Genomic DNA, 56,343 nt, shown 5'->3' on the forward strand with positions numbered 1-56,343 from the left:
CAGTTGGAGTTCGGCACCGTACGCGGCTGCGCCCGCGAGGCGCTCGGGCGGCTGGGATTCGCGCCGGCCCCGCTGCTGCCGGGTGCCGACCGTGCGCCGCGGTGGCCGGACGGCGTCGTGGGGGCGCTGACCCACTGCGACGGCTACCGCGCCGCCGCGGTCGCCCGCGCCACCGACGTGCTGACGCTCGGCCTGGACGCGGAGCCGCACGCGCCGGTCTCCGACCCGGGCGTGCTGGAGCTGATCGCCCTCCCCGGGGAGCGGGCCGAGGTCGCCCGGCTGACCGCGCTGGTCCCCGAGGTGTGCTGGGACCGGCTGCTGTTCAGCGCGAAGGAGAGCGTCTTCAAGGCCTGGTACCCGCTCGCCCGCCGCTGGCTGGGCTTCGAGGACGCGCGGATCACCCTGGACCCGACGGACGCCACCTTCACCGCCCGGCTCCTCGTCCCGGGGCCGGTGGCCGAAGGCCGGGAGCTCACCGGGTTCACCGGCCGGTGGCTGATCGAGTCGGGGCTGGTGACGACGGCCGTGGTGGTGCCGACGAGCCGTACCTGAGCGTCCGCCGCGCCTGTCGCGCGCGGGGATGCGGGGCCGGAGGCGCGGGCGCAGCCTGGAGGGGAAGGGTGTGCGGGGGAGCATAACGAAACGTTTGCGTTTCGCTCGGGGCCGGGCGTACGCTCGAAGAGGGTAAGAGTACGAAACCGTTTCGATCCGCTCTGCCCCGCCGCTCGTCCCGAAGGCCGCACGCCCGGGAGCAGGCACACACGCCCCGAACGAACAGGTGCTCATGTCCGTCTCCACTCCGCCGTCGGCCACCCCCGCGCCGCGTCACAGCGGCGAAGGGGCGACCCGTCGGACCCGGCTCTCGCCGGAACGCGAGAGCGAGCTGTACGCGGCCGTCCTCGACCTGGTGCGCGAGGTCGGGTACGAGAGCCTCACCCTGGACGCCGTCGCCGCGCGTTCCCGGTGCAGCAAGGCCACGCTGTACCGCCGCTGGCACGGCAAACCCCGGTTGGTGTCCGCCGCGCTGCGGCACATGCGGCCCTTCTCGCTGGAGGACCTGGACACCGGCTCGCTCCGCGGTGACGTGCACGAGCTCGCCCGGCGCATCGGGGAGACCAAGAAGGACATCGAGCTGATGCGCGGCATCACCCATGCCGTGCACAAGGACGCGGAGCTGGCCGAGGCCATGCGCACCGCCCTGATCGAACCCGAACTGGAGGTGATGCAGGCGATGCTCGACCGGGCGGTCGCCCGCGGCGAGGTCGATCCCGGCTGCCCCGCTATCCCCTTCTTCCCGCACGCGTTGTCCGGCGCCGTCTTCGCGCGCCCGATGATCGAACAGCGCCCGGCGGACACCGCGTACCTCACGGGGTACCTGGACGCCGTGGTGCTCCCCGCCCTGCTGCGGACCTGAATCCGGCCCGGGCCCGGATCCGGACCACGAGCCCGTACCGGCAGCACGGACCACAGCGGCCCGGACCGGACGCCGGGCAGTACGCACGAGAACCACCCCCTGGGGACTCCGGAAGAGGAGTACCGGACCCCGGAAGATCCAAAGGACTCCGTATGACATCCACCCCTGTCGATGAACGTGCCGACGCGGGACAGCCGGCGGAAGCGCCGTCCGACGGCCGGGCGACGGGGCACGCACCCCACCGCTGGTGGGTGCTGGCCGTCATCGGCCTCGCCCAGCTGATGGTGGTGCTGGATGCCACCATCGTGAACATCGCCCTCCCGTCCGCCCAGCAGGACCTGGGCTTCAACAACGACGGCCGGCAGTGGGTCGTCACCGCCTACTCCCTTGCCTTCGGCTCCCTGCTGCTGCTCGGCGGCCGGCTCGCCGACCTCTTCGGCCGGAAGACGACGCTGCTGATCGGCCTGATCGGCTTCGCGGGCTCCTCCGCGCTGGCCGGCGCCGCCAACGGCTTCTCGATGCTGGTCGTCGGCCGGGCGCTGCAGGGCCTGTTCGGCGCGCTCCTCGCGCCCTCGGCGCTCTCCCTGCTGACGACGACCTTCACGGACGCCAAGGAACGCGCCAAGGCGTTCGGCATCTTCGGTGCGATCGCCGGTTCCGGCGGCGCGATCGGACTGCTGCTCGGCGGCGTCCTGACCGAGCACCTGGACTGGCGCTGGACGCTGTACGTCAACCTCGTCATCGCCGTCGTCGCGGTCATCGGCGCGCTGGTCTTCATCCGCCGTCCCGCACCCACCACCCGGCCCCGGCTGGACCTGTTCGGCACGCTGCTCGTGGCGGCCGGCCTCTTCGGCATCGTCTTCGGCTTCTCCAACGCCGAGACGCACGCCTGGAGCCACTGGATGTGCTGGGCCTTCCTCGCGGGCGGCGTCGTGCTGGTGCTCGCCTTCGTGCTCTGGGAGACGCGTGCCGGGCACCCGCTGCTGCCGCTGCGCGTCCTGGGTGACCGCAACCGTGCCGCGTCCTTCATATCCGTGTTCATCTCGGGCGCGGGCATGTTCGGGGTCTTCCTCTTCCTGACCTACTACCTCCAGCAGACGCTCGCCTACACCCCGGTCAAGACCGGTCTCGCATTCCTGCCCATGGTCGGCATGCTGATGGTGATGGCGCAGCTGTCCATGAACATCCTGGTGCCCAAGGTCGGGCCCAAGCCGATCGTGCCGCTGGGCATGCTCTTCGCGGGCGCCGGCATGGTCTGGCTCACGCGGCTGGACCTGGACAGCACCTATGCCGCGCACGTGCTGCCGCCGCTGCTGGTGATGGGCCTCGGGCTCGGCATGGTCATGCCGCCCGCCATGAGCCTGGCCACCCTCGGCGTCGCACCCAACGACCAGGGCGTCGCCTCCGCGACGGTCAACACGATGCAGCAGGTCGGCGGCTCGATCGGCACCGCGCTGTTCAACACGATGGCCGCCAGCGCCGTCACGAACTACCTCGCCGACCGCAAGCCCACCAAGCTCAACCAGGCCGAGGCCGCGCTGCACAGCTACGACGTCGCGTACTGGTGGGCCGCCGCGTTCTTCGCCGCCGGCCTGGTCGTCACGCTGCTGCTGTACCGCCGGGGCAAGGCCGTCGCCGACCACGGCCCGGCCGTCCCCGTCGAGGCCGAACACCACGGCCACGGCCGGCACGGCGCGCCGTACGACCCCTCCGAAGGCGCCGACCCCACGGCCACGGCCGAACTCCCGGTGGCCGGCGCCACCGCGGCGCCCGGCGCGGAGACAACACCGACCCCGGTGACCGCGGCCACCGCGACGCCCTCCGGTCCCGCCGTGCACGGCCGGGTCCTGGACGCGGCCGGCGGCCCGGTGCCGCACGCCGCCGTCACCCTGATCGACCCGGGCGGCCGTCAGCTCGGCCGCGCCACGGCCGATGACGACGGCCAGTACGCACTGGCCACCCCGGCCGCCGGCAGCTACGTACTGGTCGGCGCCGCCGCCGGGCACCAGCCGCGGGTCGCCACGCTGGCGGTCGGCGAGGAGCCGGTCGCGTTCGACCTGATGCTGGCCGGCACCGGCGGCCTGGAAGGCACGGTGCGCAGTGGCACAGCGCCGGTGGCGGGAGCCCTGGTCGTGGCCACCGACGAGCGCGGCGACGTCATCGAGTCGGCCGCCTCCGGCGCGGACGGCGGCTACCGGCTGCCCTCGCTCGTACCGGGCGTCTACACCCTGACGGCCAGCGCGGAGGGCTTCCAGCCGTACGCCGGCATGGTCGAGGTCTCCGGCGGCGTACCGACCCGGCAGGACGCCGTGCTCCAGCAGGCGGCCACCCTCCGCGGCACGGTGCACAACCGCACCGGCGCCCCGCTGGGCGACGCACGCGTCTCGCTGCTGGACCCCGCGGGCAACGTGGTGTCGGTCCGCACGACGGGCCCGGACGGCGCGTACGCGTTCACCGACCTGTCCGGCGGTGAATACACGGTCGTGGCCAGCGGCTACCCGCCGGTCGCCACCCCTCTGACCGTCACAGCCGACGGCCACGACGGCTTCGACATCACCCTCACCCACGGGGAGTGACCCAGAGTTGACCCCAGGAGGGCGGCATCCACCCGGATGCCGCCCTCCTCGTCATTCCGGCTGCCCGGCGGGCCAGAACTGCAGCAGATACACCTCGACGTCGTCCACCGCGCCCACCTCCCGGGAGAGCCGCGCCACCGCCTCCCGCCCGGCACAGTAGGCCCGTACCCGCCAGACTCCCGGCGCCAGCAGCTTCGCTCCGGGGCCGCAGCCGTCCGACCAGAAGGCGGCCTCGCCCGACGCCGAGGCGAACGTCACCTCGCTCCGCTCGTCCCAGCGCCGCCGGGCGTCCGGCGGGGGAGCGGCGTCCCACTGTTCGACGGTCACCGCCGCGGTGTGCGTGTGTCCCGCACTCTCCACGTCGAAGCGCCCCGTGTACTCGGTCAGGAAGCCCGCGCCGTACGCGATCTCGCCGGGCCGGCCGTCACCCTGGTCCGGGTAGACGGGCTCCGCGCACTCGTGGCCGTCCTGTACGCACCAGCTGCCGTACGTGACGTACACCTTCCGCGCGTTCACGCGCCGCAGGCGGGCCACGGCGGTTATCGCTCCCCGTCCGTGCCCCCGCGGGCCGGGCGCCACATGGGCCAGAGGGGTGGGCCGTCGGGGTGGGGGTGAATTTCGGTGGTGACGGTGAAGCCGAAGTGGGCGTAGAAGGGGATGTTGTCCGGCTTGGAGGACTCCAGGTGGACGGGCAGGCCCGCGGCGTCGGCGCGGGCGAGGCCCGAGCGGAGCAGGGCGGCGCCGTGGCCCTGTCCGCGGACCAGGGGGTCGGCGCCGATCACCGCGAGGTACCAGTGCGGTTCCGGGGGCGTGTGCGCGGCGACCTGTGCCACGACGTCGCGCAGCAGCGGGGCCCGGTCGCCGAGGATGTCCACCAGTTCCTGCACCGTGTCGGCGTCCGGCACGGCCTTGTCGCGGGATTCCGGCGGGACCCAGAACGCGGCGGCCGATTCAGTGAACTCGCACTGGGCGTACGGCTCGTACTGCCGGCGGAAGAGGGTGGTGAAGTACCGCCCGAGCCGTTCGCCGCGGGTGGCGGCGTCGGGGAGCAGCCAGGACATCAACGGGTCGTCGTCGAAGGCCCGGGCCAGCGACCGGCTGACCGACGGTGCGTCGTCGGCGGTCGCGGCCTTAGGGGTACGCGTGTTCGGCATACCGCACATTCTGCCCGGCCATGATCAGCCGGTGGTGCTCGGTTCCGCCGGTTCCTCCGTGAAGCTCATTTCGGGCGGCGGGACGCGGAACAGGCGGGTGAGGTACGCGAGATAGCAGATGCCGACGGCGAGCCAGACCAGGCCGAGGGTGAGGGCCTTGCCGTCCAGCCGGCTGAGCAGCCAGAGGTCGACCGCGGCGCCCACGGCCGGGAACGCCAGGTAGGTGAGCGGGTTGAGCCGGGTGCCGGCCTGCCGCTCGCGCAGGTACGTCGCGATGACGCTGATGTTGACCAGTGTGAAGGCGGTGAAGGCGCCGAAGTTGATGAAGGAGGTGGAGGTGGTGACGCTCAGCCGGAGGGCGATGAGGCCGATCAGGCCGGTGAGGGCGATGTTGAGGGCCGGGGTGCGGAGCCGGGGGTGGAGGTAGCCGAAGAGGCGGCGCGGGAGGACGCCGTCGCGCCCCATGGCGTACAGCAGGCGGGAGGCGCTGGCCTGGGCGGCGATGCCGGAGGCGAACTGGGCGACGACGAGGCCCGCGAGGAAGACGGAGGCGAAGAGGTCGCCCGCGATGGTCTTCGCGATCTCGAAGGCCGCCGAGTCGGGCTCGTGGAACGTCGCGCCGGGGTGCACGAGCTGGGTGGTGTAGGCGAGGAAGACGAAGATGCCGCCGCCGATGAGGGCGGTGAGGAGGATGGCGCGCGGGATGGTGCGCTTCGGATCGACCGCCTCCTCGGTGAGCGTGGTGACCGCGTCGAAGCCGAGGAAGGAGTACGCGGCGACGGCCGCACCCGCCGAGATGCCGGTCACCGTGGTCGCGTCGTTCACGAATGGGGTCGCGCTGAACATCGCCCCGGTACCGCCCTGATGGAAGACGTGCAGCAGGGAGAGGACCGCGAAGAAGCCGATGACCAGGAGCTGGAAGGCCATGAGGAGGTCATTGGCGCGCTCGGCGGTGCGGATGCCGCAGATGTTCAGCGTGGTGGTGAGGGCGATGAAGGCGAGGATCCACACCCAGGAGGGGATGCCGGGGAACTCGGCCTTGAGGTAGGCGGTGCCGATCAGCCAGATGACCATCGGCAGGAAGAAGTAGTCCAGCAGGGTCGCCCAGCCGACGAGGAAGCCGGCCCTGGAGTCGATGGCACGCCGTACGTAGGTGTAGGCGGAGCCGGCGACGGGGTGGCGCGCGGCCATCTTGCCGTAGCTGTGCGCCGTGAAGATCATCGCGAACATCGCGAGCAGATACGCGGTGGGTACGGCGCCGTCGGTCTCACCGGCGACGACACCGAACGTGCCGAGCACGATCAGCGGGGCCATGTAGGCGAGGCCGAAGGCGACGACGCCCTTGAGGGACAGGGTCCGGCGGAGCGCGGGGGCTTGCTCGGTCACGGTGGTGCTCCAGAGTGGTGGTGACGAGGGTGCGGGGGCCGGGAGGGCCCGGAGTCAGGGACGGGCTCGGTGCGGCCCTGGCCGCCAGGTGCGGGGGTCGATCCGGCCGTCGTACAGGGGCAGTTCGACGGCGGCGTCCCGCTCCCCGAACTGCTCCCACATGCGGCTGAGGCCCGCCGTCCCGTAGGTGCGGACCCGTTCGACGTCGTCGAGGTCGAGCACGTCGGTGAGGACGGTGGACGCGGAGTCCGCCGCTTCCGTACGGACCCGGCCCTCCGGGTCGACGATCAGGCTGCGTCCGGTTCCCTCCGGCCCCGCCGTGTTCACGCTGAGCACGTACACCTGGTTCACGATGGCGTTGGCGCGCGCGAGCACCAGCTCCTGCGCCCGGTCGGCGGTGGTCGTCATGACGGGGTTCACGATGGCCTCGGCGCCCATCCACGCCAGCTGCCGCGCCACCTCGGGGAACCAGGCGTCGTAACAGATCGCGAACCCGATCCGGCCCGCGTCACCCAGGTCCGCGACGACGAAGCGGTCCCCGGACGCGTACGGCTCGTACGGCCGCCAGGGAAAGACCTTGCGGTACGAAGCGGCCAGCCGGCCTTCGGGTGAGAACGCCAGAGCGGTGTTGAACAGCTCGCCGCCGGGGCCCCGTTCGCACACGGTGCCGGGCAGCAGCCAGATGCCGAGATCGCCGGCCAGCTCGGCGAGGGCCTTGGTCCGCGGGCCGTCCAGCGGCTCGGCGGCGTCCTGCAGCCGCGCCTCGCTCTCCGCGCCGGACCCCGCCACCCCGCAGAGGTGCAGCTCGGGATAGGCCGCAAGCCGCGTCTGCGGGAACTTCGCCAGCAGCGCCTGGACATCCTCGGCGAAACCGGACAGTGGGGCTTCTGCCGGGCGGGGCGGTGCCTGGGCGAGTGCGACGGGCAGCGGACGGGACATGACGGTCACCTGCTTCGGTAGCGGAATGCGCTCTTCGGGTCGTCGAGAAAATAGAGCACATTGATCACTTAAACAAGAGTGTTCAAGATGAGCAGTTTTTTGGTTACGGTGCCTCCATGGTCGGCTCCTCCTCGTCCCGCTCCATGCCCGACGCGCCGCCGGCCGGGGCGCGCCCACCGATGCCCCCGGCGCCCGACGCCCTGACCGCGCCACCGCTGGCCGGCATCCGGCGGCTGTCGGCGCTGGACGCCGTACGCGCCCGCATCGCCCTCGCGGTCGACCTGGGGCTCCTCAAGCCCGGCGAGCGGCTGCCGGCCACCGACCGGATCGCCGAGGCGCTGGACACCTCCGAGATCACCGTCCGCCGCGCCCTGGTGGCCCTGTGCCGGGACGGCGTCCTGGAGCGCCGCCGGGGGCGCACCGGCGGCACCCTGGTGGCCGAGCACCCGCCCCGCGGCGCGGTCGCCGCCGTGGAGTCCTACCGGGCCGCCGCGCCGGACGTCCACGCCCTGATCGACCACCGGCTCGTCCTCGAATGCGGCATCGCCCACCTCGCGGCCGTGCGCGCCCCGGACGAGGCGGCGGGGCGCGAGCTGGAGCGGCTGGTGGAGGAGATGGAGCGGGCCGCGAGCTGGGCCGAATTCCACCGCTGGGACGAGCGGTTCCATCTCGCCGTCGCGGCCGCCACGGGCCTGCCCTCGGTGGCCGAGCCGTACGGGCTCGCGCTGAAGGAGCTGTACCGGTACTACCTGCCCTATCCGCTGGTGCACCTGCGTGAGTCCAACGCGGAGCACCGGGCCCTGGTAGAGGCGGTGCGCCGGGCCGACCCGGCCGCCGCGGCGGAGGTCGCCCGGCGCCACGTCCAGACCCTGCACGAGAGCATGTTCATGCACTTGTTGGGGGATTCCTGACCGGGTTACGTTGCCGAAGGCAACTATTGGTCGGTGTGAAGCGAGGGATCGTGACGGCAGTCGTGCAGGGCCACTGCGCCCCGGGGTTCGAGAACGTCCGCGCCGAGTTCGCGCGCAACTTCGCCGAGCGCGGCGAGGTCGGCGCCTCGCTCGCGGTGACGCGCGACGGTGAGTTCGTGGTGGACCTGTGGGGCGGGTACGCCGACGCCGCCCGCAGCCGCTCGTGGGAGCGCGACACCCTGGTCAACGTCTTCTCCACCAGCAAGGGCATGACCGCGCTCTGCGCGCACCTGCTGGCCGACCGCGGCGAACTCGACCTCGACGCACCCGTAGCCCGCTACTGGCCGGAGTTCGCGCAGGCGGGCAAGGCCGAGGTCCCGGTGCGCTGGCTGCTCTCCCACCGTGCGGGTCTGATCGCCCCGCGCGAGCCCCTGGTATCCGACGACGTCTACGACTGGGAGAAGACCTGCGCCGTCCTGGCCGCCACCGAACCGTGGTGGCAGCCGGGCACCGCGCAGGGCTACCACGCCGTCAGCTTCGGCTTCCTGGTCGGCGAGGTCGTCCGCCGGATCACCGGCGCCTCGCTCGGCACGTTCCTGCGTACCGAGATCACCGAACCGCTCGGCGCCGACCTGTACATCGGCACGCCCGAATCCGAGCACGCCCGCTGCGCCGAGCTGATCACGACCGGCGCGGGCGGCAGCCTGCGGCAGGTGTTCCCCGGCATGCCCGAAGGGCCCTTCACCTCGCTGGACGCGCACCCCCTGGCCGGCGTGGCCGCGGCCATGGGGCACCTGCCGATCGGCGACGTGAACAGCGCCCGCTGCCGCAGCGCCGAGATCCCCGCCGCCAACGGCAACGCCACCGCGCACGGCCTGGCCACGGTCTACGGCGCCCTCGCCGCCGGCGACCTGGTCGGCCCCGGCACCCTGGCGGCGATGCGCGCGCAGCAGAGCCGGGACGACGAGCAGGACCTGGTGCTCAGCGCCGCCGCGCCGGAGCGGCTGCCGTTCGCCTGGGCGGCCGGGTACATGCTCAACTCCTACGGCTACTTCGGCCCCAACCGCGACTCCTTCGGCCACGGCGGCGCGGGCGGCTCGCTGGCCTTCGCCGACCCGGAGAACCGGCTCTCCTACGCGTACACGATGAACCGCTTCGGCGGCAGCACGACCGGCGGCGACACCCGCACCCTCCAGCTCGTCGAGGCGGTGTACGCGGCCCCGCCGCTGAGCGGGAAGGCGTAGCGCCCGGCCCGTCGCCCACCGGCCGCCCGGCGGGGTGGGAAGCGGGGCCTCCGGGTTAATCTGCCGGAAAGAGCGGACCAGCACGGGGGAGCGGGGAGGGCGCCCCCATGCCGGTTATGGACCCGGGGGAGCGGCGTGATGCTGCCGGTCCGCGCGACAACGCACTTACTGCGGCGGGCGGTTGTCCCCGGGAGCGGTGTCTTGAGGCGTTGGCGGAGGTCGCCCGGGCCCTGTTGTCGGGAGCACCGGCGGCCGAGGTGCTGCGGCTGATCGCCCGGCGCGGCGGCGAGCTGGTGCACGCGGACTCGGTTGCGGTGCTGCTGCCGGACGACGGTACGGGGGAGCTCGCCGTCGCCGTGGCCCACGGCGACGGGGGCGCGGGGCCCGAGGCCACCGTGGAGCTGCCGTGGGGCGGGCAGGCGCGTGGGGCGCTGCGGCTGGGCCGGGCACGTGGGCGGCAGCCGTTCTCCGCGCGTGAGGTGGAGTTGCTCTCCCGTTTCGTGGCGGAGGTGGCGCTCGCGCGGGAGCTGGATCGGCGGCGCCGGGAGGCCGAGCAGGTCGAGGTGGTGCGCGAGCGCGACCGGATCGCCCGGGACCTGCACGACCTGGCGATCCAGCGGCTGTTCGCGACGGGGATGGCGCTGCAGGGCGTGGAGCCGCTGATCGACCGGCCGGAGGCGGCGCGGCGGATCGGGCGGGCGGTGAACGACCTGGACGAGACCATCAAGATCATCCGGTCGGCCGTGTTCGGGCTGCGGACGGCGGCCGAGCCGCGGGACGGCGCCGGGCTGCGCCGGCGGGTGCTGGACGTGGCGGGCTCGGCGGGGGAGGCGCTGGGCTTCGCGCCGGCGCTGCGGATGGACGGGCCGCTGGACACCGATGTACCGGCGGCCACGGCCGGGCAGGTCGTGGCGGTCCTCGCCGAGGCGCTGAGCAACACCGCCCGCCATGCGCACGCCCGCCGGGTGGACGTCGCCCTGACCGTGGCCGACGACGTGGTGCTGAGCGTCACGGACGACGGGGTGGGCCTGGCCGGGCACGCGGGCGCGTACGGTGACGCACCGTCGGAAGGCGGCCTGGCGAACCTGCGGTGGCGGGCCGGGCTGCTCGGCGGCCGCCTGCTGCTGACGACGCCGCCCGGCGGCGGTACGCGCCTGGTCTGGCGCGTACCGCTGCCGGACGGCAGCCGGTCATGACCGGGGCGGGCCCGCCGCCCCGCGTTCCGTCACATCTCGCGGGCCGGGTTGCCGGCCCAGCGGGCGTGCGGCGGCACTTCCTCGCCCTTCATGAGGAAGGAGTCGGGCCCCAGCACCACGCCGTCGCCCACGGTCACGCCGTAGTGGACGAGGGTGCCGGCCCCCAGGGTGCAGCCGTTCCCGAGCGTGGAGCGGTCGGACTTGAACGTGCCGTCCTCCTGGGAGTGGCACTGGATGACGCTGCTGATGTTGAGCGTGCAGTCGTCGCCGATGGTGACGAGCGTCCGCTCGGGCATCCTGGCGCCGTCGTCGAAGAGCCGCCGCCCGAGCCGGACCCCCAGCAGCCGCCAGAACAGGCCCTTGAACGGCGTGCCGTTCAGCAGCCGCAGCTCCATCGCCTGGTGCTTCCAGAACCGTTCGTGCTGCCAGAAGTGCGGGTGGTAGATGGAGCAGAAACGCGGGCTCTGCGGCCGGAACCTGGTCGAGGCACGCTCGGCGAGCGCGGTGAACCCGAGCGTGAACGCCAGGGTGAGGACGGTGGCCGCGGCGAACGCCAGCGCGCCGACCGACGCGTAGAGACCCGCGGCCGCGCCCGCCAGCAGCAGTACGCCGAAGAGGTGGATCCACCGGGCGAACAGGAACGAGGCCAGCGTGACGGCGTTGTGCCGGTTCTTGCGGGTGAGCTGCCGGCGCAGCTCCGCACCGCTCCGCAGGTGGTCGAAGGTGGCGTCGCGCTCGACGGAGCGCGGGATCTCGAAGCTGGGGGACCCCAGGAGCCCCACACCCTCCCGCACCTCCCCGTCGATCGGGACCATGACCTTGGTCGCGAGCAGGCAGTTGTCGCCCGTCCGGCCCCCGGCGGGGTAGGCCACCTGGTTGCCGAGGAAGTTGTGCGGGCCGATCGCCACCCGCGTGACGCGGAAGGACGTACTGGAGTAGTCCGCGTTGATGACCGACAGGCCGTCGGCGACCATCGTGCCGGTGCCGATGGTGGTCAGGTACGGGTTCTCGTGTTTGACGTCGGTGCCGAAGTTCGAACCGGTCTGCTCCACCTGCGACAGGTCGTACCCGATGCCGCGCAGGTACTGGACGACGAGCGAGCTGTCACCGGCGAGGCGCATGAAGAACTTGTTGTTGGTCAGGCGCGCGATCGCCCGGTGCACCGAGTAGTGGAAGCCGTACAGCGGATAGACCTTGTCCGGCTTCAGGAAGAGGTTCAGCAGCCGGGGAACGGTGGTCACGAAGAGGAGCCCGAAGAGCAGCGAACCGAAGAAGAGCACGAAGGACGCGGCCAGCGCGTCACGGTAGAACACCCAGCTCGTGAAGGTCAGCGGCTCCGTGCTCAGCACCGATTTCAGCTGCGGCACCTGCGAGACCAGCAGGTCGGCGCCGCTCAGCATCAGCGGCACGTAGACGAGCAGCGCGGTCAGCAGCTGGGCCAGGCTGTAGGAGACCCGGCTCATTGTGCTGCACCGGGCGGGGCCGGTCCGCCGGTAGTTCGTGTCCGTCGGCTGCCCGGGAGTGCCGTGCCGGCGTTCCCCCGCGGGCACGGCCTGCCCGGCGTGCAGCGACGAGGCGTGGCCGAGCTGCGCCCCGTCGCCCATCGAGACGTCGATGTCCAGCACCGTGCTCTCGCTGATGTACACGTCCTTGCCGAGGGTCACGGGACCGGTGCGGATCCAGCCCGCTTCGGCCCGGTAGCACGTGAGGAACGCTTCCTTGCGGATGACCGTGTTGTCGCCGACGGTCAGCAGGTCGGTGCAGACGGGCACGTGCTTGGAGAGGATCGCGACCCGGCTCCCGATGTGCGCGCCCAGTGCCTTGAGGTAGAGCACGTACAGCGGCGAACCGGCGAACAACACCAGCGGGTTGAGCTGAATCAACGTCCTGACCAGCCAGAACCGGACGTATGCCAGGCTCCAGATGCGGATCCGCTGTGGCTTCCACCGGCCGATGAGCAGCCACTTGGCCAGGATCGGCAGGACACACATGCCGAGGAAGACCGCCCCGCCGAACAGGACCGTGCGCACGTAACCGCCGAGCAGCCCCGAGCCGGCCGCGATCCAGTCGTAGCCGACGGCGAGGACGAGGGCGGTGACGTAGGCGTAGCCCAGGAACAGCAGCAACTGCAGGGCGCCGCACATGACATAGCGTGCGGTGCTCGGCGTGGCCGGCTCCGGCGGGGCCGGTACGTCGGTCACCACCACGTCCGGGACGGCGGGTGCGGGCGCCGGGGCGTCGAAGGCAGCGGCCAGGCTGCGGATCGTCGGGTACCGGTAGATGTCCTTCATGGACACCGTCGGCAGGTCGTCGCGCTTCCTGAGCCGGGCGCAGAATTGCGCCATCAGCAGCGAATCGGCGCTGAGGTCGTCGAAGAAGTGGCTGTCGAGCGGTACGTGCTCGACGTGGACGACGGCGGCCAGCACGTCGGCGAGGAGACTTTCGGTGCCGGCCGTCGTGGCGACGGACGGCTCGCGTGGGGCGGTTGACGGTTCCGCCAGGTCGGTAGCCGTGACCTGGGCGTTCTTTCCCACCACATGAACTCCTTGAGAGTAACGATCGAGCGGGCGGGCGAGGGCGGAGTGGAGGCGTCCACTCGCCCGCGGGTTGGGGGGCCGGTCCCTCGGGGTCCGGGGGTGCGGTGGGGGAAGCCCCCGGGGCCGGAGGAGAAGTACGGGGCGGCGGGGAGGGCCGCGTACCGGAGCCGCCGTGCGCCGACGGCGGCAGCACGCGTCCGTCAGGACCGCCGCTCCCGAACGATGGCTGTCACCGGGACACCACCGGCCGCGCGGTAGGTCTGGGGACCCGCCCGGCCGGGTACATGCCCGGTGATACCTGCGGCAGTGCGCTGTGCGTCGTCACGGCCCACAGTCTTCAAAACGGACGGGATTCAACCGATCCGCCAAGTTTCCGGAGCCGCCCCGCCGGGCGGCCGGAGCCGTTCCGCCGACCGGCCGGGCCGGCCCCGCCGACCGGCGGGAGCCGCCCCGCCGCATGGCGGGAACCAGCCGCGGGCACCCGGAAGCCGCAGTTCAACGTGGTACACATCGGGCGGTGTCCCGAGGCGAGTGGAGCACGCGTGATCCGGGTACTGGTGGTCGACGACGAGGCCCTGATCCGTACGGGCTTCCAGCACATCCTCGGCGCGGCCGACGACATCGAGGTCGTGGCGGCGGTCCACGGGGGCCAGGCGGTCCGGTCCGTACGGGAGTTACGGCCGGACGTCGTGCTGCTCGACATCCGGATGCCGGACGTGGACGGGCTCACCGTTCTGGCCGACCTCCGCAGCCTGCGGCAGCCGCCGGTGGTCGCGATGCTCACCACCTTCGACACCGACGAGTACGTGGCGGCAGCGCTGCGCTCCGGAGCCGACGGCTTCCTCCTCAAGGACACCGACCCCGAACAACTCCCGCACCTGATACGTACGTTGGCGGCCGGCGGTGTCGTCCTGTCCGCCACGGTCACCCGCACGGTCGTCAACGGCTTCCTGGACAGCGGCCCCGACGAGCCCGCCGTACGCGGCGTGGCCCGGCTGACCGACCGCGAACGCGCCGTGCTCCGGCTCGTCGCGGACGGGCTGTCCAACGCCGACATCGGGACGCGGATGCACCTGAGCACCGGCACGGTCAAGGACCACGTGAGCACCATCCTCACCAAACTGGAGGTGGGCAGCCGGGTCCAGGCCGCTCTGCTCGCCGAACGGGCGGGACTCCTCAGGACCCCGCGGGCCGGGGAGGCCACATGAGGACCCGGGAAGCACAGCCGATGCTCAGATCCGGCCGCCCGCTGGGCCTGCTGAAGTCCCGCCGGCCACCGGTGCTGCTGCTGGACACCGCCCTCATCGTCGCCGTCCTGCTGGACGCCTGGGCCCACTACGAACCGGACGACCCGTGGGGCACCGCCTTCTCCCTGCTCGCCGCCTTCTCCCTCGCGCTGCGCCGCCGTCTGCCGCTCACCACCTTCCTGCTCACCCTGCCGGCGCTCGTCATCGCTGACGCCAAGTACGCCTCGCTGGCGGCGCTGTACACCTTCGCCTCGCTGACCCACCGCCGCGTACTGCTCGCCATCTGCGCCCTGACGGTCGTGGCGGGCCATGTCGTGCCCTGGCCGTACCCGGAGTACGACGACTACCAGGACACCTCGACCCTGATCCACGTCGGGTACAAGCTGGCGATGGCCGCCGCACCCGTCTTCCTCGGCCAGCTCGTCCAGGCCCGCCGGGACCTGTCGGTGCGGCTCGCCGAGATCTCCGAGGCGCGCGACCACGAGCGGCTGCTGCTCGCGCAGACCGTCCTCGCCAAGGAACGCGCCCAGCTCGCGCGGGAGATGCACGACGTGGTCTCCCACCAGGTCAGCCTGATCGCCGTACGGGCCGGGGCGCTCCAGGTCGGCACCCGCGACCCGGCGGTGAAGGAGGCGGCGGCCACCATCCGGCGGCTCAGCGTGCAGACCCTGGAAGAACTGCGGCACATGGTCAGCGTGTTGCGTGCCTCGGGCAGCCGGCCGACCGAACTGACCCCGCAGCCCTCCCTCGCCGACCTCCAGCGCCTGGTCAGCTGCAGCGGCATCGAGGCGGAGCTGAAGACCGATCTGCCCGAGGGGCTGCCGCCGACCGTCCAGCGGGCCGTCTACCGCACCGTCCAGGAAGCCCTGACCAACGTGCGCAAGCACGCCCCGGGCGCCACCGCGACCGTCCGCATCCACTCCGAGGGCGGCACCCTGCACGCCGTCGTCACCAATACGGCCCCCACCCGCCCGGCGCTGCCGCTGCCCAGCGCTTCCCACGGCCTGGTCGGCCTGCGCCAGCGGGCCGAACTCCTCGGCGGCACCGTCACCGCCGGCCCCACGGACGAGGGCGGCTACCGGCTCCACCTGGAGCTGCCGACCGAGGGCCGGCCGGGAGCGGGCGGGCAGCGCTGAGCGGCCGGCGGCCGGCTACGGCGCGTCGTGCAGCATGGCGCGGGCCCGGTCGATCAGGGCGCGCGCTGCCGGGCTGCGCGGCCCGTCGGCCCGCCAGGCGAACACCAGACGCCCGCGCAGCGCGGGCGGATCGATCCTGACCGTCCGCAGCCGGCCGGCCGAGGCCTCGGCGGCGACGCCCGGGAGGATCGCGGTCCCCAGCCCGCGTGCGGCGAGCTGGGCGAGGACCTCCGGCTTGCTCGCCTCGAAGGCGATCTCCGGCGTGAAACCCGCCGCCGCACAGGCCTCGTCGAGCCGGGTGCGCAGGCCCGTGCCGCGCGGCAGGCTGATCAGCGGGCGGCCGCGCAGGGTGTCGAGCGAGATGACGGAGTGCACGGCCAGTTCGTGGTCGGGACCGACCGCCGCGACGAGCGGCTGGTCGTCCACCACGATGATCTCCAGGCCGGCCGGGGTGTCGCTCCCCACGCTGACGATCGCCGCGTCCAGCCGGCCCGTCCGCAGGTCCTCCATGAGCGCGTCCGACGTGGCTTCGGACAGCGTGATGTCGACCGCGGGGTGGGCTTCGTGGAACTCCGCCAGCAGTCCGGGGAGATCGACGTGGTGCGAGGTCACGGTCCCCACGGCGACATGCCCGCGCAGCAGCCCGGTCAGCTCGTCGACGGCCGCCCGTGCCCCGTCCACCGCGGCGAGCGCCGCCCGCGCGTACGGCAGGACGGCCGCGCCCACCTCGGTGAGCCGCACCGCCCGCCCCGAGCGGTCCAGCAGCTCCTGGCCCAGCTCCCGCTCCAGCCGCCGGATCTGCGCGCTCACCCCCGGCTGGGCGACATGCAGCCTTTCCGCGGCCCGGGTGAAGTTCCGCTCCTCGGCCACGGCGACGAAGTACTGCAACTGATGAAGCTCCATGACCGCGCAGTCTAGCCCTCCATAACCACTGCTTCTGATCGGCATACTCACCATCTCTTGGACTTCTCATCGCCGCCGGACGAGAGTTGAAGACACGCGGAACCGACCGGCCGCGGAAACGAGAAGGAGACCGTCATGACCGAGATCCGTGAACGCGCCGCCACCCCGGAGGACCTGGCCCGGCTCTTCGTGGAGCGGGCCAACGCCCGGGACGCCGAAGGGCTCGCCGAGCTGTACGCGCCCGACGCCGTCCTCGCCTTCCCGCCGGGCTCCGCCACCGTGGGCCGGGACGCGATCCGCGCCGTGTGCGAGTGGCTGGTGACGCACGCGCCGCCGGCCTTCGAGGCGGAGGAGCCGCTGCCCACGCTCCGGTACGGCGACCTCGCCCTGACCTCCACCCGGCCCGCCGACGGCACGGGCGGCCGGGTCCAGGTCGCGCGCCGGCAGCCGGACGGCACCTGGCTGCGCATCATGGACCGCCCGGAGACGCCCACGGCCGAGGCCGGACGATGACCGTCCTCATCGCCGGAGCCGGGATCGGCGGCCTCACCGCGGCGCTGAGCCTGCACGCCGCCGGGATCGACGCGCTCGTGGTGGAGAGCGCCCGCGAGGTCCGCCCGCTCGGCGTCGGGATCAACCTGCTGCCGCACGCGGTACGCGAACTCACCGAACTGGGCCTCGCCGACGACCTCGCGGCGCTCGGCGTGGCCACCGCCGAGAACGTCTACAGCGACCGGACCGGCCGGCGGCTCTTCACCGACCTGTGCGGCAGGGCTCAGGGCTACCACTGGCCCCAGTACTCCATCCACCGCGGCGAGCTGCAGCTGCTGCTCCTCGCCGCGGTCCGCGAGCGGCTGGGCGCCGACGCGGTCCGTACCGGAACCCGCCTGGTGGACTTCGAGGAGCGGGCGGGCGGCGTGCGGGCCCGGCTCCTGGACCGGGCGACCGGGGAGGAGCGGGAGCACGAGGCCGCCGCGCTCGTCGGCGCCGATGGCCTGCACTCGGTGGTCCGGGCCCGGCTGCACCCGCAGGACGGCCCGCTGCGGTGGTCGGGCATCCGGATGTGGCGCGGGGTGACCGAGGCGCCACCGTTCCTCACCGGCTCCTCGATGACCGTTGTGACCGGTGGGGACGCGCAGCTGGTCGCGTACCCGATAGGCCGCGGTCGCATCAACTGGGTCTGCCTGGTCCGGGTGGCCGAGCCGCAGCCGCTCACCGAGGACGCCGGATGGAACAGTGCGGGCCGCCCGGCCGACGTCCTGCCCCATGTCGCGGACTGGCAGCTCGGCTGGCTCGACGTACCGGGTCTGGTGGCGGGCAGCGACGTCCTCCTGCAGTACCCCATGGTCGATCGCGACCCGTTGCCCACGTGGGGGCGCGGCCGGGTCACCCTGCTCGGTGACGCCGCGCATCCGATGTACCCCGTCGGCGCCAACGGCGGGTCCCAGGCCGTCGTGGACGCCCGCGTGCTCGCCCACGAACTCGCGTGGGCCCCCGGCGTACCGGAGGGCCTGGCCCGCTACGAGGCCGCGCGCCGCGACGCGACCGCGGCCGTCGTCCGGGCGAACCGCGAGATGCACCGGGCCATCGGGCGGGCCCCGCAGGAGCTGGCCCGCATCACCGGCACCTACCGCCACGCCACCGGCAGCGACGTGGCCGTACTCAACTCCCGTTCCTCACTGACGCCTTGATGAGGCACTGGCGCCTTGATGAGGCCGGAGTGACGCCTTGACGGTGCCCGAGGGGGTCGGCCGGTCGCCGTCAGGCCGTACGGAAGCTCGTGGCGGCCTGCTGGACGCGGAGCCGCTCCAAGGTCTCGGCCTGGCGGTCGGCGCGCTCCAGCAGGTCGTCGAGCCGGGCGGCGTCCAGCCGGGCGTCGGTCTCCGCCAGCTCGCGCAGCGTCCGCCAGCCCGCCGCCTTGCCCGCCACGCCCAGCCGCAGCACCTCCAGCTCCAGGAGCGGGCTGAGCGGCGAGCGGGACAGCAGCCGGCGGTTGCTCTTCAGCCGGCCGACCTTCTCGGCGGCCCAGCCCGCACCGGCCTTGTAGCCCCGGGCGCGGATGCCGAGGTCCTTCATGATGCGCAGCAGGGCCGCCCGGTCCGCGGTGATCTCGGCGGCCAGCGCCTTGAGGGTCTCCTCGGGCGCGGCGGCCACGGAACTCCTGGCCAGCCGGCGCGCCAGCTCCGTACCGAACGTCGCCCCGGCCAGATGGTCGTTGAGGTACACGCCGAGCAGCGCGAGCCGGTCGTCTCGCGGGCCGCGCGGCACGGAAGGGGACACGGTGCGCTTCGTCATGCGGCCACGGGTACCCCCGGGTACCGCGCATATCCTCGGTCCATGGCTGCTCTCACCGATCAGGTGTTCCCCGGTCACGTCGCCGACCGGCTCGCCGCCCTGCCCACCGTGCAGGCCGTCACCCTCGGCGGCTCCCGTGCCCAGGGCACCCACACCCCGGACAGCGACTGGGACTTCGCGCTCTACTACCGCGGCGCCTTCGACCCCGCCGACCTGCGCGCCGTCGGCTGGGAGGGCGAGGTCTCCGAGGTCGGCGACTGGGGCGGCGGCGTGTTCAACGGCGGTGCCTGGCTGACCATCGACGGCCGGCCCGCCGATGTCCACTACCGGGACCTCGACGTCGTCGAGCACGAATTGGCAGAGGCGCGGGAGGGCCGCTTCCACTGGGAGCCGCTGATGTTCCACCTCGCGGGCATCCCCAGCTACCTCGTGGTCGCCGAACTGGCCGTCAATGAGGTGCTGCGCGGCGAACTGCCCCGCCCCGCCTACCCCGAAGCGCTGCGCGCCACGGCACCCTCGGTGTGGCGCGGCCGGGCGGAGCTCACGCTCCGGTACGCCAGGGGCGCGTACGCCGCGCGCGGCCGGGCCACCGAGGTGGCCGGCGCCCTCGCCACGGCCGGCATGCAGACCGCGCACGCCGTGCTCGCGGCGCGCGGCGAGTGGACCACCAACGAGAAGCGACTCCTGGAACAGGCGGGACTCCGCGGCCTCGACACGCTCGTCGCCGCCCTGCGCCCGGACCCGCAGCACCTCATGGACACACTCACCGAGGCGGAGACGCTGTTCGGTGCCGCGGTGTGAGGGGCCGGAGGGCCGCGGGCCGGTGTGCGGCTAGTCCGTGGCCTTGCTGAACTTCCACTGGCCGGTGCCCTTGCCGCGCGTGGCGGATTCCGTCGTGGACACGCCGTACTTGCCGCCGGAGCTGCCGTCGGCGTGCCCGTTGGTGTCGAGGTAGCCGCCCTTCCAGGAGTTGTAGCCGTTCAGCAGGTGGAGGTGGTCCCCGTACTTCAGCACATCGGCCATGGTCGCTCTTCCCTCGGTCAACGGGATGGGGCACCGTGGGCGAACGGTGTGAGGGTGGCCAATCAGCGGGCGGGGCCCCGGGTAGCGGCGGAACAGGTCAACGGCGGGACGGCCGGGATCAAGCGCTCAGGTGTGCGATGAGCCGGTCCACGAAGGCGCGCTGGGCCGTGACGAGGCGTTCTCCGATCCGGTCCGGGGCGTACCACGCCACGCGGTCGATCTCGGGAAAGGAGCGGGTGACGCCGGAGCCCCTGGGCCACTCCGTCTCGAAGGTGCCGGGCACGATCGCGCCGGGTTCGAGGTCGGCCTCGGCGGCCCAGCAGGTGACCGTCTTGCCGCCCGACTGGCGGACCTCGCCCAGGGGGACGTACGGCCCGTCCGGCGGGGGCAGGCCCAGCTCCTCCTCGAACTCCCGCCGGGCGGCCGTCAGCGGTTCCTCCGGCGGTACGTACTCGCCCTTGGGCACCGTCCACGCGCCGGCCGTACGGCGGGCCCACAGCGGCCCGCCCATGTGGGCCAGCAGCACCTCGATCCCGGTGCCCGCGCGGCGGTACAGCAGCAGTCCGGCGCTCCGCTTCCCGGTCATGACGGCGGCGCACCGTGGGCCGCGAGGACGCTCTTCACCGTGTCGGCCTCCTCGGGCCTCTTGTCCTCCCGGTACCGCACGACCCGGGCGAACCGCAGGGTCACCCCGGCCGGGTAGCGGGTGGAGGTCTGGAGGCCGTCGTAGGCGATCTCCACGACCAGTTCCGGGCGTACGGTCACCACGTACCCGCTCTCGTCCACGGCCAGCTCCCGCAGCCGCTCGGTCTGCCAGGCCAGTACGGCGTCCGTGAGGCCCTTGAAGGTCTTGCCGAGCATGACGAAGGAGCCGTCCTCCGCGCGGGCCCCGAGGTGGAGGTTGGACAGCTTCCCCGCGCGGCGGCCGTGCCCCCACTCGGCGGCCAGGACGACGAGGTCCAGGGTGTGCACCGGCTTCACCTTGAGCCACGAGGCGCCGCGCCGCCCCGCACTGTAGGGCGCGGCGAGCCCCTTCACGACGACGCCTTCGTGGCCGCGGCGCAGGGTCGCCGCCCAGAAGTCCTCCACCGCCTCCATGGCCGCCGCGTCGCCGGGCTCCCGGGCCACGACCCGGCGGACGCGCATCGGCTCGGGCACGAAGCGGGCCAGCTCCGCGTGGCGCTCCTCGAAGGGCAAATCCATCAGATCGCGGTCGCCGGCGTACAGGACGTCGAAGAACACCGGTGACAGCGGCAGCGCGGCCTGCGCGGCGGCCACGTCCACCCGGGAGCCGAAGCGCCCGGCGGTGCGCTGGAAGGGCAGCGGCCGGCCGTCCGCGTCCAGCGCGATGACCTCGCCGTCGAGCACGAAGCGGGTGGCGGGGAGGGTCAGCGCGGCCTCGACGACCTCGGGGAGCCGGTCGGTGACGTCGTCCAGGGTGCGGGTGTGGACACGGACGTCGTCGCCGTCGCGGTGCACCTGTACGCGGATGCCGTCGAGCTTCTCCTCCACGGCGCAGGGGCCCAGCTTGGCGACCGCCTCGGCCGGTGACTTCGCGCTCTGCGCGAGCATCGGGCCGACCGGTTGCCCGACGGTGAGCCGGAAGCGGGCCAGCGCGGGCGGCCCGTCGGCCAGCAGGGTCCGCGCCACCTCCTGGAGCCCGCCCAGCATCACGGCCCGGCGGACGTCGGCGGCCGGCGCGTCCGTGGCCGCCGCGAGCGCTTCGACGGCGAGCGCGTCCAGCGCGCCCTGGCGCACCTCGCCGGTCAGCAGGCCGGTCAGGAGGCGCTGTTCCGGCTCGGTGGCGGCGGCGAGCAGTTCCTGCACCAGCCGCCGGCGTTCGCTCTGCGAACCGGCCCCGGTGACCCCGGACAGTTCGGTCAGCGCCGCGTCGACGCCCCGCACGGTGAGCGTGGCCTCGGCGGCCGGGGGAGCGGGGTCCTGCAGTGCGGTCCAGCCGATGCCGATCCGCCCCTGGGGCAGCCGCCCGGCGAGATACGGGATGACGACCGGTACGTCCTCGGGCGCGGCCTCCCGGAACAGCTCGGCCAGCAGCGCGACCTTCTTGGAACGCGCGGAGGTCGAGGCGACTTCTCGGGACACGCGGGCAAGATGGGCCAGCAGCATACGGCCATCCTGCCTCGCACGGCCGGGCCACGCCTCCGGGCGGGAGCGACCGGCGTGCCGGATCCGGGCGGCGGGCGTCACGACGTTATCCCGCCAAAAGTTGGCGGGACCGCCTGCTTCACCCTCCATGGAGATTGCCATTCATTGACACTTGCTTGGCGAATCTTTTACCTTCAAGTCGTGCGGCAAAAGCGCACGTCAGCGCCGCATGTCCAGCTCACGCTCCACCTCACGGAGGTTCGCATGGAACAGCTCATCAAGAAGATGGCCCAGGACGACGTCTGGCAGGGCTGGGTCGCCGCCAACTCGGCGCAGAAGGCGGACAAGGACGGCTGCATCAGCGCGTCCCCGAAGAGCGGCTGCATCAGCGCGACGAAGACCGGCTGTATCTCCTGACCCGTCGCCGCCCGGCGTTCCGGGGCCGGCCGGCGGTGGCGCAGTCGCGCCGCCGGCCGGCCCCGGCACCGGTCCATGAGCACTGTTGAGGTTTCCCTTGAAGGTTTCCCCGGACGGTCAGCCGACGGCCGACGTCATCGCGCGCGTCAAGGACATCCCGATCTACCGCGACGCACTCGCGCGTGGTCATTTCCCCGTACTGGACAAGGCCGAGATCGCGCGCGGCTTCCCGGACAACTGGATGACACCGGCGCTCGCGGCCGCCCTCGACGCCGGCGAGGCGGAGTTCGTGCTCTCCACGGGCACCAACCACGCCCGCATGCAGATCATCCGGCCCCCGTACTTCCTCCTGAAGTCCTACTACCGGCTGTGGAGCGCACACCCGGACATCAAGGAGACCTGGGAAGCGGGCTGCCGCCGCGTCTCGCTGACGACGGTGCTCGCCACGGAGCACGTGGCCCGGGTGAACGCGAAGAAGCGCGGTGAGGAACCGCGGCCCGACCCGCGTCCCGAGGACCGCCGCCTGGACGCCCGCACCTTCTACCTCAACACCCGCCTCGACCCCGCGCTCTGGGAGCGCGCCGACGTCGAGCGGATGCTCGCCGAGATGGAGGAGGCCCGGCAGGCGCATCCGCGCGGCTGGTACCACCTGGACTGCTCCGGCTACCACCTGGCGCACCTGCTGCAGAAGATCAGCAGGTGGGGGCTGTGGGACGCCTTCTCGCCCCCGGCGAGCATCGTCCACGCCTACGAATTCACGCCGGTCAACGTACGGCGGTATCTCCAGCAGCACTTCGCGTGCCCGATCATCGACCTCTTCGGCAGTACGGAGCTGGGCTACCTCTTCTACAGCGACCGCCGCGGCCGCTACCACCCCTACCTCGACGACATGGGCGTCGAGCTGGCGCCGGTCACCGAGGGCAGCGGGCTCTTCCACCTCATCGTCACCAGCGTGCGCAACCCCCACATGCCCCTGGTCCGCTACCGCTCCGGCGACTGCGCCCGCACCCTGGACGGCACCCCCGACCCGGCGAAGATCACGCAATTCTGCGGCCGGGAGAAGGAGCTGCTGGAGTCCCCCTCGGGCCCGGTGGCGCAAGGCGACCTGGACGCCCTCGTCGGCTCCGTCTCGCCCCATGTCTTCGTGCACCAGCTGCGGGTCCTCAGCCCCGCCGAGGCCGTGCTCGCGTACACCACGTTCGACGGCCGGCCCCTCGCCCCGCAGCAGGTGGCCGCGCTGGGCCACGGCGTCCGCGAACTGACCGGCCGCCGCTGCGTGCTCGACCACCGCGACCACATCGCCATCGGAAAGTCGGGGAAGTACGCCTGGCTCGCCAGGGACGGAAAGTGAGCAGGGACGGAAAGTGAGAGGGACCATGACCACGAAGACGCAGGTGACCGAGGAAGACCTCGTGGCGCTGCTCGGCCCCGCCCTGTACACGGAGCTGGTCGACCACTTCGCCGCCTCGGGCGGAGCACCGCGGGAGTACACCGAGCGGCAGGCCCTGGAGTGCCTGCGCTACCTCTACCTGATCTCCAAGTACCCCGAGGAGCTGAGCGGCCTGTTCCTCCCCGTGGAGCAGGAGATCGACGAGTTCTGGCACTACCTCATCCTGCAGACGCGCGAGTATCGCTACCTCTGCGAGGAGCGGCTGCCGGGCAAGTTCTTCATCGAGCACCGCAGCATTCCGTACGAGGAGTACCAGCAGGAGCCCGGCCGCGAGCAGGCCGCCGAAGAGGCGCTGCGCTGGATACCGCTGTACTGCCGGGAGTTCGGCCCCTTCGACGAGGGCGCGCTGCCGCACTGGACGGTCGTCCGGTTCCTGCACGAGCGGCTGGAGATGCCGCTGTCGGAGATCTCCGCACTGGAGCCGATGGCGGGGACGGCCACGTGACCGAAGGGACCGGTGCGGTGCCCGCCGCCCACGACCCACCGCTGCCGGTGGCGCCGACCGCCCCTGCCGTGTCCGTCGCCGCCGCCCAGCGGCGCGTCCTGACCGTCCTGGTGGTCTCGCAGGTCCTCAGCGGTGCGGGCCTGGCCGCGGGCATCACCGTCGGCGCGCTGCTCGCCGAGGAGATGCTCGGCTCCACGGGCCTCGCCGGACTCCCGAGCGCCCTGTTCACCGCCGGTGCGGCGCTGGGCGCGGTCGGCATCGGCCGGCTCTCGCAGCGCTGGGGCCGGCGCCCCGGCCTCGCGCTGGGGTACGCCGGTGGCGCCGCCGGCAGCCTCGGCGTCGTCGTGGCCGCCGCGACCGGCAACGCACCACTGCTCTTCGTCGCGCTCACGGTCTACGGCGCGGGTACGGCGACCAACCTGATGGCGCGGTACGCGGGTGCCGACCTGGCGGCGCCCGAGCGGCGCGGCCGCGCGGTGAGCACGGTACTGCTGGCCACCACGCTCGGTGCGGTGGCCGGTCCGCTGCTGGTGAGCGTGACGGGCGAGGTGGCGCACGGCTGGGGCATCCCCCGCCTCGCGGGCCCGTTCGCGCTGGCCACCGTCGCCTTCACGGCGGCCGCGCTCCTCCTGGCCGTGCTGCTGCGCCCCGACCCGCTGCGGCTGTCCCGCACGCTGGCGGAGGCGGCAGCAGCCCGAGAGCAGGCCGCAGCCGCAGGCCAGGGCCAGGCGCAGCCCGTACCCCCGAGCGCGGCCGACGCGCGCACCGAAGAGCCCCGTCACGCGGCGGGCGACGACCGGCCCGACCGGCGGTGCCTGCTCGGCGGTACGGCCGTCATGGTGCTCGGCCAGCTCGCCATGATCGCGATCATGACGATGACGCCGGTCCACATGCGGGCGCACGGCCACGGCACGGGCGACGCCGGACTGGTCATCGCCCTCCACGTCGGGGCGATGTTCCTGCCGTCGCCGCTGACCGGGCTGCTCGTCGACCGCGTCGGCCGGCTGCCGGTCGCGATCGCGTCGGGCATGACGCTGTTCGCCGCCGGGGCGGTCGCCGCGCTGGCTCCGGCCCACTCGGTGCCCGCGCTCGCCACCGCCCTCGTCCTGCTCGGCATCGGCTGGAACTTCGGGCTGATCAGCGGCACCGCCCTGGTCACGGACGCGCTCCCGGCAGCCACCCGGGCACGCACCCAGGGGGTGCTGGACGTGGGCATCGCCGTGGCCGGGGCCACCGGCGGGATGTCCTCCGGGCTGGTCGTGGTGGCGGGCGGCTTCCCGGTACTGGCCCTCGCGGGCGGTGTGCTGGCGCTGGCGATCCTCCCCGTCCTGGCGCTGACCGTAAGACGCCGCTCCGGCGCGGCGGTCGCGGCCCGGCGCCCACAAGGGGAGCCCGGGGCATGACCACGCCCCGTACCGCCGCCGGCCCGGTCATCCGGGGCCCGCGCCCGCCGCCCGTGCGGCGCCGGCCGTGCGCACCCCGCCCACCTGCGCGGACGTCACACCGACGATCATTGTTCCGCTATGCAATCCGCACCTGCCACACCTCTCCGTGGCACCCTCACCAACAGGAGACACCTCCCGTGGAATCCTTCATCCAGCACGCCCGGAACCTGAACGCCCGCATCGCCGAGCAGCCCGAGGAGCGGGAGGTCTTCGGCCGCCTCGCGGAGGGCCAGTCGCCGCAGGCCCTGTTCATCACCTGCTCCGACTCCCGGGTCATCCCCTCCCTGATCACCGGCGCGCGCCCCGGCGAGCTGTTCGAGCTGCGGACCGCCGGCAACGCCGTCCCCGCCTACCACGAGGGCATGGCCTGCTCGGAGGCCGCGACCATCGAGTACGCGATGCGGGTGCTGAAGGTGTCCGACATCGTGGTGTGCGGCCACTCCCACTGCGGCGCGGTGGGTGCGCGGGCACGCGCCGAGGACCTGAACGACGCGCCCGCCGTGCGCGACTGGCTCGCCCGGGAGTTCTCCGCCGAGCTGCCCCGGGACGACACCCCGACGGTCGCCGGTGCCGTCCAGCGCCACGTGTGCGAGCAGGTCGAGCGGCTGCGTGCCTACCCCTGTGTCCAGGAGCGCCTGGAAGCCGGTGAGGTGTCGCTGCACGGCTGGTTCTACGAGGTGCACACCGGTCTGGTGACGGCGCACGACCCGAAGGCCGACGCCTTCCTGCCCGTCTGACGCAGTCCTGCCCGTCCGGGGACGAGGCCACGATCGCCCGCACCCGCGCGGTGCGGGCACCAGCGGAGCCCCGGGGCAACGTTGCCCCGGGGCTCCGCCCGTTGTGCGCTCGGGGCCGAGGCGCCGTGCCACGGTCCTGCGGGGAACAGCCTGAAGGCCGAGCTCAGTCGCGTGTCCGGTCGGCGGGCTCGCGGCTGCCGCTCTTCGCCAGGCCGCGGCTGATCAGGTAGCCGATGCTGAGCAGCGTGACGTACAGCCATGCCTGGCCTGCGGGGAAGGGGTCCGGGCCGACGTCGGCGCCCACCACGGCGGAGGCGATGAGCACGGCCACCACCGCGGCCACGTAGACGAAGAATTCGGTGGTCTTGAAGGACGGCTTGGTCTCCGTACTGACCGGCCGTGCGGCGGTGTAGGTACTCCGCGGCATGCCGGATTCGGAGTACCCGGGGGACGAGGCTGCGGTCATGACGCGCCTGCCTTCTCATGTGGGTCGTCCGGCGGTCGCCGGATGCGGCTCACGCGTACCCGGGCGCCGGACACGGGAACGCCGTACGGCGGCCGTCCGCCGGCACCGTACCGCTGTCGGCCAGTGACCCGCCCACCGGGAGAGGCCCGCTGTGACGGGGCGGGCCGGCGAGGGCCGCCGCGGGGGCGGGAGGAGCGGCCGGGGACGGACGGGCCCGGGGGCCGAGGCGCAGTTTGTCCGAATCACTCCGCCGGGCAGGTGATCACCCGGACGGGTGCCGGGCGACCCGCTGCCGACAGTACCGGCAATAGGGACATTTCCGACATGTGTCTTCTCGTGTGGGACACTCGGCTTGTATCACATGCCCGTAGTTCACTGCCTGTAGTTCACGGTCCGGAGCCGAGAGGCGGCTGCCGCTTGGTAAGCCATGGCAAGACCGTGCGACAGGTGACCGGAGGTGCGATGTCCACGGGTTCAGGACGGCTGGCCGTCACTGTTCTCACCCAGTCCGCCGACTGCGCCGTGCTGCGCGTCAGCGGCGAGCTCGACCATGCCTCCGAAGCGTCGTTCCTCTCCTCGACCGGCGTGGTGCTGGCCGACGGCTACCGCTACCTCGTCCTGGACGTGGCCGCGCTCACGTTCTGTGACTCACGCGGCCTGAACTGCCTGCTCGCACTGCACTGGATCCTGCGCCGGCGGGAGGGCACCCTGCTGCTCGCGTGCGCCGGCCGGCGGCTGTCCGACCTCCTCACCCACACGGGCAGCGAAAAGCTGTTCCCGCAGCACCCCACGGTCAGCAAGGCCCTCGCCGCCCTCCCCGAGGAGTGCCGCCCCACCTGGCCGCCCGTGGCCGCGCACTAGCCAGGCGGCCGGCCCGCGCCCGACGGCGTACGGACGCGGCCAGGGTCGTCGGGTCGTACACGGCTCAGGCGAGCGTGACTTCGACCGGCAGTTTCTTGATGCCGTTGACGAAGTTGGAGCGGACGCGGGGGATCTCGCCGGTGACGCGGATGTCGGCGAGGCGAGGGATCAGCTCCTCGAACATGATCCGCATCTCGGTACGGGCGAGCAGGTTGCCCAGGCACAGGTGCGGGCTGCCCTTGCCGAAGGTGACGTGGTCGTTGTGCTGCCGGGTCACGTCGAAGTCGTAGGGGTTGCCGAAGACCTCCTCGTCGCGGTTGCCGGAGGCGTACCACATGACGACCTTGTCGCCTTCCTTGATGTGCTTGCCGCCGAGCTCGACGTCGCGGGTGGCGGTGCGGCGGAAGTGGTAGACGGGGGAGGCCCAGCGCAGGAACTCCTCGACCGCGGTGGGGATGAGGGAGGGGTCCTGCCGCAGCCGGTCGAGCTGGTCGGGGTTGTTGATCAGCGCGAGCACGGCGTGCGTGATGGAGTGCCGGGTGGTCTCGTTGCCGGCCACGACCAGCAGCAGGAAGTAGTTGTCGAAGTCCTGCGCGGAGAGTGGTACGCCGTCCCGCGGGGTCTGGTTGACCAGCCGGGAGACCAGGTCGGTGCCGTCGCCGCCGCGCCGCTGCCGGGCCAGCTCGCGCCCGTACGCGAAGACCTCCAGCGAGGCCGGGGAGCGGAACGGCAGATCGCGGTACCGCTCGCTCTCCTCGCTCTCCAGCAGCACGTCGGCGTAGTCGGGGTCGGTGTTGCCGATGATCCGGTTGCCCCAGTCGATGAGCTGCTGGTTGTCCTCCGGCGGCACGTCCAGCAGCCGGGCGAGGACGTTGATGGGGAAGTCGGCGGAGACCTCCCGCACGAAGTCGAAGCTGCCCTTGGTGAGCGCGGCGTCCAGCGTCCTGGCGGTCAGGCCGCGCAGGAAGTCGGCGTACTGGTTGATGACGCCGGCGCCGAACTGGCGCTGGAGGAGCCTGCGCATGGCGCGGTGGCGTACGCCGTCCAGCTCCAGGATCGAGGCGCGTTTCCTGATCTGGTCCTCGTCGACCTCTTCGAGGTTGACGAATTTGGTGGAGGTGAAGGTCTCCGCGTCGCGGTCGACGCGGGCGATGTCCTCGTGCCGGGTGACCGACCAGAAGCCGGAGTTGGGCGCCTCCTCCGGCTGCCAGTGGACCGGGTCCTCGTGGCGCAGGGTGTGGAACATCCGCCACGGGGTGACGCCGTCGGTGAAGTTGTCGAGGTCGGCGAGGTTCACCTCGTCCAGCGGCAGCGGCTCGTGAACGGCGGGCAGGCTGGCGGTCATCGATGGCTCCTTGCGGTGGCGGGTCGGTGCGGCCGTGTCACAGGTGGTAGGCGTACTCGGTGAACTCCCAGTCCGTGACGTACCGCTGGAAGCGCTGGACCTCGTCGCGCTTGTAGGCGAGGAAGGCGGCGGTGAAGCCCTTGCCGAGGACCTCGGTGAGCGCGGTGTCGGCCTCCAGGGCGTCGAGCGCCGCGGGCAGCGTCATCGGCAGGGTCGCGGCCCGGGCGGTGTCGTAGCCGTAGCCCTCCAGGGGCGCGGGCGGCTCCTGGCCGGCGCGCACGCCGAGCAGGGCCGCCGCGAGGGTGCCCGCGAGCAGCAGGTACGGATTGGCGCTCGCATCGGCGAGGCGCAGTTCGAAGCGGGTGCCGGCGCCGCGTTCGGGCGGTACGCGGACCATGGCGCTGCGGTTGTCCAGGCCCCAGTCGATCAGCCAGGGGGCGAGGGTGTCGGGGCCGAACCGCTTGTAGGAGTTGACCGTGGGGTTGAGCAGTGCGGTCAGTGCGGGGGCGTGCGCGAGGACCCCGGCGATGGCGTGCCGGGCGGTGCTGGAGAGCCCGTGCGGTGCGGCCGGGTCGTCGAAGGCGTTGTGTCCGTCGGCGTCCGGACAGGAGATGTGGACGTGGAAGCCGGAGCCGCCCTCGTCGACGAAGGGCTTGGCCATGAAGGTGGCCAGGCGCCCCTCGGTGCGGGCGAGTTCCTTGACGGCGGATTTGAAGCGGAAGGCCCGGTCGGCGGCGTCGAGGGCTGCCGAGTGGGTGAGGTTGATCTCGAACTGGCCGCTGCTGAACTCGTGGTTGCCCATGCTGGCGCCGATGCCCAGCCCGCGGAGTTGGCGGAGGGTGCGCAGGAGGTGGCCGCCGGGGTCGCCGCGGCGGCCCGCGGTGTAGACGTTGCCGGGCGCCTCGGCGTACCGCTTCCAGCCGGTGGGGGACTCGGGGGCCGGATCGCAGAGGAAGTACTCCAATTCGGGCCCGGCGACGGGGGCCAGACCTTGGCCGGTGCACTGGTCGAGCACGTGGCGCAGCAGGTCGCGGGGTGATTCGGGGGCGGGGGAGCCGGTGGCGGGGGCGATCACGTCGCCCAGGCACGTGGCGACGCCGGGCTCCCAGGGCAGCGGGGTGAGCGTGCTCAGGTCGGGGTGTACGGAGATGTCCGGCAGTCCGGCGTCCAGGCCCCCCTCGACCTCGACGACGTCGCCCTGCGGGCTCGTGTGGTACACGGCCCGGCAGAAGGCGAGGCCGTGTGCGCAGGCGGTGGGGAGGTGTTCGAGCAGCACGTCGCGGGCGCGGTCGGTGCCGATGAGGTCGGGATAGGTCACCCGGACCACGTCGACGCCGTCGGCGGCCAGGCGGTCCATGTGCTGCCGGACCTGGGGGGATTCGGGAGCGCTCACCAGTGTCTCCTCAGAGGGGCGGGAACGGTGGCGGGGAGAGGGACCGGGGCCGCGCTGGGGGAACCCGTGCCTCATTTGAAGCCAAACGGTAGGGAGCGACCGGAGGGGCCGCAAGGGGCGGGCGGCAAAAATTTATCCATACGGACAGGTCTTGACCCGGTGCCGGCCGCTCCCTACCTTGTTTGAGGTCAAACGAGTTAGGAATCCGCATCCTCAGGAGGGCCGGCCATGAAGGTCGTCGTCGACATGAACAAGTGCCAGGACCACGGCCAGTGCGTCTTCGCGGCGCCCGAGGTCTTCCGGCTCGACGAGGGCGGACGGCTCGCGTACGTCAGCGACCCGGACGACGCGCTCCGCGAGGACGTCGAGGAAGCCGCCGACGTCTGCCCTCTTCAGGCCATCCGAATCGAGGACTGACCGGATGAGCCCCCGCATCGTGGTCGCCGGCGCCGCCATGGCCGGCCTGCGCGCCGCCGAGCAGTTGCGTGCCGCCGGCTGGACCGGCGCGCTCACCCTGGTCGGCGAGGAACCGCACATGCCGTACAACCGGCCGCCGCTCTCCAAGGAAGCCCTCGCCGGCAGGGCGCCGTTCGAGTCGCTGGCCTTCCGGCCCCGCGCGAGCGTCGCGGACGCCGAGTGGCGCCTCGGTACGCGAGTGACCGCCGCCCGGCTCGCCGAGCGGACCGTGGAGCTGACCGACGGCGAGCAACTGTCCTTCGACGGCCTGGTGATCGCCACCGGCATGCGGCCCCGGCGGCTGCGCTGTCCCGGCCCGGCCGCGGGCCGCCACACCGTCCGTACCCTCACCGACGCACAGGGCCTGCGCGCCGCGCTGGCCCGGGCCGGCGCCCGGGTCGTCGTGGTCGGCGCCGGCTTCATCGGCTGCGAGGTCGCCGCCACCGCTGTCGGCCTCGGCGCCACCGAGGTCACCGTCGTCGACCCCGAACCGCTGCCGATGCTGCGCCCGCTCGGCGAACTGCCGGCCCGCCTGCTGCACCGGCGGCACGAGGAACGCGGCGTACGCTTCGCCCTCGGCACCGGCGTCACCGCCTTCGCGGGTGGGGACCACGTCACCGGCGTCGTCCTCGACGACGGCCGGACCCTCCCGGCCGACGTCGTCGTCGAGGCGGTCGGCTCGGCCGCCAACACCGAGTGGCTCGACGGCAACGGCCTGGACCTGACCGACGGCGTGCTCACCGACGCACTGCTGCGCGTCGGCGGCCTGCCGTACGTGGTCGCCGTCGGCGACGTCGCCCGCTTCCCCAACGCCCGCTACGAAGCCGTCCCGGGCCGCGTCGAGCACTGGTCGATCCCCGGCGACACCGCCAAGCGCGCCGCGAAGACCCTCGCGGCACACCTGGCCGGCGCCGATCCCGACCCCACACCCTTCGCGCCGTTCCCCACCTTCTGGAGCGACCAGCACGACTTCCGGCTCCAGTCCTTCGGCGCCCCGTCCCTCGGACTCGCCGACATACGCGTCCTGGAGGGCGACCCCGAAGGGGACGTCGTCCTCGGCTACCACGCGGGCGGCCGCATGGTCGGTGTACTCGCGCTCGGCGGCCCCGCCGCAGCCGGTGCCGCTGCCCGCCACCGCGCCGAACTGCTCCAGCAGCCGGCCCCCAGCACCCAGCACGCCTGAAGGAGACCGACCACCATGGCCAGCGTCCGCGGCTACTTCCACCCCAAGACGGCGACCGGTTCCGCCTCGCTCATCCCCTCGCCCCCGTGGCACTACTCCGGCGACCTCCTCACCGTCGAGTACCGCACCGACCCCGCGCGCGTCCGCGAACTGCTGCCCGAGCCGCTCGGACTCGCCGACGAGGACCCCGGCGCCGTCGCCCTCGTCTGGGCCGACTGGCAGTCCTGCGCGGCCTCCGGCGAGGAGCTGCTCGACCCCGTGCGCGCCCAGTACAAGGAGGCCTTCGCGGTCGTCCGCTGCTCCTACAAGGGCCGTACGTACTCGCGTTGTGCGTACATCTGGGTCGACAAGGACTTCGCCGTCGCCCGCGGCCTGCACCAGGGCTACCCGAAGAAGCTCGGCTCCATCCACCAGACCCGCCCCCACCCCTACGGGCCCGCGCCGCGCATCGAGGCGGGCGCCCGCTTCGGCGCCACGCTCGCGGCGGCCGACCGACGGCTCGCCCAGGCCGTCGTGACACTGACCGGACCCTCCGAGACCAACGGCTTCGTCAACGGCCACCCGATGGCACACCACCGCTGGCTGCCGTCGATCGAACCGGGCAAGGGCCTCGCCCTCGACGAGCTGATCGAGTCCGGCGCCGCGTCCTTCGAAGCCGGCCCGGCCTGGCGCGGCGACGCCGAACTGGAGCTGTTCGAGGCCCCCACCGAGGAGCTGGCCCGGCTGGAGATCCGCGAGCCGATCGCCGCGTACTACCGCCAGGTCGGCGTCGTCTGGAGCGGCGGCACCCTCCTGGAGTCCGGTACCTCGGCAGCCGAGTGACGACCCGAACCTGACACCTGGGAGACCGGACATGCCCGCACACCGCACCACCGTCGCCGGGGTCACCGTCGACACCCGGCACTGGATCGGCGGCCGGCGCGTCGCCTCCGACGAGACCTTCGCCGATGTCTCGCCCATCGACGGCGCACACCTGGGCGACCTCGCCCGCGGCACCGCCACCGAGGCCGAGGCCGCCGTCGCCGCAGCGCAGGAGGCGTTCCCCGGCTGGGCCGCCACCCCGCGCGCCGAACGCGCCCGCATCCTGCACGCCGTCGCCGACGGCGTCGAGAAGCGCATCGAGGACCTGGCGATCGTCGAGACCACCGACAACGGCGCGCTGCTGCGCTCGCACCGCCGCGGTGTGATGCCCCGCGTCGCCCACAACTTCCGCTTCTTCGCCGACTGGCTGCTGAAGCTGGACCACGAGGACTTCACGACGTACACGAGCGGCTCCGCCGCGGGCCGCGGCCACACCAACCACGTCTCCTGGGACCCGGCGGGACCCTGCGTACTGATCACGCCGTGGAACGCACCGCTCATGCTCGCGAGCTGGAAGATCGCGCCGGCCCTCGCCGCGGGCAACACGGTGGTTCTCAAGCCCGCCGAGTGGACCCCGCTCACTGCCTCCCTCCTCGCCGACATCGCTCACGAGGCCGGGCTGCCGGCCGGCGTCCTCAACGTCGTCCAGGGCCACGGCGCGGAAGCGGGCAGCGCCCTCGTCTCGCACCCCGGCGTACGCCGCATCAGCTTCACCGGCTCGGTGCCGACCGCGAAGACCATCGCCGCGGCGGCCGCCGCGCACCTGACCCCCGCCAGCTTCGAGCTGGGCGGCAAGTCCCCGCTGCTGGTCTTCGCCGACGCCGACCTGGACCTGGCCGTCGACCTCGCCGTCGAGCAGTACGACAACGCGGGGCAGGTCTGCCTGGCCGCCACCCGGCTTCTCGTGGAGTCCTCGGTCGCCGAGGAGTTCACCCGCCGCTTCACCGAGAAGGCCGGGCAGCTCCGGCAGGGCGACCCGCGCGACGAGACCACCGACATCGGCCCCAACATCCACCCCCGCCAGCTGGAGAAGATCGACGGCTTCGTGCGGCGGGCGGTAGCGGCCGGGGCGCGCGCCGTCATCGGCGGCCACCGCGACGACGGCCAGTACTACGCGCCGACCCTCCTCACCGGCGTCGCCCAGGACAGCGAGATCGTCCAGGAGGAGGTCTTCGGCCCGGTCCTGACCCTGCAGGCCTTCGAGACGGAGGCAGAGGCCGTCCGGCTGGCCAACGGCACCCGCTTCGGCCTCGCCGCCACCGTCGCCACCGGCGACCCCGAGCGCGCCGAACGGGTCGCCGGACAGCTGGTCGCCGGAACCGTCTGGGTCAACTGCTTCTTCGTCCGCGACCTCCGGGCGCCCTTCGGCGGCTCCCGGGAGTCCGGCATCGGCCGCGAGGGCGGCACGTGGAGCTTCGACTTCTACTGCGACCTGAAGAACACCGTCAGCTCGCCCTTGGGGTCTCCCTTGTTCGAGCGGAGCCGAGAGCTTGGGGAAGGCCGGCGCGACCATGGGTGAGATCGTCGGTGCCGGGCTGCTCGCGCACGTCCCCACCATCGTGCTGCCCGAGGAGACCAGGCGCGAGCTGAACGAGGGCAAGGAGATCACCCTCGTCACCGGCCTCCGCCAGCTCCGCGAGGAGGTCTTCGAGACCGCCGACTACGACACCGTCGTCGTCCTGGACTCCCACTGGGCCACCACCGTCGAATTCGTCGTCACCGCCCACCCGCGCAGGGCCGGCCTCTTCACCTCCGAGGAGCTCCCGCGCGGTATGTGCCGGATGCCGTACGACTTCCCCGGCGACCCCGAACTCGCGCACAACATCGCCCGGTTCGCCGACAAGCACGGCACCTGGATCACCCCCATCGACGACGCGTACCTGCCGATCTACTACGCCACCACCAACCTGTGGAAGTACCTCGGCGAGGGCCTGCCCGAGAAGAAGTGGGTGACCATCGGCGTCTGCCAGACCGGCGACATGGAGGACCACCTCCGGCTGGGCCGCGCGCTCGCGGACGGCATCGCCGCCACCGAGGGCCGCAAGGTCCTGCTCATCGCCTCCGGCGCCCTCTCGCACACCTTCTGGCCGCTCCGCCAGCTCCGCGACCACGAGGCCAGCGACCCGTCCCACCTCTTCACCCCCGAAGCACGCGCCGCCGACGAAGAACGCATCGCCTGGTTCAAGGACGGCCGCCACGACGAAGTGCTGCGCACCATGCCGGAGTTCTGGCGCTTCAAGCCCGAGGCCAAGTTCTTCCACTACCTGATGATGGCCGGCGCCCTGGGCGAGGCGGCCTGCACCGCCCGCGGCCGGCAGTACGGGGAGTACGAGAACTCCGTCGGCACCGGCCAGGTCCACCTGTGGTTCGACCGCCCCGAAGGCGGCTGGACCGCGCCCCGCCCCTCCAAGGAGACCACCCATGCCTGAGTACCGCCGCATCCTCCTGGACGGCGCCGCCGTCCAGACCGTCCGCGAGGGCGAGGAACTGGTCGCCGGTGACGGCCGCCGCGTCAAGATCGAGGAGGCCCGGCACCTGCCGCCGGCCGTCCCCTCCAAGGTCGTCGCGGTCCACCTCAACCACCGCAGCCGGGTCGAGGAGTTCCGGATCGAGCTGCCCGCGACGCCCACCTACTTCCACAAGCCCACCTCCGCCCTCAACTCCCACCGGGGCGCCGTCGTCCGCCCCGAGGGCTGCAAGTGGCTCAACTACGAGGGCGAGGTCGCGATCGTCATCGGGAGGACCGCACGCAACATCGCCCCGGCCGACGCGGGGGAGTACATCGCGGGCTACACCGTCGCCAACGACTACGGCCTGCACGACTTCCGCGACACCGACGCCGGCTCGATGCTCCGCGTCAAGGGCTCCGACACCCTCTGCCCGCTCGGCCCGGGCCTGGTCACCGACTGGGACTTCCGCGGCAAGTACCTCCGCACCTACGTCAACGGCGAACTGGTCCAGGACGGCACGACCGACGAGATGAAGTGGGACATGCACTACCTCGTCGCCGACATCGCCCGCACCATCACCCTGTACCCCGGCGACGTGCTGCTCTCCGGTACGCCCGCCAACTCCCGGCCCGTACGGCCCGGCGACGTCGTGGAGGTCGAGGCCGAGGGCCTGGGCCGGCTGACCAACCACATCGTCACCGGCCCCACCGCCGTCCGCACCGACGTCGGCGCCCAGCCCACCGAGTCCGAGGAGGTCCTCTCCACCGCCCTCGGCGGCGACTGGGAGTTCCGCGGCATCCGCCCGCCGAAGCGGGGCTGACCCCCTGCCCGGCACCCGTCCGGAGGGCCCCGCTTCCGCTCGCGCGCGAGCCCTCCGGGCGGCTCCCTCGGGCCGTACGGCCCTCCGTGACCTGCGGATAGGGTGGCCGGCATGACGGAAGCAGCCAAGGGGACCGGCCGTCGCCGCAGCCGCCGGGGGTACGGCGAGGGCCGCGACGCCCTCCTCAACGCCGCCGTCCGCGTCGTCGCCCGCGGCGGACTGCGCAAGCTCACCTACCGTGCGGTCGCCGAGGAGGCCGGCGTCACGCACGGCCTGGTCGTCCACCACTTCGGCTCCCGCGACGCCCTGATCGAGGAAGCGCTGGGGTACGTCGTACGGCAGAGCCTGCGCAGCAGCCTGCTGGAGCCCGGCACCGGCGAGCCGGACGACTTCGCTTCGGGGGTCTCCGCAATGGTCGAGTCGGGCCCCGACCTCCAGGCCTTCCAGTACGAGCTGCTGCTCGAAGCGCGGCGCCGCCCGGAACTGCTGCCCCAGGTACGGAACCTGTACGACGGGTACTTCGACGCCTCCGAACGCGAACTGTCCCGGATGCTGCCGTACGAGCCGGGCTCCGCGCTCGCCCGCCTGGTCTTCGCCGCCCTGGACGGGCTCGTCCTGCACCAGCTGACCATGGGCGACCGGGCTGACACCGAAGCCGCCCTGGCCGAGCTGCGGGCCCTGCTGAGCAGGGCGGCCGCAGCGGAGGACCCGGCGTCCCGCACCACGGGCACCGGCTGACGCTCCCCGTCAGGCGGCCGGAACGGCGCCCCCGGAGTCGAGAGCCGCGCGCAGCCAGTCGTGGGTGACACCCGGCGTCGGCGGTGCCGCCGGGCCGGTCACCTCCGCCGTGAGCCGCCAGTAGTGATCGATACGCGGGTCGGCGGCGAGCTGGCCGCTGAGCACCCGGCGGAAGGCCGGCGTGTCCCGGGTGCCACGGGAACGGGCGTAGGCGTCGACGAAGCAGTCCAGCGCCTCGCCCCCGTACGGCGCCCGCCGCCCCTGGATGTCCGCTGCGGCCAGCCCGTACGCCTCGACGAGCCCCTCGTAGAGGACGGCCGGGCGGTAGCCCTCGTCGGGCCGGTGCGCCGCGGGCTGACAGTGCGCGATGCCCGTCCCGGGGCAGGGGCCGGAGACGAAGGCGTGCAGCCGGGCGAAGGCCAGTACCTGGTCCGGCGCGGGGTCCGCCGGCGGCTGCGGCACCGAGTGGTCGAGGATCACGGAGGTCAGCCGGGCCGGGAGCCGCGGCGGCAGCCAGCGCCGCCAGAAGCGGGCCAGTGCGGCCGTGTCGGGCGGCGCGGTCACGGCGCCGATCAGCCGCAGCCGGTCGGCCCGTTCCGCCGGGGCGCAGTCCCGCAGCAGGTGCAGGGCGGCCTCGCGCCAGCGCAGCGCTGCCATTCGCGAGCCGACCTCCCGCAGCTGCGCCGCGATGACGTCCTCCAGCGCGTCCTCCCGGTCCAGGACCCGGCCCACGTCCGGTACGGGCAGGTCCAGAGTGCGCAGGGAGCGGATCAGCCGGAGCCGGTCGAGCGCCCCGGGCCCGTACCGGCGATGGCCCCCGGTGCTGCGCGCCGCCTCGGGCAGCAGGCCGCGGTCGGAGTAGAAGCGGACGGTCTTGACGGTGACGCCCGCGTGCTCGGCCAGCTCGCCGATGCTCCACCTGCCGTCGGCCGCTTCGGGCGACGGCGCCGGGCCGGGGGCCGCGGCATCGGTGCCCTCGAAGAACTCGGAGAACTCTGCGGTCACGCTTGAACCTCCCTCAGGGGGAGTTCCTACGGTACCCGCGAGCGCGGACGGCCTACGGGGGCGGTCTCGCGGACGCACGGTATGCGAGGAGACCAACATGACGGCATTCATCCTGGTGTCGGGCGCCCACACCGGCGACTGGGTATGGCAGGAAGTGGCCGGCCGGCTGCGGGAGTCGGGGGCCGAGGTGCGCGCGGCGACGCTGACCGGCATGGGCGGCCGCCGCCACGAGGCGGGACCGGACACCGACCTGGCGACGCACGTCCAGGACGTGGTGGAGCTGATCGACCGGGCCGAAGCGCCCGAGGTGGTGCTCGTCGGCCACTGCTACGGCATCCACCCCGTACTGGGCGCCGCCGGGCACCGCCCGGAACGCATCGGCCGGATCGTTTACCTGGACGCGGGCATGCCGCAGGACGGCGACCCGGCGCTCAAGCTCATCCCCGACCAGAACGTCCGCGACCGGCTGGGCCAGGCGACCGGGCCGGACGCACCGACCGGCGACGACCGGCTCGTGCCGCCGCCCGCGCCCGGCGCATGGCACCGCTGGGGCAGCACCGAGGGCGTACCCGAAGCCGCGCTCGCCCGTCTCGCCGACCGCGCGGCACCGCAGCCGCTGGGCACCCTCACCCAGCCGCTCCGGCTGACCGAGGCCGCCGCCGCACTGCCGGCGACCGGCATCCTGTGCACCGCCAACGGGTCGAGCATCGCCATGGTCGAGCAGGTGCTGCGGCTCGGCGAGCCGACCCTGATGGCGCTCGTCGACGCCGAGGTCACCTTCTTCGAACTGGCCACCGGCCACTGGCCGATGCTCTCCGCACCCGCCGAGCTGGCCGAGGCGCTGCTCGGCGCCGCTGCGGGCGAGGGCCACCGGCTGTCAGCGCCGGACGACACGCGCCCCGGCCACCTCCGGCCCTTCCTCCTGGACGTACCGGAGCGGCCCCGCGAGCGGGTGGGGCGCGTCGACCTGTACCCGCCGGACGCCGACGGGCCGCAGCCCGCCGTGGTCTTCGTCCATGGCGGCCCGGTGCCGGCCGGACTGCGGCCGACACCGCGGGACTGGCCGTCGTACACCGGCTACGGCAGGTACGTGGCGGCGCAGGGCGCGGTCGGCGTGACGGTGGACCACCGGCTGCACGACCTCACGGACTACGGGCGCGCCGCCGAGGACATCGCCGACGCCGTCGCCCTCGTACGCGCCGATCCCCGCGTCGACGAAGACCGCGTCGCCCTGTGGTTCTTCTCCGGCGGCGGCCCGCTGTCGGCGGACTGGCTCGCGGCGCCCCCGCCGTGGCTGCGCTGCGTGGCCGCCACCTACCCGGTGCTGATGCCGCCGCCGAGCTGGGGAATCACCGGACCCCGGTTCCGCCCGGCGGACGCGATCCGGTCGGCGGGACGGCTGCCCTTCGTACTGACGCGGGTCGGGCAGGAGATCCCCGAGATCGCCGCCACCGTCGAGGAGTTCCTGGCCGCCGCCAAGGAGTGCGCGGCCGAGGTCGAGATCGTGGATCTGCCGGACGGCCACCACGGCTTCGAGACGATCGACCACACCGAGCAGGCACGGGACGCCGTCCGCCACGCGGTCCGCTCGGTGCTGGGCCATCTGCGGAGCTGATGCCCCCGGGGTCCGGACCGGGGGGGGACCGCCCGCGACCGCGCGATAAGTGCGGCCTATTGACCGATAATCAAGCCGTCTTTGACGCCTCCGCAGGACTGGCGGAAGCTGATCGGACCGGACCGCCGCGCCCGTACGGGCGCGGCGTGAACCGGCGTCGAAGCGGTGGCGCGGGCGTGCCCGGGCAGGGAAGGCGAGGTCAGGCAATGCGTGCCGACGAGGACCCGACGGACGAGGGACTGGCGGTCACCCCGCCCAAGACATGGGCGACCGGCGCACCGGCCGTGGCACACGCGCTGAAGTACGCCCTCGGCCAGACCTCCCCCCGCCGCACGGCGCTCACCCTGCTCAACATCAACCAGGCCAAGGGGTTCGACTGCCCCGGCTGCGCCTGGCCCGAGCCCGGCGCCAAGGAGCGCCACAAGAACGAGTACTGCGAGAACGGCGCCAAGCACATCGCCGACGAGGCCACCAGCCGCCGCGTCACCGCAGACTTCTTCCGGCAGTACACCATCTCCGAGCTGGCCGAAAAGTCCGACTACTGGCTCAACCAGCAGGGCCGCCTCACCGAGCCCATGGTCAAGCGCCCCGGCGCCGAACACTACGAACCCATCGGCTGGGACGAGGCCTTCGACCTCCTCGCCACGGAACTGCGCGCCCTGGACTCACCCGACGAAGCGCTCTTCTACACCTCGGGCCGGCTGAACAACGAGGCCGCCTTCCTCCTCCAGCTCTTCGTCCGCGCCTTCGGCACCAACAACCTGCCCGACTGCTCCAACATGTGCCACGAGTCCAGCGGCAGCGCACTGAACGAGACGCTGGGCATCGGCAAGGGCAGCGTCAGCCTCCAGGACCTCTACGAGGCCGACCTGGTCTTCGTCGTCGGCCAGAACCCCGGCACCAACCACCCCCGGATGCTCTCCGCGCTGGAGGAGACCAAGCGCAACGGCGGACGCGTCATCGCCGTGAACCCGCTGCCCGAAGCCGGCCTGCTGCGCTTCAAGCACCCGCAGAAGGCCCGCGGCGTGATCGGCCGCGGCACCGAGATCGCCGACCGCTTCCTGCAGATCCGCCCCGGCGGCGACCTCGCTCTCTTCCAGGGACTCAACCGGCTGCTCCTGGAGGCCGAGGACGCCGCGCCCGGCACCGTCCTCGACCACGACTTCATCGAGCAGCACACCACCGGCTTCGCCGACTTCGCCGAACACGCCCGCAAGACCTCCTGGGAAGACATCCTCGACGCGACCGGCCTGAGCCGCGAGGAGATCGACCGGGTCCACGAGATGGTCCTGGCCAGCAAGAAGATCATCGTCTGCTGGGCGATGGGCCTCACCCAGCACAAGCACGGCGTACCCACCATCCGCGAGGTGGTCGACTTCCTGCTGCTGCGCGGCAACATCGGCCGCCCAGGCGCCGGCGTCTGCCCCGTACGCGGCCACAGCAACGTCCAGGGCGACCGCACCATGGGCATCTGGGAGAAAATGCCGCAGCGGTTCCTCGACGCCCTGGAGCGCGAATTCGGCTTCACCCCGCCGACCGAGCACGGCCTGGACTCGGTGGACGCGATCCGCGCCATGCGCGACGGCAGCGCCAAGTTCTTCCTCGGCGTCGCCGGCAACTTCGTCCGCGCCACCCCCGACAGCGACGTCACCGAAAGGGCGATGCGCCGCTGCTCCCTCACCGCCCACATCTCGACCAAGCTGAACCGCTCCCACGCCGTCTGCGGGGAAACGGCCCTCATCCTGCCCACGCTCGGCCGCAGCGACCGCGACATCCAGGACGGCGTCGAGCAGTTCATCACGGTCGAGGACTCCATGAGCGAGGTGCACGCCTCCCGCGGCCGACTCGCACCCGCCTCGGAGCACCTGCTCAGCGAGGTCGCCATCATCGGCCGGCTGGCCCGCCGCACCCTCGGCGACAGCCCGGACATCCCCTGGGAGGAGTTCGAGCGGGACTACAACACCATCCGCGACCGGATCTCCCGCGTCATCCCCGGCTTCCACGACTTCAACGCCCGCGTGGCCGGGCCCGGCGGCTTCCGGCTGCCCAACCCGGTCAACGAAGGCGTCTTCCCCACCCCCAGCGGCAAGGCCGTCTTCACCCGCAACGCCTTCGAGGCACCGCAGGTACCCGAAGGCCACCTCCTGCTCCAGACGCTCCGCTCCCACGACCAGTGGAACACCATCCCGTACGCCATGAACGACCGCTACCGGGGCATCCACAACGCCCGCCGCGTCGTCCTCGTCAACCCAGCCGACCTGGCCGCACTGGGCCTGGCCGACCGTGACGAGGTGGACCTGGTCAGCGTCTGGCGGGACGGCGCCGAACGGCGCGCGCCCGCCTTCCGGGTCATCCCGTACCCGACCACACCCGGATCCGCCGCCGCGTACTACCCGGAGACCAACGTCCTGGTGCCCCTGGACAGCGTCGCCGACATCAGCAACACACCGACGTCGAAGAGCGTGGTGGTGCGCCTGGAGCCGACCGGGGCCTGATTGGCGCATCGGGCCCGACCGGTGTAGACCGGTGCGGTGCTCTTCCGCCAGCTCGAATACCTGGTCGCCCTCTCGCGCGAACGCCACTTCGCCCGTGCCGCGCAGTCCTGCTACGTCTCCCAGCCCGCGCTGTCGGAGGCGATCCGCAAACTGGAGGAGGAACTAGACGTCCCGCTGATCCGGCGGGGCCGCAAGTACGAGGGCCTCACCCCTGAAGGCGAGCGCGTCGTGCTGTGGGCGCAGCGCATCCTCGCCGACCGCGACGCACTCACCTCCGAGGTGCAGGCGCTGCGCACCGGGCTGAGCGGCGAACTGCGCATCGGCTGCGTCCCCACCGCCTCGGCCGCCGTCGCGCTCCTCGTCGAGCCGTTCTGCTCGGCCCACCCGCTGGTCGACGTGCGCATCGCCTCGGACCTGCGCTCCCGGGACATCCTCGGCCGGCTGGAGAACTTCGAGCTCGACGCCGGCGTGACGTACCTGACCGAGGACATCTCCGACCAGTACCGCACCGTGCCGCTCTACCGCGAGCGCTACGTCCTGCTGACCGGCGCGGCGCATCCGGCGGCGGCCTCGGCCACCGTGTCCTGGGCGGCCGCCGCCACCCTGCCGCTCTGCCTGCTCAGCACCGGCATGCAGGGGCGCCGGGTGCTCGACGAGGTGTTCGCCGACGCCGGGGTCCGCGCCGCACCCCAGGTGGAGACCGACTCCATCGCCTCCGTGTACGCGCACGTCCGGACCGGCCGGTGGGCCGGCATCGTGCCGCGCGCCTGGCTCCGCGTCTTCGACATGCCGCCCGGCATGCGGGCGGTACCGCTTGTCGAGCCGGTCCGCACCGCGCCCATCGGCCTGGTCCTCACCGCCCGCGAGCCCGGTTCGGTCATGGCCCGCGCGCTGACCGACGTCGCCCGGCGCACCGACATGGCGGCGACGCTGGAACACCTGCCGGGAGAGCGGCCGCTGCCGGAGGAATAGGCGGTACTACCCAGCGAACTACGGATTGTTCGGAGCGAGCGGCGGGCGGAGGGTGAGTCCCGCCCCGCCCGGCCCACCGGCCCGGCGTGACGGCACCCCCCTCGTACGAAAGGTCTGCCGCTCCCATGAAGCGCTCCCACCTCGCTGCGCTGCTGCTGGCACTGCCCGCGGCCGTCGTACCCGCCGCCGGCACCGCGGTCGCCTCGGGCCAGGACACCTCCCCCCGGCTCGTGACCGTGGAACAGGCTCCGGACAGCAAGGTCATCAAGGACACCTACATCGTCACCCTCAAGCCCGGCGTGGCGCCCGGGACCCTGACGGCCAGAGAGGACATCAGAGCCGGTCACCTCTACAAGAAGGTCCTCAACGGCTTCGCCGCGAAGCTCTCCGCCGACCAGCTCGCCGACCTCCGCAGCGACCCCTCCGTACAGGCGATAGAGGAGGACCAGAAGGTCACCGCGTCCGCGACGCAGACCAACGCCACCTGGGGCCTGGACCGCATCGACCAGCGCAACCGCCCGCTGAACGGCACCTACACCTACAACCGCAACGGCTCCGGCGTCACCGCGTACATCATCGACACCGGCATCGACACCACCCACCCCGACTTCGGCGGCCGGGCCCGCAACGTCTACGACGCGTTCGGAGGCAACGGGCAGGACTGCAACGGGCACGGCACGCACGTGGCCGGAACGGTCGGCAGCACCACGTACGGCGTCGCCAAGGGCGTCCAGCTGCGCGGCGTCCGGGTACTGGACTGCAACGGATCCGGCTCCTACTCGGGCATCATCGCCGGCTTCGACTGGGTCCGTAACAACGCCACCAAGCCGGCCGTCGCCAACGCCTCGCTCGGCGGCGGCTACTCCTCCGCGGTCAACGACGCGGCCGCGGCGCTGAACAACTCCGGCGTCTTCCTCTCCGTCGCCGCCGGCAACGACAACGCGGACGCCTGCAACACCTCGCCCGCCAGCGCCCCGGGCGTCATCAGCATCGCGGCCTCGGACAGCTCCGACCGCAAGGCCTCGTTCAGCAACTACGGCAGCTGCACGGACCTGTTCGCGCCCGGCGTCTCCATCACCTCCACCCGCCTCGGCGGCGGCACCACCCAGATGAGCGGCACCTCGATGGCCTCCCCGCACGTGGCGGGCGTCGCGGCCCTGTACAAGTCGAGCAAGGGCGACACGGCGTCCTCCACCCTGAACACCTGGCTGATCAACAACGCCACACCCAACGTGATCACCAACCCGAGCGGCACCCCGAACCGCCTGCTCTTCAAGTCGGACCTCTGAGCCGCACCCCCACCCGGTTGAAGCACCGCGCCGGAGCCGCCTACGCGGGCGGCTCCGGCCGCGCTGTGTCCGGCGGTGCGCCGCCCGGCCTGGGCTCCGGCGGCACTCACCCGTACTGTTTCCGCAGCCAGGTAAGGGGGACCGGATGGACCGGAACGTGCGTAGCGTCGATGACGTACTCAGGCTCATGGACGAGCTGTTCGAGCCGGCGGCCGATCGGTGGACGGAGCGCGCGGCCGAGTGGTGGGACGGTTTCTACACCGACCGGACCCGGCCCGTGCCGTTCTTCGCGGCGAAGCCGGACGAGAACCTCGCTTCGTATCTCGCCCGCCGTACGGTCACCCCGGGGCGGGCCCTCGATCTCGGCTGCGGTCCCGGCCGCAACGCCCTCCACCTCGCCGCCGCGGGCTTCCGGGTGGACGCCGTCGACCTCTCGCCGGCGGCTCTCGACTGGGCCGAGGAGCGCGCCCGCGAGGCCGGCGCCGACATCAGGTTCCTCCGCGGGAACGCCTTCGATCTCGCCGAAACCGCCCTCGCCGGACCGTACGACCTGATCTACGACTCCGGCTGCTTCCACCACCTCCCGCCGCACCGCCGCATCAGCTACCTCGCCCTCCTGGACCGGTCCCTCGCCCCCGGCGGGCACTTCGCCCTCAGCTGCTTCGCGGCCGGCGCGATGGGCTCCGAACTCCCCGACGCCGAGCTGTACCGCAGCTCGCGCCTGCACGGCGGGGTCGCCTACACACCGGAGTCGCTGCGCCGGATTTTCGCGGGGCTCACCGAGGTGGAACTGCGCCGCATGCGCGACGAGCCCGACGGCTCCCCGCACTTCGGCGAACCCTTCCTGTGGACGGCCCTGTTCCGCCGCGACGAGCCGCCCCGCGCGCAATCCAGCGCAGGCTGACCGGGCGCGCGCCGGGCGCCGCCCGGTACGCGGCACTCCATCGGGTGAAGCTGTGATCAGGCCCTCTGCCGCCCGCCCGGTACGCCGAGGCCCTCCGTACGGCGCCGGCCGGCTCCTCGCCGACAGCGTCCGGCTGGCCGGCCGCCGGCGACAGCACCTACCGGGTCACCGCCAACGAGTCGGTCACGTGCCCTCGTTGCCGCGCAGCTCCTCCACGGCCGTCCGGGCGGCCGCGCCGATGACCGCGTCGGCGCGGGGGAGGGTGCTGTCGGCGCGCGCCGCCTGGGTGAAGACCACGGCGGTGTAGGTGCTGCCGTCGGCGAGTTCGACGACCCCCGCCTCGTGCCGCATCTGGCCGAAGGTGCCCGTCTTCCCCGACACGGTGACGTCGTCGTACGGGAAGCCGGAGGCGAGCCGGTGCCGCCACGGCTGCCTCCCCATCACGTCGCGCATGAACGCGCAGCGCTCGGGGGAGGCGGCCTCGCCGGTCCAGATCGCCCGCAGCAGCCGCGCCATGTCCGACGGCGTGGTGGAGGCCTTGGACACCGGGTCGTAGACGCCGGCCGGGGCGGTCGTGTCGTTGCTGGAGATGCGCTCCATGGCGGCCGCCAGCGACTCGGTGCCGGTCTCGTCGACCAGCCGGGCCCAGGTGCCCGCGACACCGCCGAGGATGCGGGTGTCCGGCAGGCCCAGCTCGCGGCAGACCTCGTCGACCACCGTGGTGCCGACGGCTCGGAGCACCGCGTCGGCCGCCGTGTTGTCCGAGATGGTCATCATGAGGACGACCAGGTCGCGCAGCGACATCGTGACGGGGTCCCGAAGGATGGAGATGCCGGTGGGACCGGCGACCCGGTGCGACGGTTCCAGGGTGACCCGCAGGGCCGGATCGATCTCCCCGGCGTCCGCCAGCCGGCAGAAGGCCGCCATCAGCGGCACCTTGTAGACCGAGCCCATGGGCACCGGCTCTTCGGGGTCGATGGTCACCCGTGCCTCGGGGCGGTGCAGCTCCGCCACGTGCAGCCAGCCGCGCACACCGGCGTCGGCGAACATCTCGCGGATCGTGCGCGCCACGCCGCCGCTCCGCCGTGCCGCGCTCACTTCGCCGCCTGCCGGGCGAGCGTGTCCACCAGCAGCTGGGCCAGGTCCGCCGTCTCCGCGGCGTCGGGCCGCCGGGGGTCCCACACCACCCGGAGCCGCAACGGCAGCGCCGGATCCGCGGACGGGCGCCGCTCGACGCCGTCGGCGGTCAGTGTGTCGTCGGCGGTGACCAGCACCGCCTGTCCGGCGGCCACGAGGGCGAGGCCGGCGCGCTCGTCGGACACCACGACGGTCTCCACCCGCCGCCCGCGGCTGGCCAGTGTGTCGATGAACAGGTCGTGGGCCGCCGGCGCCTCCTCACGCGGCCGTACGGCGACGGGCAGCCGCCGGGGCGTCCCGCCGGACGCCCCGCCGCCGTGGTCCTCGGGGGAGAGGAGCCAGGTCGGGAAGAGGACCACCCGGCCGGCGGCCAGCCCGTCCAGCACCGCCGGATGCCGGATCACCGCGAGGTCCAGCCGGCCCGCCGCGACGTCGGACAGCAGCGCGGCGGTCGGCGCGGTCAGCACGCCGATGCGGGTCTGCTCCCCGGCCCGTACCGGCGCGGCGGCGACGGCGGCGGTGAGCCGCGCGGGCACCTCGGGGGCCAAGCCGAGCCGGAGCCGTCGGCCGTCGGCGTGCTCGCGGGCGCCGATCTCGCGCAGTTCGGAGAGTGCGGCGAGCGCCCGGCGCGCGTGCGGCAGCAGCAGGGAACCCTCGTCGGTGAGGGCGACGCCGCGGTTGCGGTCGAAGAGGCGGACGCCGAGCAGCGCCTCCAGCCGCCGCAGGCCCTGGGACAGTGGCGGCTGGGTGATTCCCACCCGCTGTGCCGCGGCGCCGAAGTGCTCCTCTTCGGCCAGGGCGACGAAGATTTCCAAGTGCCGTTCCGTCAGCATTCTGTCCCCGTGGCGTGCGCTGATATCTCCTGCGAATCGTTCTTGGCGCAAAAGCATATTCGACATGGGCCCAGGCCGCGGGTTGACTCCGAGGCGTGACGCCAGGGGGAGGGACGTGCTCGTCGCGGGTGTCCTGGCACAGCGAAGGGAGCCACATGACGTACCTGGATCTTCCGGCGGGACCGGGCCGGCACGATCGGCGGCGGAGTCGCCGACGGCTGTACGGAAGCGCCGCAGCGCTGCTCGTCCTGGGCGGCGGAGTGGGGGTCGGCTACCACTTCCTGCTGGCGGACCGCGGCGCGCAGGACCCGCAGGTGGTCGCGGCGACCGCCCGGTTCGAGCGGTTCGCCGGGGCCTGGGAGGACGGCGAGGCACGCAAGGCCGCCGCATACACCGACAGCCCGGACGCCGCCCGGTCGCTCCTCACCTCCGTCCTGACGAACCTCGCCCCGTCCGCGACCGAGGTGACCCCGGGCGACGGGGCGAAGGAGCGGGACGGGGAGGTGCGCCTCCCCTTCACGGTGGCGATGCGGATACCGGGCGCGGGGCCCGTCCGGTGGGACGCGCAGGCCCGCCTGCGGCAGACCTCCGGCCGGTGGACGGTGGAGTTCACGACGCCGATGGTCCACCCGAAGATGAAGGCCGGTCAGACGCTCGCCCTCAAGAGCCGGAACACCCGGGCGAAGGTGCTCGACAAGGACGGCGACCCGCTGGCTGCCGCCTCCCTCGTCGGCACCGTCGACGAGGCCACCGGCAAGGGCACTTCCGGCCTCGAAGCGCGGTACGACGCCCGCCTCTCCGGCGGCAAGGGGCCGAAGAAGTCCGTGGTGATCGTGGACCGCGCGAGCGGACAGCCGGTCAAGACGCTCACCGCGGTGAAGGCCACCAAGGGCCGTCCCGTACGGACCACCATCGACCCGCGCGTGCAGCGGGCGGCGGCCGAGGCGTTGTCCGGGGTCACCAAGAAGGCGGCCATCGTCGCCGTCGACCCGCGCAACGGGCATGTCCTGGCGGCCGCGAACAAGCCCGGTGGGCTGAACCGTGCCCTGGCGGGACGCTATCCGCCCGGTTCCACCTTCAAGGTCGTCACCGCGGCGGCGCTGCTGAAGGGGGGCCTGAGCCCCGCGGACCCGGCGGCGTGCCCGAAGTACGCCCGCGTCGACGGCCAGCGCTTCGAGAACCAGGACCTGTTCACCCTGCCGGACGACGCCACGTTCCAGGACGCCTTCGCCCGCTCCTGCAACACCTTCTTCGTCGACGCCGCCGGCAAGCTCTCCGACACGTCGCTCCGCGACACCGCGCGGGCGTTCGGCATCGGCGGCGGCTGGGACGTGGGCATCACGACGTACGACGGCAGTGTCCCGGCCGCCACGAGCGCCAACGACAAGGCCGCCGCGGCCATCGGACAGGCTCGCGTCCAGGCGTCACCGCTGGTCATGGCGTCCATCGCGGCCACCGTCAAGCAGGGGTCCTTCGAGCAGCCGGTGCTGGTGCCGGAGGCGGTGAAGAAGAGGTACCGGGCTCCGGAGAAGCTCGATGCGGACGTGGCCGACGACCTCCGGAAGATGATGCGCGCCACGGTCACCTCGGGCTCGGGACACGCACTGAAAGACCTGCCGGGCGCACCGCACGCCAAGACCGGCACCGCGGAGTTCGGTACCGACAATCCGCCGCACACCCACGCCTGGATGATCGGCTACCAGGGCGGATCCGACCTGGCCTGGGCGGTGTTCCTGGAGGACGGCGGGTCCGGCGGCGCGGACGCCGGCCCGGTCGCGGCGCGCTTCCTGAAGAAGATCGGCTGATCCGCGACGTCGTTGCATCCGCAGGAGAGTTTGTTGCCCACAGAGGAGAGAAGGAACGTGGAAACCACCAGAACGCGTCCGTCCCGTCGTACGGTGCTGGCGCTCGGCGCCGGCACGGCCCTGGCCGCCGCCCTGCCCGCGAGCGGCACGGCGTACGCCGGCGGGCCCCGGGCCGGGCGGGCCGACGGCATCACCGGGCAGTTGCAGGCGCTCGAAGAGCAGTACGCGGCCCGCCTCGGAGTGTTCGCCCGCAATATGGCAACGGGCCGCACGGTGCGGTACCGCGCGGACGAACGCTTCCCGATGTGTTCGGTCTTCAAGGGGCTCACCGCGGGCGCCGTCCTGCGCGACCTCGACCGCGACGGCGAGTTCCTGGCCCGGCGCATCCATTACACCCGCAGCGAGGTCGAGAAGGCGGGACACACGCCCGTCACCGGAAAGCCCGAGAACCTGGCGGGCGGCATGACGGTCGGTGAACTGTGTGCCGCCGCGGTCGGCGAGAGCGACAACGCCGCCGCGAACCTGCTCCTCCGCGAGCTGGGCGGCCCGACGGCCATCACCCGGTTCTGCCGCTCGCTCGGGGACGGCGTCACCCGGCTGGACCGGTGGGAGCCCGAGCTGAACTCCGCCGAGCCGTGGCGGCGGACCGACATCACCAGCCCGCGGGCCGTCGGGACGACCTACGCCCGGCTCCTCCTCGGGCGCGCGCTCACCCCGCCGGACCGCGAGCGGCTCACCGGCTGGCTGGTCGCCAACACCACCAACACCGAGCGGTTCCGCGCCGGTCTCCCCGCCGACTGGGTGCTGGCGGACAAGACCGGCGGCGGCTCGGACTACGGCGTCGCCAACGACGTGGGCGTGGTGTGGCCTCCGCACGGCGCACCGCTCGCACTGTCCGTGCTCTCCACCACCTACGACCCCGCGGGGCCCGCGAAGAACCCGCTGGTCGCCAAGGCCGCGGAGCTGGTGGCGGCACGCATCGCCTGAGGGCCCGCCGATACGTACGCCGACCCCCTCCGGACCCTGACGATGCGTCAGGGGAGGTCGGAGGGGGCCGAGTGGGCCGGGGGCCGAGGGGGCCGGGCGGGGCGTCAGTCGATGTCGGCCGCGTCCAGCCGGTACAGCGTCCGGCTGTTGTTCGTGCCGTTGCCCGTGCCGGAGGAGGAGGTCTTGCCGCCGTACTCGGACGCCTTCACCGCCGTGCCGTGCTTCTTGATCCAGGCGTTGACCTCGGTGGAGAGGCTGTTGCCGCCGCCGGGGCCGCCGCCCATGCCGCCGCCGACCAGCACGTAGTGCAGCTTGCCGGCCTTGACCAGGGACTTCAGCGTGGTTACGGTCATCGCCCGGTCCGAGCCGGTGAAGCCCCACATGGAGATCACGGGCTGCTTGCTGCTGAGGATCATCGACGCGGCGCTCTGGGAGTTGGAGACGGCCGCCAGCCAGGTGGCACCGTCCCGGTGCCGTTCCAGGTAGGAGAGCATCTTGCTGTCCGCACCGCCCATCCCGCCGGGGCCACCGCCCTGACCGCCACCCCGGCGCGCGCTGCCGTCCGCCGAGCCGCCGCCCGGCATCTGCGGCCTACCGCCGGCTTCCGACGACCCCTTGCCACCGGCGGAACCAATGCCACCGGAAGGCCCGCCCGAGGCACCGGGCGCACCGCCCGGACCACCGGACGTACCACCCGGGCCACCACCACCCGAGGGGATGCCGCCCTCCGCGCCATCGGGCACGCGGCCCTTCCCGCCCGAAGGGGGACCACCGAGCCCGCCGGGACCGCCCATGCCGCCGCCGGTCGACGGGCCCGCCGTCGGGTTGACCCCGCCCATGCCGCCGCCTCCGGAGGAGAGCGGGACCGAGGCAGCGTACGCCGCCGGTCCGGCCAGCGCGGCCACCACGGCCACGACGAGCGACACCGCGAGCAGGTTCGTACGGCGAGCCGCCCGTGCGCCGTCCGAGGTGCGGAAGACCAGCAGACCCGCCAGCGCGGCGAGCGTGAGGACCACGACGACCGGTACGAGCCAGCCGTTCCAGTCCGCGGCGCGGTGCAGCAGGACGACCGCCCACCCCGCCGTCACGGCGAGCGCGGCGGGCAGTACCCAGATCCAGCGGCGGCTGTCGCGGAACGCGCGGAACAGCAGCGCGCCGCCACCGCCGCACAGCGCCGCGATGCCCGGGGCCAGGGCCGTCGTGTAGTAGGGGTGCACGGTGCCCTCGGACAGGCTGAACACCAGGTAGTGGAGGACGGTCCAGCCGCCCCACATCAGCAGCGCGGCGCGCACGGGATCGGTGCGGGGCGACCGGCCGCGCAGTACGAGCCCGGCGACCAGCGCGATGCCCGCGAAGGGCAGCAGCCAGGAGATCTGGCCGCCGAGCGTCTCGTTGAACATCCGGCCCCAGCCGGCGGCACCGGAGAAACCGCCGCCGCCTCCGCCACCGCCCCCGCCGTTGCCCTCGCCGCCGAGGACGCGGCCCAGGCCGTTGTAGCCGAGGATCAGGTCCCAGGCGGTCCCGTCGGTCGAACCGCCGATGTACGGGCGGCTGTCCGCGGGCCAGAGCTGGACGGCCAGCGCCCACCAGCCGCTGGCGGCCACCAGGGCGACGCCGGCGAGCAGCAGGTTGCGGATCCGCTTCGCGAGACCGAGGTTCGCGGCGTACAGGTACACCGCGGCGACCGCAGGCAGGACGATGTACGCCTGGAGCATCTTGGTGTGGAAGGCCAGCCCGATGGCGAGGGCCGTGCCGAGCAGCGGCAGCAGCCGGCCGGTGCGTATCGCGCGGAGCGCCAGCACGGTGCCGGTGACCATCAGGAACACCAGCAGCGGATCGGGGTTGTTGTCCCGGGTGATCGCCACGGTGATCGGCGTGAGCGCCAGGACGAACGCGGCCACCGCCGCGGCGCCGTGCCCGAACGCCCGCTTCACCGCGGTGTGCAGGACGGCGATCGAGCCGAGCGCCGCGCCGACCATCGGCAGCAGCATCTGCCAGGTGCCGAAGCCCAGGATGCGGCAGGACAGGCCCATGACCATCAGGGCGAACGGCGGCTTGTCGACGGTCAGGAAGTCACCGGCGTCGAGGGAGCCGAAGAACCACGCCTTCCAGCTCTGCGTGCCGCTGTACACGGCGGCGGAGTAGAAGCTGTTGAGGTCGCTCGCGGATGTGCTCCAGAGGTACAGGAGTGCGGCGACGGCGAGCGCGGCCCACAGCGCGGGGCGCGACCAGCGCGGCTCGTCCCGGCGGCCGAGCAGGAGTGACGCCGGCCGGGACCGCGGGGGTGCGGCCGGGGCGGCGGGAACGGGAGGGGCGGTCATGGCGAGAGGCTCTTCCTCGGAAGGGGATGGCTCGGAAGGGGATGGTCAGTGGGCGGCGGCCGCGGCCGGTACCGCGGCGACGTCGGCGGGCAGCTCCGTGCCCGGCAACGTCTCGGCGAACCCGCGCAGCCAGGAGCGGAAGCCGGGGCCCAGGTCGGGCCGGCCGCACGCCAGCTGCACGACGGCGCGCAGGTACGACGCCCGGTCCCCGGTGTCGTACCGCCGGCCCCGGAAGACCACGGCGTGCACGGGTCCGCCCGCTCCGTCGGCACGCCCCGCCAGCTCGTGGATCGCGTCGGTGAGCTGGATCTCGCCGCCGCGCCCGGGAGCCGTGCGCTCCAGGACCTCGAAGACGGCCGGGTCGAGCACGTACCGCCCGATCACCGCGTAGTTGCTGGGGGCCTCGCCGGGTGCCGGCTTCTCGACCAGTCCGGTCACCCGGACGATGTCGTCCTCGTCGGTCCGCTCGACCGCGGCACAGCCGTACAGGTGGGTCTGCGCGGGATCGACCTCGGTGAGCGCCAGCACGCTGCCGCCGAACCGTGTCCGTGCCGCGAGCATGTCCGTCAGCAGCGCGTCCCGCGGGTCGATCAGGTCGTCACCGAGCAGTACGGCGAACGGCTCCTGGCCCACGTGGTCGCGTGCGCGGAGCACGGCATGGCCCAGCCCCAGCGGAGCGCCCTGCCGGACGTGGTGCATGCGCGCCAGCCGGGAGAGATCCCGTACGGTCGCCAGCCGGTCGTCGTCGCCCTTGGCGGCCAGCACCTCCTCCAGCTCGTGCGCCCGGTCGAAGTGGTCCTCCACCGCACGCTTGCCGCGGCCGGTGACCATCAGCACGTCGTCCAGACCCGCGCCGGCCGCCTCCTCCACGACGTACTGGATCGCCGGCTTGTCGACGACCGGCAGCATTTCCTTGGGCGTGGCCTTCGTGGCGGGCAGGAAGCGGGTGCCGAGACCGGCGGCGGGGACGACGGCCTTGCGCACGGCGGTGCGTACGGGCAGGGAGCTGCGTACGGGCATGGAGATCCTCACGGGAACGGAGAAGTGCAAGTTGCCCTCACACCCTGCGTCCCTTCGATGTGGGGAGGCTTGGCCCGTCCTTTGAGCGAGCTGTGAAGAGGTGCCGCCGTGTGGCCTGCGGAAAGAGCCGTACAGTGGGGGTTTCTGTGCGGATTTAGCTCATGCATATGATGTGCAAATGCGCGGCTACAGCATCAGGACGGCGACCCCCGACGACCTCGACGGAGCCCGTGGCGTCATGCTCGACACGGTCTACCGGGACTTCGGCACGGGGTACGTACCGCGCTGGCACCGCGACATCATCGATCTTGACGGAGCCTACGTCGCACCCGTCCGGCACACGCTGCTGGTGGCCGTCGACGAGGCGGACGGGACGGTCGTCGCGACCGGCGCCCTCGACTCCCGGGGCCCGGCCCACCCGCCGAACCCCCGCGAGATCGCCGAGCGCTTCCCCTCGGGCGAGACCGCGCAGCTGCGCCGCATCTACGTACAGCCCGCCCACCGGCGGCACGGACTCGCCCGCCTGCTCGTCCGGCAGCTGATGGATTTCGCGGCGGCCGAGGGCGGCTACCGCGCGGTGTATCTGCACACGGACCCGGCGGTGACCGGCGCCGAGCCGTTCTGGCGGTCGCTGGGCACCGTCGTCTGCGACGAACGGCTGCTGCCGGACGGCGGGCAGGGCATCGTCCATTTCGAGGTGCCGTTGCCGGTGCCTGTCCCGGCACCCCGCGCCCTGGCCGGAGCGGACCGCGCCTCCTGACCCCGGCGCTCCCCGTGCCCTGACCGTCGCACCCGCCCGCCACGTACCCCTCATCCCAGCAACGCAGAGAACGAGGACCATGAGCCCTCTCCGCCGCCGTCGGTTCGCCGCCGCCGTACTGCTCGCCCCCCTGCTCTCCGGCTGCTTCGCCGCCAACAACGGCGGGTCGTCGTCGTCCGGCGCCGCGGGCGGCGACCGGCTGCGGGTCGCGCTCGCCTTCCCGCCCGCCGAGCACTTCTCCCCGTACGGCGCCGACGCCACCCTCCTCAGCCGGCTCGGCGTCACCGAGGGGCTGACCCGGCTGGACGCCAACGGGACCGCGGTGCCCGCGCTCGCCGAGTCCTGGACCCGCGAGAACGGCCACAGCTGGCTGTTCACGCTGCGCGACGCCACGTTCCAGGACGGCTCCGAGGTCACCCCGAAGGCCGTCGCGGCGTCCCTCACCCACGCCGCGGAGGCGAAGCCCGTGCCCGCCGCGCTGTCCGGTGTGCGGCTGACCGCCGAGACCGCGGGGGACCGGAAGGTCCGGATCACCACCGCCGACGCCGACCCGGCGCTGCCGCTCCGGATGTCCAGCCCCGGCCTCGCGGTCCTCTCCGGCAAGGCGTACGCGGACGGCAAGAAGGCCGGCGCCGGCGCGAAGGACACCGTCGACCCCGTCGGCACCGCCACCGGGCCCTTCGAACTCACCAAGGTCACCGGCACCACCCGGGCGTCCCTCGACCGCTTCGACGACTACTGGGGCGGCCGGGCGCAGGCGTCCGGCGTGGACGCGCGGTTCATCGCCGACGGCGCGGCCCGCACCAACGCGCTGCGCACCGGAGAGGTCGACATCGCCGAGGCCGTTCCGGTCTCCCAGGCGGCCTCCCTGGACAAGAAGACCGTCCACGAGACGGGCACCTCCCGCACCACGAGCCTGCTGCTCAACACCCGCAAGGGCGCCTTCGCCGACGCCGGCCTGCGGGCCGCCGCCCGGCAGGCGATCGACACCTCCGCGCTCGCCAAGGGCGTGTACGAGGGCCACGCGGACCCGGGCAAGGGCATCTTCGGCCCCGCGCTGACCTGGGCGGAGGGCAAGCGCGAGAAGCCGTCCGGGCGGGCGGAGGCGGCGGCCCCCGGCGGCCGCACCCTGAACATCGCCACGTACAACAACCGGCCCGAGCTGCCCGAGGTCGCGCAGGTGCTCCAGCGGCAGCTGGAGAAGGCGGGCTTCAAGGTCGAGCTGACGGTGCGGGACTACGCGCGGCTGGAGAGCGACGCGCTCGACGGCAAGTTCGACGCAATCGTCTCGGCCCGCAACACCATGCTCGACACCGGCGACCCCGTGTCGATCCTCGCCAGCGACTACACCTGCAAGGGCAGCTACAACCTTGCGCAGCTGTGCGACAAGCAGGCCGACGCGGCCGTGGCCAAGGCGGCCGGCAAGGCGGACACCGCCGAGCGGCAGGACGCCACGATGGCGGCGGAGGCCGCGGTCCTCGGCACGGACGCGGTGGTGCCGCTGGTCCACCAGCGGATCATCACCGGCGTCGGCACCTCCGTGCAGGGCGTCACCTACGACCCGTACGAGCGTGCCCTCCTCGGCACCGGAACGCGGCGCTGAGCGGCGGGCGGGGCAGCGGTATGCGGCGCGGCGGGACCGGTGTGACCGGAGGCGGTGAGCACGCCGGTCCGGCGGTACGGATACGCGCGGCGGCCGGGGCGCTCGGCCGCGGGCGTGCCCCCGCGCTGGTCTGGCGGCTCGTCCTCGCCGCCGTCCTGGTGTGCGGCATCGGCCTGCTGCCCTGGCTGTCCCGTACCGATCCCGCCCTGACGGTGCTCAAGGCGCGGTCCGCCGACCGCGACCCCACCCCCGATGTGCTGCGCGCGATCAGGGACGAGCTGGGGCTCGACGCCGGGCCGCTGCACCTGCTCGGGCAGTGGCTCGGACGGCTGTTCCTGCACGGCGACGCGGGCCGGTCCTGGATCTCCGGCGCCGACGTCACCCCGTCCGTCGCCCAGGCCCTCGGCGCCTCCCTGCTGCTCATGGCCGGTGCCCTGGTGGTCGCCCTGCTCACGGCCGGGGC

Annotated in this window: 52 protein-coding genes (2 of these 52 cut by a window edge); 34 read left to right on the plus strand and 18 right to left on the minus strand. The window is 73.0% G+C overall.

What is annotated here, in order from left to right; genetic code table 11:
• The 3 genes from ACIGQF_RS20990 to ACIGQF_RS21000 all read left to right on the plus strand — a co-directional run.
• Positions 1-552: the 3' portion of a 4'-phosphopantetheinyl transferase gene (locus ACIGQF_RS20990; protein ID WP_399712149.1), read on the plus strand. 117 nt of this gene lie to the left of the window's left edge; the window shows 552 of its 669 coding nt (coding positions 118-669); its start codon lies off the left edge, out of view; it ends in the stop codon at positions 550-552.
• Between the two features lie 232 nt (positions 553-784).
• Positions 785-1,414 carry a TetR/AcrR family transcriptional regulator gene (locus tag ACIGQF_RS20995; RefSeq protein WP_361552191.1) on the plus strand — a complete coding sequence of 210 codons (630 nt, stop codon included), beginning with the start codon at positions 785-787 and terminating at the stop codon, positions 1,412-1,414.
• A gap of 152 nt (positions 1,415-1,566) precedes the next feature.
• Entirely contained in the window at positions 1,567-3,990 is a 2,424-nt protein-coding gene (locus ACIGQF_RS21000) for a DHA2 family efflux MFS transporter permease subunit (protein ID WP_399712153.1), read from the plus strand.
• Positions 3,991-4,041: 51 nt separating this feature from the next.
• Here the strand turns inward: ACIGQF_RS21000 and ACIGQF_RS21005 are convergent, their stop codons facing one another.
• Genes ACIGQF_RS21005 through ACIGQF_RS21020 form a run of 4 tightly spaced genes read right to left on the minus strand, consistent with a single transcriptional unit; the run spans position 4,042 to position 7,469 of the window.
• On the minus strand, positions 4,042-4,506 hold the full coding sequence (locus ACIGQF_RS21005; protein WP_399712156.1) for a hypothetical protein: 465 nt from the start codon (positions 4,504-4,506) through the stop codon (positions 4,042-4,044).
• A gap of 23 nt (positions 4,507-4,529) precedes the next feature.
• Positions 4,530-5,153 carry a GNAT family N-acetyltransferase gene (locus ACIGQF_RS21010; protein WP_399712158.1) on the minus strand — a complete coding sequence of 208 codons (624 nt, stop codon included), beginning with the start codon at positions 5,151-5,153 and terminating at the stop codon, positions 4,530-4,532.
• 15 nt (positions 5,154-5,168) lie between these two features.
• The gene (locus ACIGQF_RS21015; protein WP_399712161.1) at positions 5,169-6,530 is read right to left on the minus strand and encodes an APC family permease; all 1,362 of its coding nucleotides are present in this window, start codon (positions 6,528-6,530) and stop codon (positions 5,169-5,171) included.
• Positions 6,531-6,584: 54 nt separating this feature from the next.
• A complete protein-coding gene (locus tag ACIGQF_RS21020; protein WP_399712164.1) occupies positions 6,585-7,469 on the minus strand; it encodes a carbon-nitrogen hydrolase family protein in 885 nt (294 codons plus the stop codon).
• A 116-nt stretch (positions 7,470-7,585) separates the two neighbouring features.
• On the opposite strand from ACIGQF_RS21020, the gene ACIGQF_RS21025 reads away from it, so the two are divergent.
• From ACIGQF_RS21025 to ACIGQF_RS21035, 3 genes are all read left to right on the plus strand, one after another.
• Positions 7,586-8,380 (plus strand): FadR/GntR family transcriptional regulator, encoded by a 795-nt coding sequence (locus ACIGQF_RS21025; RefSeq protein WP_399712167.1) that lies wholly within the window; start codon positions 7,586-7,588, stop codon positions 8,378-8,380.
• A 47-nt stretch (positions 8,381-8,427) separates the two neighbouring features.
• Positions 8,428-9,624, plus strand: coding sequence for a serine hydrolase domain-containing protein (locus tag ACIGQF_RS21030; protein WP_399712623.1), 1,197 nt, complete (start codon positions 8,428-8,430; stop codon positions 9,622-9,624).
• A gap of 209 nt (positions 9,625-9,833) precedes the next feature.
• Positions 9,834-10,820 (plus strand): sensor histidine kinase, encoded by a 987-nt coding sequence (locus tag ACIGQF_RS21035; RefSeq protein WP_399712170.1) that lies wholly within the window; start codon positions 9,834-9,836, stop codon positions 10,818-10,820.
• Between the two features lie 29 nt (positions 10,821-10,849).
• Here ACIGQF_RS21035 and ACIGQF_RS21040 read toward each other — a convergent pair whose 3' ends face one another.
• The gene (locus tag ACIGQF_RS21040; RefSeq protein WP_399712173.1) at positions 10,850-13,357 is read right to left on the minus strand and encodes a Pls/PosA family non-ribosomal peptide synthetase; all 2,508 of its coding nucleotides are present in this window, start codon (positions 13,355-13,357) and stop codon (positions 10,850-10,852) included.
• A gap of 542 nt (positions 13,358-13,899) precedes the next feature.
• On the opposite strand from ACIGQF_RS21040, the gene ACIGQF_RS21045 reads away from it, so the two are divergent.
• A complete protein-coding gene (locus tag ACIGQF_RS21045; protein WP_399712176.1) occupies positions 13,900-14,565 on the plus strand; it encodes a response regulator in 666 nt (221 codons plus the stop codon).
• Positions 14,566-14,585: 20 nt separating this feature from the next.
• The gene (locus tag ACIGQF_RS21050; RefSeq protein ID WP_399712625.1) at positions 14,586-15,740 is read left to right on the plus strand and encodes a sensor histidine kinase; all 1,155 of its coding nucleotides are present in this window, start codon (positions 14,586-14,588) and stop codon (positions 15,738-15,740) included.
• A gap of 15 nt (positions 15,741-15,755) precedes the next feature.
• Here ACIGQF_RS21050 and ACIGQF_RS21055 read toward each other — a convergent pair whose 3' ends face one another.
• Positions 15,756-16,643 (minus strand): LysR family transcriptional regulator, encoded by an 888-nt coding sequence (locus ACIGQF_RS21055; RefSeq protein ID WP_399712179.1) that lies wholly within the window; start codon positions 16,641-16,643, stop codon positions 15,756-15,758.
• A gap of 135 nt (positions 16,644-16,778) precedes the next feature.
• On the opposite strand from ACIGQF_RS21055, the gene ACIGQF_RS21060 reads away from it, so the two are divergent.
• Positions 16,779-17,156 (plus strand): YybH family protein, encoded by a 378-nt coding sequence (locus ACIGQF_RS21060; RefSeq protein WP_399712182.1) that lies wholly within the window; start codon positions 16,779-16,781, stop codon positions 17,154-17,156.
• Complete coding sequence (locus ACIGQF_RS21065; protein WP_399712184.1) at positions 17,153-18,334, plus strand: flavin-dependent oxidoreductase; 1,182 nt, start codon at positions 17,153-17,155, stop codon at positions 18,332-18,334. The genes ACIGQF_RS21060 and ACIGQF_RS21065 overlap by 4 nt, the downstream gene beginning before the upstream one ends.
• A 70-nt stretch (positions 18,335-18,404) precedes the next feature.
• On the opposite strand, the gene ACIGQF_RS21070 is transcribed toward ACIGQF_RS21065, so the two are convergent.
• Complete coding sequence (locus ACIGQF_RS21070) at positions 18,405-18,938, minus strand: hypothetical protein (RefSeq protein WP_399712187.1); 534 nt, start codon at positions 18,936-18,938, stop codon at positions 18,405-18,407.
• 42 nt (positions 18,939-18,980) lie between these two features.
• On the opposite strand from ACIGQF_RS21070, the gene ACIGQF_RS21075 reads away from it, so the two are divergent.
• Positions 18,981-19,739 carry a nucleotidyltransferase domain-containing protein gene (locus tag ACIGQF_RS21075; protein ID WP_399712190.1) on the plus strand — a complete coding sequence of 253 codons (759 nt, stop codon included), beginning with the start codon at positions 18,981-18,983 and terminating at the stop codon, positions 19,737-19,739.
• Positions 19,740-19,769: 30 nt separating this feature from the next.
• Here ACIGQF_RS21075 and ACIGQF_RS21080 read toward each other — a convergent pair whose 3' ends face one another.
• The 3 genes from ACIGQF_RS21080 to ACIGQF_RS21090 form a co-directional block, all read right to left on the minus strand.
• Positions 19,770-19,961: a hypothetical protein gene (locus ACIGQF_RS21080; RefSeq protein ID WP_399712193.1), complete on the minus strand. Its 192-nt coding sequence runs from the start codon at positions 19,959-19,961 to the stop codon at positions 19,770-19,772.
• Positions 19,962-20,079: 118 nt separating this feature from the next.
• Positions 20,080-20,547: an NUDIX domain-containing protein gene (locus ACIGQF_RS21085; protein ID WP_399712195.1), complete on the minus strand. Its 468-nt coding sequence runs from the start codon at positions 20,545-20,547 to the stop codon at positions 20,080-20,082.
• Entirely contained in the window at positions 20,544-22,088 is a 1,545-nt protein-coding gene (locus ACIGQF_RS21090; protein ID WP_399712198.1) for an ATP-dependent DNA ligase, read from the minus strand. Before ACIGQF_RS21090 ends, ACIGQF_RS21085 begins: the two co-directional genes overlap by 4 nt.
• Before the next feature lie 243 nt (positions 22,089-22,331).
• Here ACIGQF_RS21090 and ACIGQF_RS21095 point away from each other — a divergent pair, with 243 nt between their 5' ends.
• The 5 genes from ACIGQF_RS21095 (at position 22,332) to ACIGQF_RS21115 (ending at position 26,561) form a co-directional block, all read left to right on the plus strand.
• Positions 22,332-22,484 carry a hypothetical protein gene (locus ACIGQF_RS21095; protein WP_181138642.1) on the plus strand — a complete coding sequence of 51 codons (153 nt, stop codon included), beginning with the start codon at positions 22,332-22,334 and terminating at the stop codon, positions 22,482-22,484.
• Positions 22,485-22,581: 97 nt separating this feature from the next.
• The gene (locus ACIGQF_RS21100; protein ID WP_399712201.1) at positions 22,582-23,835 is read left to right on the plus strand and encodes a hypothetical protein; all 1,254 of its coding nucleotides are present in this window, start codon (positions 22,582-22,584) and stop codon (positions 23,833-23,835) included.
• Between the two features lie 25 nt (positions 23,836-23,860).
• A complete protein-coding gene (locus tag ACIGQF_RS21105) occupies positions 23,861-24,379 on the plus strand; it encodes a hypothetical protein (RefSeq protein WP_399712205.1) in 519 nt (172 codons plus the stop codon).
• Between the two features lie 47 nt (positions 24,380-24,426).
• Positions 24,427-25,782 carry an MFS transporter gene (locus tag ACIGQF_RS21110; protein WP_399712628.1) on the plus strand — a complete coding sequence of 452 codons (1,356 nt, stop codon included), beginning with the start codon at positions 24,427-24,429 and terminating at the stop codon, positions 25,780-25,782.
• Between the two features lie 179 nt (positions 25,783-25,961).
• On the plus strand, positions 25,962-26,561 hold the full coding sequence (locus ACIGQF_RS21115; RefSeq protein ID WP_399712207.1) for a carbonic anhydrase: 600 nt from the start codon (positions 25,962-25,964) through the stop codon (positions 26,559-26,561).
• Positions 26,562-26,724: 163 nt separating this feature from the next.
• Here ACIGQF_RS21115 and ACIGQF_RS21120 read toward each other — a convergent pair whose 3' ends face one another.
• Positions 26,725-26,988 carry a hypothetical protein gene (locus tag ACIGQF_RS21120; protein WP_361552130.1) on the minus strand — a complete coding sequence of 88 codons (264 nt, stop codon included), beginning with the start codon at positions 26,986-26,988 and terminating at the stop codon, positions 26,725-26,727.
• Between the two features lie 501 nt (positions 26,989-27,489).
• On the opposite strand from ACIGQF_RS21120, the gene ACIGQF_RS21125 reads away from it, so the two are divergent.
• A complete protein-coding gene (locus tag ACIGQF_RS21125; RefSeq protein WP_399712211.1) occupies positions 27,490-27,888 on the plus strand; it encodes an STAS domain-containing protein in 399 nt (132 codons plus the stop codon).
• Between the two features lie 64 nt (positions 27,889-27,952).
• Here ACIGQF_RS21125 and ACIGQF_RS21130 read toward each other — a convergent pair whose 3' ends face one another.
• Together ACIGQF_RS21130 and ACIGQF_RS21135 are read right to left on the minus strand one after the other, a co-directional pair.
• Positions 27,953-29,233 (minus strand): cytochrome P450, encoded by a 1,281-nt coding sequence (locus ACIGQF_RS21130; RefSeq protein ID WP_399712214.1) that lies wholly within the window; start codon positions 29,231-29,233, stop codon positions 27,953-27,955.
• Positions 29,234-29,270: 37 nt separating this feature from the next.
• Positions 29,271-30,590 carry a glutamine synthetase family protein gene (locus ACIGQF_RS21135; protein ID WP_399712631.1) on the minus strand — a complete coding sequence of 440 codons (1,320 nt, stop codon included), beginning with the start codon at positions 30,588-30,590 and terminating at the stop codon, positions 29,271-29,273.
• Between the two features lie 264 nt (positions 30,591-30,854).
• On the opposite strand from ACIGQF_RS21135, the gene ACIGQF_RS21140 reads away from it, so the two are divergent.
• The 7 genes from ACIGQF_RS21140 (at position 30,855) to ACIGQF_RS21170 (ending at position 37,134) form a co-directional block, all read left to right on the plus strand.
• Positions 30,855-31,043, plus strand: a complete 189-nt coding sequence (locus ACIGQF_RS21140; protein WP_399712217.1) for a ferredoxin — start codon at positions 30,855-30,857, stop codon at positions 31,041-31,043.
• Positions 31,044-31,047: 4 nt separating this feature from the next.
• Positions 31,048-32,265 carry an NAD(P)/FAD-dependent oxidoreductase gene (locus tag ACIGQF_RS21145; protein WP_399712219.1) on the plus strand — a complete coding sequence of 406 codons (1,218 nt, stop codon included), beginning with the start codon at positions 31,048-31,050 and terminating at the stop codon, positions 32,263-32,265.
• Positions 32,266-32,280: 15 nt separating this feature from the next.
• Positions 32,281-33,087, plus strand: a complete 807-nt coding sequence (locus ACIGQF_RS21150) for an acetoacetate decarboxylase family protein (RefSeq protein WP_399712222.1) — start codon at positions 32,281-32,283, stop codon at positions 33,085-33,087.
• Between the two features lie 31 nt (positions 33,088-33,118).
• Positions 33,119-34,645, plus strand: coding sequence for an aldehyde dehydrogenase (locus ACIGQF_RS21155; RefSeq protein WP_399712225.1), 1,527 nt, complete (start codon positions 33,119-33,121; stop codon positions 34,643-34,645).
• Positions 34,638-35,555, plus strand: a complete 918-nt coding sequence (locus tag ACIGQF_RS21160; RefSeq protein WP_399712228.1) for a 3,4-dihydroxyphenylacetate 2,3-dioxygenase — start codon at positions 34,638-34,640, stop codon at positions 35,553-35,555. Before ACIGQF_RS21155 ends, ACIGQF_RS21160 begins: the two co-directional genes overlap by 8 nt.
• Complete coding sequence (locus ACIGQF_RS21165; protein ID WP_399712231.1) at positions 35,548-36,396, plus strand: fumarylacetoacetate hydrolase family protein; 849 nt, start codon at positions 35,548-35,550, stop codon at positions 36,394-36,396. Before ACIGQF_RS21160 ends, ACIGQF_RS21165 begins: the two co-directional genes overlap by 8 nt.
• A 111-nt stretch (positions 36,397-36,507) precedes the next feature.
• A complete protein-coding gene (locus tag ACIGQF_RS21170) occupies positions 36,508-37,134 on the plus strand; it encodes a TetR/AcrR family transcriptional regulator (RefSeq protein WP_399712234.1) in 627 nt (208 codons plus the stop codon).
• Between the two features lie 9 nt (positions 37,135-37,143).
• Here ACIGQF_RS21170 and ACIGQF_RS21175 read toward each other — a convergent pair whose 3' ends face one another.
• Positions 37,144-38,046, minus strand: a complete 903-nt coding sequence (locus ACIGQF_RS21175; RefSeq protein ID WP_399712634.1) for a MerR family transcriptional regulator — start codon at positions 38,044-38,046, stop codon at positions 37,144-37,146.
• A gap of 190 nt (positions 38,047-38,236) precedes the next feature.
• On the opposite strand from ACIGQF_RS21175, the gene ACIGQF_RS21180 reads away from it, so the two are divergent.
• From ACIGQF_RS21180 to ACIGQF_RS21200, 5 genes are all read left to right on the plus strand, one after another.
• Entirely contained in the window at positions 38,237-39,754 is a 1,518-nt protein-coding gene (locus ACIGQF_RS21180) for an alpha/beta hydrolase (RefSeq protein ID WP_399712237.1), read from the plus strand.
• 206 nt (positions 39,755-39,960) lie between these two features.
• The gene (locus tag ACIGQF_RS21185; protein ID WP_399712240.1) at positions 39,961-42,249 is read left to right on the plus strand and encodes an FdhF/YdeP family oxidoreductase; all 2,289 of its coding nucleotides are present in this window, start codon (positions 39,961-39,963) and stop codon (positions 42,247-42,249) included.
• A 36-nt stretch (positions 42,250-42,285) separates the two neighbouring features.
• Complete coding sequence (locus tag ACIGQF_RS21190; RefSeq protein ID WP_399712242.1) at positions 42,286-43,221, plus strand: LysR family transcriptional regulator; 936 nt, start codon at positions 42,286-42,288, stop codon at positions 43,219-43,221.
• 125 nt (positions 43,222-43,346) lie between these two features.
• Complete coding sequence (locus ACIGQF_RS21195) at positions 43,347-44,510, plus strand: S8 family peptidase (protein ID WP_399712245.1); 1,164 nt, start codon at positions 43,347-43,349, stop codon at positions 44,508-44,510.
• Positions 44,511-44,655: 145 nt separating this feature from the next.
• Positions 44,656-45,414, plus strand: a complete 759-nt coding sequence (locus tag ACIGQF_RS21200) for a class I SAM-dependent methyltransferase (RefSeq protein WP_399712249.1) — start codon at positions 44,656-44,658, stop codon at positions 45,412-45,414.
• 183 nt (positions 45,415-45,597) lie between these two features.
• Here the strand turns inward: ACIGQF_RS21200 and ACIGQF_RS21205 are convergent, their stop codons facing one another.
• The gene (locus ACIGQF_RS21205; protein ID WP_399712251.1) at positions 45,598-46,485 is read right to left on the minus strand and encodes a serine hydrolase; all 888 of its coding nucleotides are present in this window, start codon (positions 46,483-46,485) and stop codon (positions 45,598-45,600) included.
• 23 nt (positions 46,486-46,508) lie between these two features.
• Positions 46,509-47,366, minus strand: a complete 858-nt coding sequence (locus ACIGQF_RS21210) for a LysR family transcriptional regulator (protein ID WP_399712253.1) — start codon at positions 47,364-47,366, stop codon at positions 46,509-46,511.
• A gap of 173 nt (positions 47,367-47,539) precedes the next feature.
• Between ACIGQF_RS21210 and ACIGQF_RS21215 the strand changes: the two genes are divergently transcribed.
• Both ACIGQF_RS21215 and bla read left to right on the plus strand, forming a co-directional pair.
• On the plus strand, positions 47,540-49,189 hold the full coding sequence (locus ACIGQF_RS21215) for a penicillin-binding transpeptidase domain-containing protein (RefSeq protein ID WP_399712255.1): 1,650 nt from the start codon (positions 47,540-47,542) through the stop codon (positions 49,187-49,189).
• A gap of 57 nt (positions 49,190-49,246) precedes the next feature.
• Positions 49,247-50,176 (plus strand): class A beta-lactamase, encoded by a 930-nt coding sequence (gene bla, locus ACIGQF_RS21220; RefSeq protein ID WP_399712257.1) that lies wholly within the window; start codon positions 49,247-49,249, stop codon positions 50,174-50,176.
• Positions 50,177-50,280: 104 nt separating this feature from the next.
• On the opposite strand, the gene ACIGQF_RS21225 is transcribed toward bla, so the two are convergent.
• Both ACIGQF_RS21225 and ACIGQF_RS21230 read right to left on the minus strand, forming a co-directional pair.
• Positions 50,281-52,497 (minus strand): ArnT family glycosyltransferase, encoded by a 2,217-nt coding sequence (locus ACIGQF_RS21225; RefSeq protein ID WP_399712260.1) that lies wholly within the window; start codon positions 52,495-52,497, stop codon positions 50,281-50,283.
• A gap of 45 nt (positions 52,498-52,542) precedes the next feature.
• Entirely contained in the window at positions 52,543-53,517 is a 975-nt protein-coding gene (locus tag ACIGQF_RS21230) for a UTP--glucose-1-phosphate uridylyltransferase (protein WP_399712263.1), read from the minus strand.
• Between the two features lie 178 nt (positions 53,518-53,695).
• Here ACIGQF_RS21230 and ACIGQF_RS21235 point away from each other — a divergent pair, with 178 nt between their 5' ends.
• The 3 genes from ACIGQF_RS21235 to ACIGQF_RS21245 all read left to right on the plus strand — a co-directional run.
• A complete protein-coding gene (locus ACIGQF_RS21235) occupies positions 53,696-54,277 on the plus strand; it encodes a GNAT family N-acetyltransferase (RefSeq protein WP_399712267.1) in 582 nt (193 codons plus the stop codon).
• Positions 54,278-54,356: 79 nt separating this feature from the next.
• Complete coding sequence (locus tag ACIGQF_RS21240; protein ID WP_399712269.1) at positions 54,357-55,880, plus strand: ABC transporter substrate-binding protein; 1,524 nt, start codon at positions 54,357-54,359, stop codon at positions 55,878-55,880.
• A 20-nt stretch (positions 55,881-55,900) separates the two neighbouring features.
• A protein-coding gene (locus ACIGQF_RS21245) for an ABC transporter permease subunit (protein WP_399712272.1) crosses the window boundary here: on the plus strand, positions 55,901-56,343 show its 5' end (the start). 1,477 nt of this gene lie beyond the right edge of the window; the window shows 443 of its 1,920 coding nt (coding positions 1-443); its start codon is at positions 55,901-55,903; its stop codon lies beyond the right edge, outside the window.

This window comes from Streptomyces sp. NPDC053560, assembly GCF_044544605.1.
Taxonomy (GTDB): Bacteria; Actinomycetota; Actinomycetes; order Streptomycetales; family Streptomycetaceae; genus Streptomyces.

Coding starts and splice junctions, on each gene's coding strand:
- ACIGQF_RS20995 (WP_361552191.1), top strand. CDS start 785: ATGTCCGTCTCCACTCCGCCGTCGGCCACCCCCGCGCCGCGTCACAGC.
- ACIGQF_RS21000 (WP_399712153.1), top strand. CDS start 1,567: ATGACATCCACCCCTGTCGATGAACGTGCCGACGCGGGACAGCCGGCG.
- ACIGQF_RS21010 (WP_399712158.1), bottom strand. CDS start 5,153: ATGTGCGGTATGCCGAACACGCGTACCCCTAAGGCCGCGACCGCCGAC.
- ACIGQF_RS21020 (WP_399712164.1), bottom strand. CDS start 7,469: ATGTCCCGTCCGCTGCCCGTCGCACTCGCCCAGGCACCGCCCCGCCCG.
- ACIGQF_RS21025 (WP_399712167.1), top strand. CDS start 7,586: ATGGTCGGCTCCTCCTCGTCCCGCTCCATGCCCGACGCGCCGCCGGCC.
- ACIGQF_RS21050 (WP_399712625.1), top strand. CDS start 14,586: ATGCTCAGATCCGGCCGCCCGCTGGGCCTGCTGAAGTCCCGCCGGCCA.
- ACIGQF_RS21055 (WP_399712179.1), bottom strand. CDS start 16,643: ATGGAGCTTCATCAGTTGCAGTACTTCGTCGCCGTGGCCGAGGAGCGG.
- ACIGQF_RS21060 (WP_399712182.1), top strand. CDS start 16,779: ATGACCGAGATCCGTGAACGCGCCGCCACCCCGGAGGACCTGGCCCGG.
- ACIGQF_RS21065 (WP_399712184.1), top strand. CDS start 17,153: ATGACCGTCCTCATCGCCGGAGCCGGGATCGGCGGCCTCACCGCGGCG.
- ACIGQF_RS21070 (WP_399712187.1), bottom strand. CDS start 18,938: ATGACGAAGCGCACCGTGTCCCCTTCCGTGCCGCGCGGCCCGCGAGAC.
- ACIGQF_RS21075 (WP_399712190.1), top strand. CDS start 18,981: ATGGCTGCTCTCACCGATCAGGTGTTCCCCGGTCACGTCGCCGACCGG.
- ACIGQF_RS21080 (WP_399712193.1), bottom strand. CDS start 19,961: ATGGCCGATGTGCTGAAGTACGGGGACCACCTCCACCTGCTGAACGGC.
- ACIGQF_RS21085 (WP_399712195.1), bottom strand. CDS start 20,547: ATGACCGGGAAGCGGAGCGCCGGACTGCTGCTGTACCGCCGCGCGGGC.
- ACIGQF_RS21090 (WP_399712198.1), bottom strand. CDS start 22,088: ATGCTGCTGGCCCATCTTGCCCGCGTGTCCCGAGAAGTCGCCTCGACC.
- ACIGQF_RS21095 (WP_181138642.1), top strand. CDS start 22,332: ATGGAACAGCTCATCAAGAAGATGGCCCAGGACGACGTCTGGCAGGGC.
- ACIGQF_RS21105 (WP_399712205.1), top strand. CDS start 23,861: ATGACCACGAAGACGCAGGTGACCGAGGAAGACCTCGTGGCGCTGCTC.
- ACIGQF_RS21120 (WP_361552130.1), bottom strand. CDS start 26,988: ATGCCGCGGAGTACCTACACCGCCGCACGGCCGGTCAGTACGGAGACC.
- ACIGQF_RS21125 (WP_399712211.1), top strand. CDS start 27,490: ATGTCCACGGGTTCAGGACGGCTGGCCGTCACTGTTCTCACCCAGTCC.
- ACIGQF_RS21130 (WP_399712214.1), bottom strand. CDS start 29,233: ATGACCGCCAGCCTGCCCGCCGTTCACGAGCCGCTGCCGCTGGACGAG.
- ACIGQF_RS21135 (WP_399712631.1), bottom strand. CDS start 30,590: ATGGACCGCCTGGCCGCCGACGGCGTCGACGTGGTCCGGGTGACCTAT.
- ACIGQF_RS21140 (WP_399712217.1), top strand. CDS start 30,855: ATGAAGGTCGTCGTCGACATGAACAAGTGCCAGGACCACGGCCAGTGC.
- ACIGQF_RS21145 (WP_399712219.1), top strand. CDS start 31,048: ATGAGCCCCCGCATCGTGGTCGCCGGCGCCGCCATGGCCGGCCTGCGC.
- ACIGQF_RS21150 (WP_399712222.1), top strand. CDS start 32,281: ATGGCCAGCGTCCGCGGCTACTTCCACCCCAAGACGGCGACCGGTTCC.
- ACIGQF_RS21155 (WP_399712225.1), top strand. CDS start 33,119: ATGCCCGCACACCGCACCACCGTCGCCGGGGTCACCGTCGACACCCGG.
- ACIGQF_RS21160 (WP_399712228.1), top strand. CDS start 34,638: ATGGGTGAGATCGTCGGTGCCGGGCTGCTCGCGCACGTCCCCACCATC.
- ACIGQF_RS21165 (WP_399712231.1), top strand. CDS start 35,548: ATGCCTGAGTACCGCCGCATCCTCCTGGACGGCGCCGCCGTCCAGACC.
- ACIGQF_RS21170 (WP_399712234.1), top strand. CDS start 36,508: ATGACGGAAGCAGCCAAGGGGACCGGCCGTCGCCGCAGCCGCCGGGGG.
- ACIGQF_RS21180 (WP_399712237.1), top strand. CDS start 38,237: ATGACGGCATTCATCCTGGTGTCGGGCGCCCACACCGGCGACTGGGTA.
- ACIGQF_RS21185 (WP_399712240.1), top strand. CDS start 39,961: ATGCGTGCCGACGAGGACCCGACGGACGAGGGACTGGCGGTCACCCCG.
- ACIGQF_RS21195 (WP_399712245.1), top strand. CDS start 43,347: ATGAAGCGCTCCCACCTCGCTGCGCTGCTGCTGGCACTGCCCGCGGCC.
- ACIGQF_RS21200 (WP_399712249.1), top strand. CDS start 44,656: ATGGACCGGAACGTGCGTAGCGTCGATGACGTACTCAGGCTCATGGAC.
- ACIGQF_RS21215 (WP_399712255.1), top strand. CDS start 47,540: ATGACGTACCTGGATCTTCCGGCGGGACCGGGCCGGCACGATCGGCGG.
- ACIGQF_RS21225 (WP_399712260.1), bottom strand. CDS start 52,497: ATGACCGCCCCTCCCGTTCCCGCCGCCCCGGCCGCACCCCCGCGGTCC.
- ACIGQF_RS21230 (WP_399712263.1), bottom strand. CDS start 53,517: ATGCCCGTACGCAGCTCCCTGCCCGTACGCACCGCCGTGCGCAAGGCC.
- ACIGQF_RS21235 (WP_399712267.1), top strand. CDS start 53,696: ATGCGCGGCTACAGCATCAGGACGGCGACCCCCGACGACCTCGACGGA.
- ACIGQF_RS21240 (WP_399712269.1), top strand. CDS start 54,357: ATGAGCCCTCTCCGCCGCCGTCGGTTCGCCGCCGCCGTACTGCTCGCC.